The sequence below is a fragment of the Sphingobium sp. HDIP04 genome (genome assembly GCF_000445085.1).
Classification (GTDB): domain Bacteria; phylum Pseudomonadota; class Alphaproteobacteria; order Sphingomonadales; family Sphingomonadaceae; genus Sphingobium; species Sphingobium indicum.
Window position 1 is genome coordinate 1 of sequence record NZ_ATDO01000082.1, and the last position, 56,374, is coordinate 56,374.

Genomic DNA, 56,374 nt, shown 5'->3' on the forward strand with positions numbered 1-56,374 from the left:
GCTCCTCCGGCGGCGGGCGCGGCAGCGCGGGCGGGCCGAATTTCGACAATGACCTGGACGATGAAGTGCCGTTCTGAGCGCCTGTCCCGGACGGAAGAAAAGCGCCCCAGCCGAAAGGATGGGGCGCTTTTTCCTTTTGGTCGTCGGGGGGGAACGGACCTTCCCCTATTCGTCACCCCGGGCTTGACCCGGGGTCCCGCTTTCTTTCTGAGTGCCCGCTTGGAGAAGGTAGCGGGATCCCGGATCAAGCCTGTCCTGAGCTTGTCGAAGGGTCCCGGGTGACGGAAAACTGATGAGGGGTATCCGATCGGAACGCGCATCCTCGCGCCGGCGGCCCGATTTCCGGCTCGGTGGATGTTCCCTTCCACGCGAAATCGCTCTAGAGGCCTGCGGCAAGCCTGAGCGGCACCCGAACAGCAGCAGGAAGCACCTCCCATGTCAGACGTCACCATCAAGCGCGCCCTTCTTTCCGTGTCGGACAAGTCCGGCCTTATCGAGCTGGGCCAGGCGCTGGGCAGGCATGGGGTCGAACTGGTGTCGACCGGCGGCACGGCCAAGGCGCTGCGCGAGGCGGGGCTGGAGGTGAAGGACATTTCCGACCTCACCGGCTTTCCCGAAATGATGGACGGCCGCGTCAAGACTTTGCACCCCAAGGTGCATGGCGGCCTGCTCGCCGTGCGCGGCAATGCAGAGCATGTCGCCGCCATGCAGGCGCATGACATCGGCGCGATCGACCTGGTCGTCGTCAACCTCTACCCCTTCGCCGCCACGGTTGCGAAAGGGGCGGATCGCGAGGAGATCATAGAGAATATCGACATTGGCGGCCCGTCCATGGTCCGCTCCGCCGCGAAGAACCATGAAAGCGTGGCGATCGTCACCGACCCCGCCGACTATGCCCGGCTGGTCGCGGAGATGGAGGAGAAGGGCGGCGCGACCAGCTACGACTTCCGCCGCATGCTCGCGGCCAAGGCCTATGCCGCCACCGCCGCCTATGATTCGATGATCGCGAGCTGGTTCGCCTTCGCCGACCAGGGCGCGCAGTTCCCCGAAAGCCTCTCGGTCTCCAGCAGGCTGGGTTCGACCCTTCGCTATGGCGAAAACCCCCACCAGTCGGCCGCGCTCTACCTGCCGGTCGGCCCGTCCGCCAACGGCATCGCCCAGGCGCGGCAGGTCCAGGGCAAGGAACTCAGCTACAATAATTACAACGACGCCGACGCCGCGCTGGAACTGGTCAGCGAATTCCGCGACGGCCCGCCGACCGTCGTGATCGTCAAGCATGCCAATCCCTGCGGCGTCGCCACCGGCGCCACGCTGATAGAGGCCTATGAAGCCGCGCTCGCCTGCGACAGCGTTTCGGCCTTCGGCGGCATCATCGCGGTCAACCGTCCGCTCGACGGCCCGACCGCCGAAGCGATCAGCGGCATCTTCACCGAAGTCGTCGCCGCCCCGGACGCGGACGAGGATGCGAAGGCGATCTTCGCGAAGAAGAAGAACCTCCGCCTGCTGTTGACCGGCGACCTGCCCGATCCGGCGCGCCCCGGCCTCCAGATCAAGAGCATTGCCGGCGGGCTGCTGGTGCAGGGCCGCGACAATGGGCGGATCACCCGCGATCAGTTGAAGGTGGTGACGAAGCGCGCCCCTACCGAGCAGGAACTGAACGATTGCCTGTTCGCCTGGACCGTCGCCAAGCATGTCAAGTCCAACGCCATCGTCTATGCCAAGGCGGGCAGCACCGCGGGCATCGGCGCGGGGCAGATGAACCGCCTGGAATCCGCCCGCATCGCCGCGTGGAAGGCGAAGGACGCCGCTGAAAAGGCGGGCTGGGCGGAGGCGCGCACACTCGGTTCGGCGGTCGCGTCGGACGCCTTCTTCCCCTTTGCCGACGGCCTGCTGGCGGCGGTCGAGGCGGGCGCGACGGCGGTGATCCAGCCCGGCGGCTCCATCCGCGACGAGGAGGTCATCGCCGCCGCCGACGAAGCCGGCCTGGCGATGGTGTTTACCGGCATGCGCCACTTCCGCCATTAGGCAGCGTGGGTAAATTCGAAAATGTGGTGAAATGGCCAGTTGCGGACATCAGTTTCCGTCACCCCGGACTTGATCCGGGGTCCCGCTTTCTTGTCTGAGCGCCCGCCTCGTCCAAGGCAGCGGGACCCCGGGTCAAGCCCGGGGTGACGAAAGGAGGAATGACGGCTTCCCACCCAAATCACTCAGTCCGGCAAGTCTTGAATTTGTCCACGCTGCCTAGAGCGATTTCCAAGCGATCGGAACCGATCGCTGATTAGGACATCGCGGAAAACAAGGAATCCTGAGCGGCAATCTGATTCGATCGGACCGAAACCGCCGCGTGGAAAAGCGCGCGCGGCCTGCATGGGCTTCAACGCAGCGCGCTTCATGGCGATTGATGCGGATGCGAAGGGGCGGGCGATCCTTTCGCATCCGCAAAAATAACGGTTTTCAGCCACTTTTTGCCAAGTGGCCCTTTTCATATGACTTCATAAAGCCTATCTAGATGCGGACCCTTCTCCCACGTCAGGCGTTGGGCAGACCCGATAAGAGTTCGACAGGAGATACAGGATGACCAGAAAGACGTTGGTGGCGCTGACCGCCGCGATTACCCTTGCCTTGCCCGCAGCGAATGCCTTTGCCGGCATCAACGATATGGACGTGGTGGTCGACGGCCGCACCGGGATGGAAACCCGCAGCATCGCCGTGTCGATGGCTGACCTGAACCTTGCCAGCACCCATGGCGCGCGCATGGCCGATTCCCGCATCACCAAGGCCGCCAAGAAGGTCTGCGGCTGGATGAGCGGATCGATCCTGCCCGCCACGCCCGACTATCGCGCCTGCTTCGGCGAAGCGCTGGACGGCGCCCGCTCGGACCTCGACACGCTGATCCAGGCCCAGCGCCAGGGCTGATCCCGCCCGCTTGAAACGAACGCAAGGCCGGCGGCTCACCATGGCCGCCGGCCTTGCCTTTCCTTGCATTGTTACCGTCCATTAACTACTCCTTAGAAGATTTCCTTCACCTAAATCGGCAAAGGATTTCATCGGGGGGCCCTGGATGCCGCAGAACGACCACAATGTGGATGTTGCCATTATCGGCGCGGGTCCGGCCGGCCTGACCGCCGCCTATCTGCTCACCAGGAAGGGCTATTCGGTCAGCGTCATCGAAAAGGATCCCGTCTATGTCGGCGGCATCAGCCGGACGGTGGAACTAAACGGCTTTCGTTTCGACATTGGCGGCCATCGTTTCTTTTCAAAGTCGCAGGAGGTCGTCGACCTCTGGAACGAGATCCTTCCGCATGACTTCATCCAGCGCCCGCGGATGAGCCGCATCTATTATGAGGGCAAATTCTACAGCTATCCGCTGCGCGCCTTCGAAGCGCTGGGCAATCTGGGGCTGTGGCGCTCGACGCTTTGCATGGCGAGCTTCGCCAAGGCCAGGCTGTTTCCCCGGCGCGACGTCCGTTCCTTCCAGGACTGGACCGTCAACGCCTTCGGCCACAAGCTGTTCTCGATCTTCTTCAAGACCTATACGGAAAAGGTCTGGGGCATGCCCTGCGACGAGATGTCGGCGGACTGGGCGGCGCAGCGCATCAAGGGCCTGTCGCTGTGGGGGGCCGTGACCGACGGTCTCAAGCGGTCGCTGGGCCTCAACAGAAAACCCAATGACGGCATGGCGACCAAGACGCTGCTGGAGAGCTTCCGCTATCCGCGCCTCGGCCCCGGCATGATGTGGGAAGCGGCCCGCGACTTCGTGATCGCGCGGGGCAACCGCGTGCTGATGGCGCACAGCCTGGACCAGTTGTCGCAGGACCAGGCGAGCGGCGGCTGGCGCATGGTGGCGCAGGGTCCGGACGGCGAAGTCGCCATCGCCGCCCGCCATGTCATCAGTTCCGCGCCGATGCGCGAACTGGCGGGGCGCATCCGTCCCCTGCCCGCGACGCTGGGCCAGGCGATGGACCTTAAATATCGCGATTTCCTGACCGTGGCGCTGATGGTGAAGGGCGAGGACATCTTCCCCGACAACTGGATCTACATCCACGATCCCAAGGTGCAGGTCGGCCGCATCCAGAATTTCCGGAGCTGGTCGCCCGAAATGGTGCCGGACCCCGATCTGGCCTGCGTGGGCCTGGAATATTTCTGCTTCGAAGGCGACGGCCTCTGGTCGTCGAGCGACGCCGATCTGATCGAACTGGCGAAGAAGGAAATGGCCGCCCTGGGCCTGTGCGATCCCGACGATGTCGTCGGCGGCGCGGTGGTGCGGCAGGAAAAGGCCTATCCGGTCTATGACGACGGCTATGCCGACAATGTCCTGGCCATGCGCACCGAATTGCAGCGGCTCTATCCCACGCTGCACCTGGTCGGCCGCAACGGCATGCACCGCTACAACAACCAGGACCATGCGATGATGACGGCGATGCTGACCGTCCGCAATATCGAGGCGGGCGAACAACTCTACGACATATGGGCGGTCAACGAGGATGCCGAATATCATGAAGCGGGCGAGGAAGGGCAGGACGCGGCCGGCCGGCGCGCCGCGCTCGCCAGCGAAAGGCTGGTGCCCAATCGCCTGAAGGCGGCCTGACCCCCATGCCTTATTGGGTGCGGAACATGGCCGGGCCGTTCAACGCCGTCTTCGGCCGTTTCACCTTCACGCGCTATCTGCTGGCCAGCATCTGCGCGCTGTCGGCCGATTTCGCGCTGTTCATGCTGCTTCACCGGCTGGGCGCGTCGCCTGCCCTCGCGGCATTGGGCGGCTATTCGGGCGGTCTTGTCCTCCACTGGATGATCAGCACGCAGTTCGTGTTCGAGATGCGCCAGCCCCCCACCCATGGGCAGCGCATCGCCTTCATCCTGAGCGCCCTGATCGGCATGGCGATCACCATGGGGCTGGTGGGCGGGCTGAGCGGCCTGGGGCTTCCGCCCGCCGTGGCCAAGCTGGCGGCCGTGCCGGTCAGCTTCCTGTCGGTCTATGCGATCCGGAAATATGGCATCTTCGCCCGCGCCTGACGGCGGCTCCCCTTCCAGGACGGCATCCCTCGCCCGCTGGCAGATTTGCGTCGCGGCGCTGCTGCTCTGGGTCTTGTGCTGCGCCGTCATGCTCTGGCTGTTCCGCAACGGGCTGACCACGCTCGAATTCCGCGATCCCGATGACGCCATGCGGCTGCAACAGGTCCGCGACTGGCTGCACGGCCAGACCTTCCGGGATGTCAGCCAGCACCGGGTGAACCCCCCGGCGGGCGGGCCGATGCACTGGTCGCGCATCGTCGACATGCCGATCGCCGCCCTGATCCTGATGCTGCAACCGCTGTTGGGGCCTGTGCGCGCCGAACTGGCGGCCTGCGCGCTGGTGCCGCTGTTGTTGCTGGGGGGATTGACGGCCACGGTCTTCCTGGCGGCGCGGCGCGCTGCCGGCGGCCTCTTCGTCCCGATGCTGGCGGTCGTGCTGCTGCTGACCACGCCGACCATCCTGGTCCAGTTCACGCCGTTCCGGATCGACCATCACGGGTGGCAGATATGGATGGCGGCCGTGGCGCTGTGCGGCGCGCTGGATGCCCGCCGCCTGAGGGGGGGCGTCACGGCCGGCCTCGCGCTGGCGGTGTGGCTTCAGATTTCCAGCGAGGCGCTGCCCTATGCGGCCCTGTTCGCCGGCGCCTTCGCGCTGCGGACCTGGTTCGACCGGCGGGAGGCGGCGCGCATCGCCGCCTATGCCGTCACGCTGGGCGGCGGCGCGCTCCTGCTCCTGCTGCTGCTGCGCGGCCCCGGCGCGGTGCTGGCCCGATATTGCGACGGGCTTTCGGCGGCCTATATCTGGCCGCTCCTGGCCTTCGCGCTGGCGATGCCGCTGGCGCTGCGCCTGATCGGCGCGACGACCCTTCGGCGGCGCTTCATCGCGACGGCGGCGGCGGGCGTCGCGGCGGCGGGCGTGTTCCTGCTGAGCGGTGGGGCCTGTCTGTCCGGCGACCCGTTCAAGGCGCTCGGCCCGGTCGCCTATCGCCTATGGTATCTCCAGGTGAAGGAAGGCCGCCCGATCTGGGAGCAGGGCCTGTTGATGGCCGGGATCATCCTGTTGCCGGCGGTCATGGGGCTGGCCAGCACGATTGTCGCAGCCTGGCGCGCCCCGGAACGGGAGGCGCGGGACCGCTGGATCGTCATCGCCCTGCTGCTGGCCGGAGCGCTGGCGGTCGCGATCCTCGTGCTGCGCGCCATGTCGGTGGCGCATGTCCTGGCGCTGCCCGGCACGGCCTGGCTGCTGCTGGCGACGTTTCAGCATATCCAGGGCTGGAGCAGGGCGGTGGCGCGCATATTGGTGACGGCGAGCGTCGCCATATTGCTCACCCCGGCGGGCCTGTGCGGCGCCTGGATATTGATCGCGAGCGGCGCGGCGGAAAAGGAGCAGCCCGAAACCGTCAATTGCCGGACGGCGGCGCTGCTGGCCCCCCTGCGGGCGCTGCCCCGATCGACCCTGTTCGCGCCGCTCGATCTGGGGCCGGACATCCTCGTGCGGACCGGGCACAACGTGATCGGCACGGCCCATCACCGCAACGCGGCGGGCATCAACGCGGTCATAGACGGTTTCACGCAGCCGCCAGACAAGGCTTTGACGACCATCATGCGCCTGAACGGCGGCAAGGGTCCGGATTACCTGCTGACCTGCAACGATATGAACGAGATCAAGCATTATCGCGCCGATTTCCCGCAAGGGCTGGCCGCGGCATTGAAGCGCGACAAGCCGCCGCGCTGGTTGCGGCCGATCCCCAGCAAGGGGCCGCTCCGCATCTACAGGGTGATCGCTCAGCCGGCGACGAAAGCGAGCGCGACGCCGTTCATGCAGTAACGCTTGCCGGTGGGCTTCGGCCCGTCACCGAACACATGGCCCAGATGCCCGCCGCACCGCGCGCAATGCACCTCGGTCCGCGGATAGCCCAGTTCGAAATCGCGCGAGGTGCCGACGGCGCGGGGCAGCGGCGCCCAGAAGCTGGGCCAGCCCGTGCCGCTGTCGAACTTGGTCTTCGAACTGAAAAGCCGTTGCGCGCAACCGGCGCAGGCAAAGACGCCGGGGCGATGTTCCTTGTTGAGCGGACTGGTGAAGGGATGTTCGGTCGATCGCTTGCGCAGCACCTGATAGGCGAGCGGGCTGAGGCGCCGGCGCCATTCGGCATCGCTGAGCGTGAAGGGATAGGCGGCGGCCCTGCCCAGCCCGGCCTGCCAGAGGACGATCATCGTCGCGGCGCAGCCGCCCATGCCCAGGAATCGCCGCCGGTTCATGGGGCCCGCCATAGCAGGGTCAGCCTGTCGCGCTTCTGAACAACTGCTTCCACCAGCCGCCGCCCGATTTCAGCACATGGCGGCGGAACAGCAGCACGCCGATGCGGATGATGAGGCCCACCCAGAGCATCTGCCAGGCGATGGCAAGGAGATGGGGCCAGAGCGTGTCCACCTGCGCGGCGCGGGCGATCATGGCGAAGGGGGAGGAGAAGGGCAGGATCACCGCCGCGACCTCCGGCGGCGATCCCATCTTGTCGACGGCATAGGTGGCGAAGAAGAAGATCAGCATCTGCCCCATGGTCACGGGCATGTTGAGCGTCTGCACTTCCCGCACGGTCGCCGCCTGCGCGCCGATGCCCAGGAACAGGGAACCGAGCAGCGTATAGGCCATGGCGAAATAGACGACGGCCAGCATCAGGAAGAGGGGCCAGCCGATGGCGGGTTCGGGCAGGCTGACGCCCGGCGTCTTCAACGCCAGGAACACGCAGAAGGCGGTCCCGCCCCAGAAAAGGATGCCCACGAAGCTCATCGCCAGCATCGCCATCAGCTTGCCCAGGAAGATCGCGTCGACCGGCACGGCGGCAGCCAGTATCTCTATGATCTTGTTTGTCTTTTCCTCGACCAGATTGGACAGGATCATGCCCGCCAGCAGGATGGTGAGGAAGAAGACGACGATCTGCGCGATCCGGCCGATCACCAGCCTGCCCTGGGTCTGCGCGCCGACGCTGGTGGCGACCTGCTGCGCCTCGACCTGGACCATGCGCAGCGACTTTTCGGCCATGGCGGCGCTGGCGAGCAGGCTGATGTCCCCTTCCAGCCGCCGGATGTCCTGCGGCTGGCCTGTCATCACCGGTCGGGCGGGCGATCCCGACACGATGACCATGACGTCGGCATTCGCCCTGGCCAGTTGGACGCGGGGCGCGGGTGACAGCGGCACGCGGCGCAGCGCCGGCAGCGCTTGCGGCCCCATGCGTTCCGCCAGCCGGGCATGGGCGCGCTCCATCCGCGCCGCATCGGCCGGGGACATGGCGATGCCGACGACCGGGCGCAGGTCGGTGGTCGAAATCTTGTCGCCCAGCCCACCGAAGGCCATGCCGATGACGATGGGGAACAACGGGCCCAGCAGGAAGAAGATGAAGGTGCGGGACAGCACGACGGCGGTGAAATCCCGCCGGGCGATGACGAAGGCGGCGCGCATCAGTTCGCTCATGCCGCTTCCTCCCGCTGCTGGTCGTCCTGCATCTGCCGGGCGGCCGCCTCGCCCGCTATGGCGACGAAGGCGTCGTGCAGGCCGGGGCGCTCGATCGAGAGGCTTTCTATCCCGGCATTGCCGTCCAGCAGGGCGCGAAGCAGCGGCTCTATGCCCTCCTGCGGCAGGGGGAAATGCCAGGTTCCGTCCTCTGCCAGGGTTTCGGCGGGCAAGGCGCGGCGCCAGCCGCCGTCGCTGGCGCGGGTGCGCAGGCGCACCTGCGGGCGCAGCCGGTTGCGGGCGTCGTCCACCGTGCCTTCGAAGCGGACGCGGCCGCCCGCGACGATGGCGACGCGCTCGCACAGCCGTTCGGCATGGGCGATGACATGGGTAGAGAACAGCACCGTGACGCCGCGCCGGGCCTGGTCCCGGATCAGCACCTCCAGCTTGCCCTGGTTGAAGGCGTCCAGTCCGGAAAAGGGCTCGTCCAGCACGATCAGGCGCGGTTCGTGGACGATGGTGCCGAAAAGCTGGACTGTCTGGGCCATGCCCTTCGACAATTGGCGGATCGGCTTTTCGGCGGAGGCGCCCATGCCGTAGTCCGCCAGCATCGCGCGGGCGCGTTCCCGCCCGATCCTGAGCGGCAGGCCGCGCAGCGCGCCCATGAAGGCGACGGCCTCAAACGCCTTCATCGACGGGTAGAGGCCGCGTTCCTCCGGCAGATAGCCGACATTGCGCGCCTGGCGCAGCGGCGCGGGGTCGCCCAGCAGGCTGCGGTGCCCCTCATCGGGATCGATGATGCCCAGCAGCGTGCGCAGCATCGTCGTCTTGCCCGCGCCATTGGGGCCGAGAATGCCGTAGATCGACCCGGCGGGCACCGCGACGTCGATGCCGTCCACCGCCCGGAAATCGCCGAATGTCTTGACAAGACCACGGCCTTCGACGGCATAGGTCGGTTGAGAAGCCCCGATCATCGGCCTCTGATAGTCGCATCGCATGCCAACGCAAAACGAAACATTGGAACAGCGGCTTAAGGCCGAAGCGCGGCGGCTGGGCTTTGCCGCCTGCGCCATCGCGCCCGCCGACGCCGCGCCGCGTTCGGCAGAAAGGCTGCGGCAATGGCTGGATGCGGGCCATCATGGCGAGATGCTGTGGATGGAGGAACGCGCCGGGCAGCGCGGATCGCCGCAAGGGCTCTGGCCGGACGTGCGCAGCGTCGTCATGCTGGGGATGAGCTATGCGCCGGGGCGCGATCCGCTGGCGCTGGCGGACGCGCGCGACCGGGGCCGGATTTCGGTCTATGCGCAGGGGCGCGACTATCATGACGTGGTCAAGAAGGGGTTGAAGGCCCTCGCCCGCTGGCTGGTGGAGCAGCATCCCGGCGCGCTCAAGGTCTTCGTCGATACCGCCCCGGTGATGGAAAAGCCGCTGGCGCAGGCCGCGGGCCTCGGCTGGCAGGGAAAGCACAGCAACCTCGTCAGCCGGACGCATGGAAGCTGGCTGTTCCTGGGCGCGATCTACAGCGAGATCGCGCTGGTCCCCGACGCGCCGGAGGATGACCATTGCGGCAGTTGCACCGCCTGCCAGACGGCCTGCCCGACCGACGCCTTTCCCGCCCCCTATGTGGTCGATGCGCGGCGGTGCATCTCCTACCTCACCATAGAGCATAAGGGGCCGATTCCGGAGGAGTTGCGCGCCGGGATCGGCAATCGCGTCTATGGCTGCGACGATTGCCTGGCGGTGTGCCCGTGGAACAAGTTTGCGGATGCGGCGGCGGCGAACAGGGCCTTTGTCGGGCGGGCGGAACTGGCGGCGCCGGAACTGGGCGACCTGCTGGCGCTGGACGATGCGGGCTTTCGCGAGATTTTCGCAGGCTCCCCCATCAAGCGGATCGGGCGGAACCGGATGGTGCGCAATGCCGCCATCGCCGCGGGGAACAGCGGCGACAGGCGGTTGGTGGGCCGGTTGCAGGCGCTGGCTGCGGCCGACGATCCAGTGGTGGCGGAGGCGGCTCGCTGGGCGCTGGAGCGGTTGGGCTAGCACTTGCCACCCAATACACCGTGCTCCTGCCTTCGCAGGAGCACGGCATGCTTCATCCCACCATCATCACTTCGCCTGCAACGCCGCCGAGCAGCTCGCCGCGTCGACATCCGTGCCCGTGGGCGTGCGCGCATCGACATGGGTGACGAGCGGCTCCTTCCCCTGCGGCGGCAGGTAGAGATAGGCGTCCAGCACGCAGCGGCCATTGGCGAATTGCAGCTTGCGCATGGCGCTTTCGCGAATGTCGAGCCGGGGCTGGCCGAACAGGCGCATGAGCTGCTTCGCGTCCGACCCGATCAGGGGCCCTGGGCGGGTGAAGGCGCTGGCCGGAGGACCGGCGGGCGGCCGGGCGATCTGGGTCGCGGGCGGCGGCACGACGCCTCCGCAAGCGGCCAGGGTCAAGAGCGAAGCCACGACGAGCGCCGGATGGGGACGGGTCATGGCATGTTCCTTCGGGCACCGTGCAGCATGTGGACCGCCATAGCCGCGCTCCAGATCGGCGCAAGCAGGTTGAGGCCTGGCACCAGGAAGATCAGCGCCGAAGCGAGGCCCATGAGCCACCGGCCGCCGCGCGGGATCGGCGGCAGGTCGGGATGGCGCGGCTCGACCATGTCGGCCATGTCGCGGCCGAGCAGGGCGGCGTTCAGGATCAGGAACAGGCCCAGCGTGCCGATCCCCGTCACCAGCAGCAGCAGATAGGCCGGCAGGGCGAGCAGGTTCCAGCCCAAGGTCCGCAGGACGGAGCGCAGCGCGAAACCCAGGCTGCGCCCCCAGCCGACCGGCCGGGCGCGGGCGGCCGCCGCGGGATAGCTGTCCCGCTCGACGGCGACGATGATGTCGTCGGCAAAGAGGCTCATGATCGCCATGGCGGTGGCGCGGAACAGCAGCCAGCCGACGGCGATCACGGCGATGGCGGTCGCGGTCGCCTCCGCCAGCCCGCCCCAGCCCGCGCCCGTCGCCCAGCCGAAATGCAGTCGGGCGGCGTGGATGCCGGTCCACAAGGCGGCGGCGAGGAGCGCGAAGGCGAGCAGGGTCAGCAGCAGCGTCTTGACCAGCAGCCGCAGCGCGGCGCCATGGAAGATGGAGGGAAAGGCGCGAAGGGCGGCGGCAAGGACCATGGCTCAGCTATTCCCGCCTTGGCGCGCAGCGTCAATCAGCGCCGTTGCGCGCCGCGCCCCGCATCGGTAGAGACGGCGGGATTTTCCCCCTTATTCACGAAGGATTTTGCGTGACCGCTGCTGCCCCCACGCTTGATGTTGTCGCCATCGGCAACGCCATTGTCGACGTGCTCGCCCGGAGCGACGACGCTTTCCTGGCCGAACATGCGCTGACCAAGGGCGGCATGCAGTTGATCGACGCGGAAACCGCCGAAAGCCTCTATGCCGACATGGGCGCGGGCAAGGAGATCAGCGGCGGATCGGCGGCGAACACGCTGGCGGGGCTGGCCGCGCTGGGCAAGAAATGCGGTTTCATCGGGCAGGTCAATGACGACCAGCTCGGCGCCGTCTTCGCCCATGACGTGCGCGCGCTCGGCATCCGCTACGATACGCCGGCGATGCGGGGCGACGTGCCGACGGCGCGCTGCCTGATCCTGGTGACGCCCGACGCGCAGCGGACGATGAACACCTTTTTGGGCGCGTCGCAATTCCTGCCGGAGGCCGCGCTGGACCTGGACCTTATCCGTTCCGCCTCGATCCTCTATCTGGAAGGCTATCTCTGGGATCCGGAGCAGCCGCGCGCGGCGATGCGCGCCGCGATCGACGCGGCGCGGGGCGCGGGGCGGAAGGTCGCCTTCACCCTGTCGGACAATTTCGTGATCGACCGCCATCGCGCCGACTTCATCGACCTGATCGACCAGGGGCTGATCGACATCCTCTTCTCCAATGAAGGCGAAATCCAGTCGCTGGCCGGGGTGCATGATTTCGACGCCGCCGTGGCCGCCATCGCCCCGAAGGTGCCGGTGCTGGTCTCCACCCGCAGCGAGAAAGGGGCGATCGCCGTGGTAGAGGGCCTGCGGTACGAAGCGCATGCGGCCCAGGTTGCCGAAGTGATCGACACGACCGGCGCGGGCGACCTGTTCGCGGCGGGATTCCTGGCCGGTCATCTGGAGGGGCTGGAGGTCGACAAGTGCCTGAAACTGGGCGCGGCGGCGGCGGCCGAAGTGATCTCCCACTGGGGCGCGCGGCCGGAGGAGGACTTGAAGGCGATCCGGGCGAAGACGCTGGGATAAGATGAGAGGCGGGCGAAGGTCCGGCCTTTTCCTCTGCGTCAGGCCGCCTTCTGCTTCCGGAACAGCGCGCGGTCGTCCGGGCCGAAGCCCCAGCGCCAGATGACGAAGCCATAGACGCCAAGGATGGTGAACACGCCGAAGACCAGTTCCACCCATTCGAAATCGGACGGCAGCGCGACGAACGCCGCGCCGACGATGCAGGCGACGCCGGAAGCGCTGAGCAGCGGCCAGCGCCAGGCGTTGACCCTGGCGCCGAGCAGGGTGGAAAGCAGGCGCGCCTTGACCAGCGCGCTGACGCCGAGCGCGATGCTGAGCGCCAGCGCGGGCGCGGCGGCCACCGCCATGTCGCGCAGGCCCAAACGCCGCGCCGCGAAGATCAGCAGGAAGCTGAGCGCGGCCTGAAGCCCGATCATCAGCAGCGAGATCATCAGATTGCGGTGCCGGGCGATATAGACCAGCGCCGATTCGCTGACCACGGCGGTCGCCGCCACGACTTCGGCCAGCAACAGGAAGGCGAGCGCGCCCGTTCCGCCGACGAAATGGGGGCCGACCAGGCCCATCACCGCCTCGCCCGGAATGCCGAGCGCGAGCGCGATGCCCGCCTGCGCCGCGATGATCCAGAAGCCGACCTGGCTCACCTGCCGCGCTATGGCGGTGAGATTGCCCTCCGAAAGATTGCGGGTGATGACCGGGCCCAGGATCGGGTCGAAGCTGGTCTTCAATTTCTGGGGCAGGGAGGCGACCTGTTGCGCCACATAATAGATGCCGACCACGGCCGGGCTGACGAACAGGCCGAGGATCGCCATGTCCAGCCGGCGCGACCCCCATTCCACGCCGTCCGCCGCCGCCAGCGGCAGGTTGCGGCGCGCCAGCCGCCACAGCCGGCCGAAATCCGGGCGCCAGCCATAGGGAATGCCGTAATGGCGGGTCATCGGAATGATCGAGGCGACCAGCGCGGCGATCATCGAGACCACATAGGAGAGGATCAGCCCGTCGCGGGTCGAATAATAAGCGAAGCCGAAGGCGCCGATGCTGATCGCCCAGGGTTCGATGATGGACCGCGCCCGCACCGTGGCGCCGATGTCGAAGCGATAGGCGCAGGCGGCCAGCGCCACGTCGGACCCCGCGACCGCGATCACGATCAGGGCGAGCAGGCGGTCGAGGCCGTTGATGCCGCTGTTGGGGAACATGGCCTGGGGGAAAGCGACCAGGAGCGCGCTGCCGATCAGGGAGGCGATCAGCGTCACCACCATGGCGTCGGTCACGACATGGCTGTGCGGCCGCTCCGTCTGGGCGAGCGCGCCCGCCAAGCCGCGCTTCAGGCCCAGCGTCGCAAGCTGCGCGACGAACTCCACCACCAGCACCGCATAGGCGAAGCGGCCCAGCGCGTCGGCGCCATACCAGCGGCCGGCGATGAACAGGAACGGCAGGCGCGCCGCGAGGCGGAGCAGGAAACCGAACACATTGGTCCGTCCACCCTTGGCGAGCGCCGCAATATCGTCCTGCTGCGCGGGAGAGGCCCCTTCAGCCGCCAAAGAATTACGATCCCCCTGTGACATCAATGCTGTCGCGTCATTTTGTGAAGCCGGACTGTAGCAACAAATGGGGACGGGGCGATGAAATTTATTCGGCGCGCAGCGGACGGGCGAGCAGCGCGTCCATCACCTGGGCCAGCGGCGCGGCGTCCTCCAGAAGGGCGCAGACCGCCTCGACCACGGGCATTTCCACCCTGGCGGCGCGGGCGGCCTCGCGCAGCACGGGCGCGGTGAAGGCGCCTTCCGCCACGGTCCGGCGGTTGGCGAGCAGGTCGCGAGCCTCCCGCCCCTCGCCCAGCCCCTTGCCGAGGGAGAAGTTGCGGCTGTCGGTCGAGGAACAGGTGAGGACGAGGTCGCCCAGCCCGGAAAGGCCCGCCAGCGTTTCGGCGCGGGCGCCCCTGGCCAGCCCGAAGCGGGTCATTTCGGCAAAGCCCCGGCTGATCAGCGAAGCGCGGGCATTGAGGCCCAGGCCTGCGCCCTCCGCGACGCCGCAGGCGATGGCGAGGACATTCTTGACCGCGCCGCCGATCTCCGCGCCGACGACATCGTCGGACAGATAGGGGCGGAAGGCAGGCCGCGCGATCCGGGCGGCGATCTTCGCGGCGAGGTCCGCGTCGGCGCAGGCGAGCGTGATCGCGGTGGGCAGGCCCCTCGCCACCTCATGCGCGAAGGTGGGGCCGGAGAGGACGGCGATGGGCGAGCCTGGCTGCGCCTCTGCCGCCACTTCGGACATCAGCAGGCCGGTGCCCGCCTCGATCCCCTTGGAACAGAGGATGAGCGGCGTGCCCGCGGGCGCCTGCGCCGCGACGGCGCGCAGATGCTGGGCGGGGCTGACGATCAGCAGCAGGTCGCGGTCGGCCATGGCGGCCATGTCGCCGGTCGCCTCGATCGAGGCGCTGAGCGGGATGTTGGGCAGATAGAGCGGGTTCTGCCGGTCGCCGTTGACCGCCGCCGCCACTTCGGGCTCCAGCGCCCACAGCCGGACATGCTGGCCGTCCGCCGCCAGCGTCTGGGCAAGCGCGGTGCCCCAGGCGCCCGCTCCGATGACGCCTGCTTTCAGGGAAGGGGCTTTCATGCTTTCACTCCTGCTCCGCGCGCCTTTTCCGCGCTGGGGTCGAGCGGCCAGCGCGGGCGCGCCGGGACGGTGAGGTCGTCGATCAGGCCGGCCGCATGGCGTTCCGCCCCTGCCCAGGCGATCATCGCCGCATTGTCCGTGCACAGCCAGAGCGGCGGCGCGACGAAGGGCAGGTCGTGCTTCGCGGCGAGCGCCTCCAGCGCGGCGCGGATCGACTGGTTGGCGGCGACGCCTCCTGCGACGACGAGGGCGGTGATGTCCTGAACACCCGCCAGTTGCCGCTCGGTGCGGTCGATCAGGCAGTCGATGACGGCCTGCTGGAAGCTGGCGGCGATGTCCTGGGTCGAATATCGGCCGGACTGGGCGGCGCGCATGACCGCGCTTTTCAGGCCCGCGAAGGAGAAATGGGGTTCCGCCGTGCCGACCAGCGGGCGCGGCAGCGGGACGGCCTTCGGATCGCCCTCGGCCGCCGCCTTCTCGACCGCCGGTCCGCCGGGATAGCCCAGGCCGAGCAGCTTCGCCGTCTTGTCGAAGGCCTCGCCGCTGGCGTCGTCGATGGTGGTGGCCAGGCGCGCATAGTCGCCCGGCCCCCGCACATGCAGCAACTGGCAATGCCCCCCCGACACCAGCAGCAGCAGATAGGGGAATTGCAGCGTCGGATCGGCCAGGCGCGGCGAGAGGGCATGGCCTTCGAGGTGGTTGACCGCGATCAGCGGCTTGTTCGCGGCATGGGCAAGCGCCTTGCCGGTGACGAGGCCCACCATCACTCCGCCGATCAGGCCGGGACCGGCGGTGGCGGCGATCACGTCCACATCATCGAGCGTGAGGTCGGCGTCCTTGAGCGCCGCCTCTATCAGGGGCGCAAGCGCCTCGACATGGGCGCGGGCGGCGATTTCCGGGACGACGCCGCCATAGGGGCGATGCGCCTCCTCCTGCGTGGCGAGGCGGTGGGCGAGGATCCTGCCCTCCGCCGTCACCAGCGCCGCCGCGGTTTCGTCGCAGCTTGATTCCAGGCCGAGGATGATCGTCATTGCCGCTTCCATCTAATGCCCGCGACCATTAGAGCAAGCGGGATCATGCAAAAGCCTTCCCGACCGCTCCGCCTTGGTACCCGTGGCTCCCCGCTCGCGCTGGCGCAGGCGCACATGACGGTGGCTGCGCTGCGGGCGCGCCATGGCTGGGATGAAGGCGCGGTCGAGATCGTCGTGGTGCAGACCAGCGGCGACCGGATTCAGGACAGGGCGCTCGCGGACATCGGCGGCAAGGCGCTCTGGACCAAGGAGCTGGACCGTGCGCTGGCCAGCGGCGAGATCGATTTCGCCGTGCATTCGATGAAGGATGTGGAGACGATCCGCCCCGCCGAAATTCGCATCGCCGCCATGCTGCCCCGCGCCGATGTGCGCGACCGGCTGGTCGGCGCGGACGGTTTCGCGGCGCTGCCCGAAAGGCCGGTGGTGGGCACCAGCTCGCCGCGCCGGGCGGCGCAGGTCAGGCGGCTTCGGCCCGACGCGCAGGTCGTCCTGTTCCGCGGCAATGTCGCGACGCGGCTCGCCAGGCTGGACAGGGGAGAGGCGCATGCGACCCTGCTGGCGGCGGCCGGGCTGGACCGGCTGGGCCAGGGCGATGTCGGCGTCGCCATCCCCGTGGACGTCATGCTTCCCGCGCCGTCCCAGGGGGCCGTGGGCATCGAGACGCTGAGCGGCGATGAAGCGATGCTGGACCTGCTGGCGGCGATCAGCGACGCCGACACCTTCGATTGCGTGATGGCGGAGCGGGCGGTGCTGGCGGGGCTGGGCGGAACCTGCCATTCGCCCATCGCGGCGTTCGCCCGGCTGGAGGATGGGCAGGTCCGCCTGCGGGCCGAGATCATCAGCCCCGACGGGCAGGAGACGGTCGGCGAAACGGCGCGGATCGAACGGGGCGATGCCGCCGCCGCCGAAGCGATGGGGCGTGGCCTGCTGGACCGAGCCAGCCCGGCGTTGCGGCTTCTGTTCGAAGCGTGAGGCCCGTCGTCATCCTGCGGCCCGAACCGGGGGCGGGCAAGACGGCGGCGCGGGCGGCGGAACGGGGGCTGGAAGCGCGGGTCTTTCCGCTGTTCGCGCCTCGGGCGCTGGAGTGGCACGCGCCCGCCCCGGAAAGGTTCGACGCCCTGTTGCTGACCAGCGCCAATGCCGCCCGGCTGGCGGGCGAAGGGCTGGCCCGCTATCGAAAGCTGCCCGCCTATGCGGTCGGACGGGCGACGGCGAAGGCGCTGGAGGAAGCCGGATTCGCGGATGTCGTCGTCGGAGATGGCGACGGCACCGCCGTTGCGCGGCGGATCGCGGCGGACGGGCATGGCCATGTGCTGCACCTGGCGGGGCGGACGGTGGCGCCGATCGACGCGGGCGCGCTGCGGATCGATCGGATCGCCGTCTATGAAATGCTGCGGACCGGCGAGGAGGGATGGGCGGAGCGGCTGGAGGCCGGCAGCGTCCTTCTGGTCCACTCCCCGCGCGCCGGCGAATTGCTGGCGCGCCATGTGGGCCCGGAACGGCGGAGTTCGTTCCACCTGATCGCGATCAGCCCCGCCGCTCTGGCCGCCTGCGGCGCCGGATGGGCCAGCGCCCAGGCGCCCGACAAGCCCGATGATGAGAGGATGCTGGCCCTTGCCGTCCGATTATGCGAATGATTCGCCTCATATGGAAGAAAAGCCCTTGATGAGCGATATGGACGCCCCGGCGAGCGGCGCGACGGCGCCCCTCCCGGCGCGGCGCGGACCCTGGCTGCTGGCCCTGCTGGTCTTGCTCGCCTTTGCGGTCGGGGTCGTGCTGACCGTCCTCGCCTTGCCGCGCATCCAGCGGTGGAATGCGCCGCAACGGCCATCGGTGCTGAGCGATCCGCTGCTGAACGCCGTCGCGCCGGGCGTGCCGATGCGTCCGCTTTCCGCCGATGCCGGGCAGATGCTGGACGCGCGGGTCGTGCAACTGGAGGAACGGCTGAACCGCATCACGGTGGAGGCGCAAGCGGCGTCGGGCAATGCGGCGCGGGCGGAAGGCCTGCTGGTCGCCTTCGCGGCGCGGCGGGCGCTCGATAGCGGGGCGCCGCTCGGCTATATAGAGGGCCAGTTGCGCCTGCGTTTCGGCCAGGCGCAGCCGCGCGCGGTGGCGACGATCATCAACGCCGCGCGGGAGCCGGTGACGCTGCCCGACCTGCGCGCCGGGCTGACGGCGCTCGCCGACCAGGTCACCGTTCCCCCCGCCAATGCAAGCTGGTGGGAAGCGCTGGAGCATGAGGCGCGGGAGATCATCACCATCCACCGGGCGTCCACCCCCTCTCCCCGGCCGCAGGCGGCGCTGGACCGGGCGCTGCGCTATCTGGACGGATCGCGGGTCGGCGCGGCGCTTGCGGAGGTGGAGCAGATGCCGGGGCGCGCCGCCGCCGACCGCTGGATGCAATATGCGCGGCGCTACATGGAGGCGCGGCGGGCGCTGGACCTGATCGAGACGGCTGCGATATTGGAGCCGCGCCAGTTGCGGGCGGCCGATGGCGCTGCGGTCGCGCAGACCTCTCCGCTGGCGCCCTGATCCTGCCCCCCGGCCATTGTCACAAACGGCGAACCGTTCATGCCCGCGGATAAATCTCCATGGACTTGGGAGCCTGCGTCATGAGAATGTCATTTTTCCCGTGGGAAGAAGGAAAGACATTTTCGTGCCCCCCTATGCCGACGCCATCGCCAGTTTCTGGAAGGCCCGTTTGGCCAGCGGCCCCCGCGCAGCCGAGCGGCCGTCGCTCCAGCACCTGTTGGGCAATGCGTCCTTGCCCTTCGATCTGGCGCGGACGCGGGCGCGGGCGCCTCAACTGGCGCAGGCGATCCGCGGCGATGGGCGGCGGATACTGCTGATTCCCGGCCTGCTGGCAAGCGAGCATCGGATGGAGCCTCTGCGCGCCGTGCTCAATGCGGCGGGATATGAGGCGCATGGCTGGGGCATGGGCCGGAATTTCGGACCCAGGCCCGACAGCCTGGAGCAGATCGACCGCCGGGTAGACGCCATAAGGCGGGAGACCGGAGCGCCCGTGACCCTGGTGGGATGGAGCCTGGGCGGGCTGTTCGCGCGCGAATATGCCAAATTCGCCACGCGCAAGGTCGGCGGCGTGGTGACGATGGGCACGCCCTTTTCCGGCGATCCGCGCGCCAACCATGCCTGGCGGCTCTACCAGCTCGTTTCCGGATTTCCCGTCGACCGGCCGCCTTTCACCTGCCGGCGCGAGGAAAAGCCGCCGGTGCCGACGGTCGCGCTCTGGTCGCGACGGGACGGCGTGATCCTGCCCCGCTGCGCCAAGGGACGCGCCGGGGAGCGCGACCGGGCTATCGAGGTCGACTGCACGCATATGGGCTTCGCCGCAGCACCGGAGGGTATTTTGGCGGTGGGCGAGGCGCTGGAGGCCATGCGGGGCTGAGGTGCTGGGTCTGTGGACCTATCCTATTCCTCCCCATCGGAGATGGGGAGGCGGCAGCGCTAAGCGCTGACGGAGAGGAACGGGGCACGACCGCCAAAATTCCCCTCCACCGCTTTCAGCGGCGGTCCCCACGCTTCGCGTAGGGAGGATTCGCCTATGAGGATTTCAGCCGGCTCAGCGCTTCGTCCCTGCCGATCAATGGCAGCATCTGACCCATGTCGGGGCCGTGATCCATGCCTGTCAGAGCGCGGCGCAGGGGCAGGAACAGCGCCTTGCCCTTGCGGCCTGTCTCCGCTTTCAACGCTTCGGTGAGGGTGCGCCAGACGGCGCCGTCAAAGGCCGTTTCCGTCAGAATGTCGTGCGCCAGAGCCAGGAAGTCGCGGTCTTCCTCCGCCGGAACTGGCGCATCGATCGGGCCGGTGACGATCCGCCACCAGTCGGCCGCGTCACTCACGGTTTCCAGATTGGGGCGGATGGCGTCCCACGCCGCCTCGTCCATGCCATCGGGCAGGCGATCCGCGACGGCGGCATAGGGCAGCAGGTGGACGATCTTCTGGTTGAGGGTCGCCAGTTCCGCCTCGTCGAAGCGGGCCGGGGCGCGGCCGAAATGGGCGAAGTCGAAGCTGTCGATCAGCGGCTGCATGTCCGCGAACGGCTCGACCGGCATCGAACTGCCGAGGCGCGCAAGCAAGGAGGCGATGGCGGCAGGCTCCAGCCCGATCTCGCGAAAATGGGCGACGCCCAGCGAGCCGAGACGCTTGGAAAGCTTGCCTTCGCTGCCCGTCAGCAGCGCCTCATGGGCGAAGGCGGGCAGGCTCGCCCCCAGCGCCGCGAACATCTGGATCTGGGTGGCGGTGTTGGACACATGGTCTTCGCCGCGCAGCACATGGGTCACGCCCATGGCGATATCGTCGATCACCGAGGGGAGCATGTAGAGCCAACTTCCGTCGGCGCGGCGGATCACCGGGTCGGACAGCAGCTTCGGATCGAAGCGCTGCTCGCCGCGGATGAGGTCGGTCCAGGCGATGGGCCGGTCATGATCGAGCTTGAAACGCCAATGGGGCCGGCGGCCTTCGGCTTCATAGGCGGCGATCCGGTCAGGGGTCAGGGACAAGGCGGCGCGGTCGTAGACCGGGGGCAGGCCCCGGCCCAGCAATATCTTGCGGCGCAGGTCCAGTTCCTGCGCCGTTTCATAGGCGGGGTAGACATGGCCTGAGGCCTTGAGCGCCTCGAATCTTTCCTCATACAGGGCGAAGCGGTCGGATTGCCTCTCCTCCCCGTCCCAGTGCAGGCCCAGCCAGCGGAGGTCGGCCTTGATGGCTTGCGCATATTCCGGGCGCGAGCGTTCGAGGTCGGTGTCGTCCAGGCGCAGCAGGAACCGGCCGCCGCTTTTGCGCGCCCACAGCCAGTTGTGAAGCGCGGCGCGGATATTGCCGACATGCAGGTTGCCGGTGGGCGAGGGGGCGAAGCGGGTGATGACGGTCATATCATATGCAACCCGTTCGTGCTGAGTAGGGGGCTGAGCTTGTCGAAGACCCGTATCGAAGCATCCTCCGATACGCCATTTCGACTTCGCTCAATGGCTACTCAGGACGAACGGCCTTTTTCATGGCTAGAGCGTGCGAAAGGCGTTGGTGATCGGATAGCGCCGGTCGCGGCCGAAATTGCGCATGCCGAGCTTCACGCCGGGGGGCGACTGGCGACGCTTATATTCGGCGACGTAGAGCAGGCGCTCGATGCGGGCGACGGTATCCTTGTCGAAGCCGCGGGCGACCAGTTGCTCGACCGACAATTCCTCCTCCACCAGGCCGTAGAGGATCGGGTCCAGCACCTCATAGGGGGGCAGGCTGTCCTCGTCCTTCTGATTGTCGCGCAGTTCGGCGCTGGGCGGCTTGGTGATGACGCGGTCGGGCATGACCGGCCCCCTGGGACCGAAGGCCTCGCCCAGCGACGGCATATTTTCGTTCCGCCAGCGGCAGAGGTCGAACACCGTGGTCTTGTAGGCGTCCTTCAGCACCGAATAGCCGCCCGCCATGTCGCCATAGATTGTGGCGTAGCCGACCGACATCTCGCTCTTGTTGCCGGTGGTCAGCAGCATATGGCCATATTTGTTGGACAGGGCCATCAGCGTCACGCCCCGGATGCGGGACTGGATATTCTCTTCGGTCAGGTCGCGCTGGCGGCCGGTGAAGACGTCCGCCAGCATGGCGTCGAAGGCTTCCACCGCCGGTTCGATCGGGATGCTGTCGTAACGGACGCCCAGCAGCCGGGCGCATTCGACCGCGTCGTCCAGGCTTTCCCGGCTGGTGAAGCGGGACGGCATCATCACGCACCACACCCGGTCGGCGCCCAGCGCATCTACGGCGACGGCGGCGGACAGGGCGGAATCGATGCCGCCCGACAGGCCCAGCACCACGCCGGGAAAGCGGTTCTTGTTCACATAGTCGCGCAGGCCCAGGACCATGGCGTTGTAGATGTCGGCCGGGCGCTCATCCAGGACATGGCGCTCGCCGGGCAGGCAGACCCACTGGCCCTCCCATTTCTCCCAGTGGGTGAGGACCAGCGCCTCTTCCCAGTCGGGAAGCTGCCGGGCGATGCTGAGGTCGCCGTTCATCACGAAGGATGCGCCGTCGAACACCAGCTCGTCCTGCCCGCCGACGCGGTTCAGATAGACGAGCGGCAGGCCGGTTTCGCGGACGCGGGTTCCGGCGACGGCGTTGATGCGGCGGTCGTCCTTGTCCACCTCGAACGGGGAGCCGTTGGGGCTGATCAGGATTTCCGCGCCCTCCGCCCGCAGATGGGCGGTGACGAAGGGGAACCAGATATCCTCGCAGATCGGCACGCCGATCTTCACGCCCCGGAAATCGATGGGCGCGGGCAGCGGGCCGGGCGCGAACAGCCGCTTTTCATCGAAGGTGCCGTAATTGGGCAGCTCGCGCTTCTGGCGGATGGCGGTGACCGCGCCGTCCTCCAGCAGGGCGACGACGTTGAACAGCACGCCCTGCGACGCGACGACGGTGCCGACCAGCATGGCCGGGCCGCCGTCCGCCGTCGCCTGGGCCAGCCGGTCCAGTTCATGGTTGGCGCGGTCGACCAGGGCGGGCTTCAGCACCAGATCCTCTGGCGGATAGCCGATCAGTTGCAGTTCGGGATAGACGATGAGGTCCGCGTCCATTGCCCGCGCGCGCCATTCCAGCATTGCGTCGGCATTGGCGGCAAGGTCGCCTACCGACTGCGTCATCTGGGCGAGGGCTATCACGAGTTTGTCGGTCATGGTCCGCGCCCCTAGAGCATTTTGCGGCAGCGCGCAAAAGCGCCTTTTCAGGAAGGGCCTCCGCCGCTAAAGGGGCCGCGTTCCGACAGCGTCATCAATATGTCACGCCATTTACTTTTAGGGGTTTGGCCATGAAGCTCATGACCGGCAATTCCAACAAGCCGCTCGCGGCCGCCATCGCCGACTATATCGAGATTCCCCTGACCGACGCGAGCGTCCGCCGCTTCGCCGACGAAGAGGTTTTCGTGGAAATTCACGAAAATGTCCGCGGCGAGGACGTGTTCGTGATCCAGTCGACCAGCTATCCGACGAACGACAATCTGATGGAATTGCTGATCATGATCGATGCGCTGAAACGCGCCTCGGCCAAGCGAATCACGGCGGTCGTCCCCTATTTCGGCTATGCCCGGCAGGACCGGAAGCCCGGCCCCCGCACGCCGATCTCGGCCAAGCTGGTCGCCAACCTGATCACCACGGCGGGCGCCAACCGCGTGCTGTCGGTGGACCTCCACGCCGGGCAGATTCAGGGCTTCTTCGACATTCCGACCGACAATCTGTTCGGCGCGCCGGTGATGTCGGCCGACATCCAGGCCCGCTTCGGCGACCGCAACCTGATGGTCGTATCGCCCGACGTAGGCGGCGTGGTGCGCGCCCGCGCCCTTGCCAAGCGGCTGGACAACGCCCCGCTCGCCATCGTCGACAAGCGGCGGGAGCGCGCCGGCGAATCGGAAGTCATGAACATCATCGGCGACGTGAAGGGCCGCTTCTGCGTGCTGATCGACGACATTGTCGATTCGGCGGGCACGCTCTGCAACGCCGCGGGCGCGCTCAAGGCGGCCGGGGCCGAGGAAGTGGTCGCCTATGTCAGCCATGGCGTGCTGTCGGGCGGCGCGGTGGCGCGGGTCGAGGCGTCGGAACTCAAGGAACTGGTCATCACCGATTCGATCCAGGGCACCGACGCGGTGTGCGGCGCGAGCAGCATCCGTCACCTGCCGATCGCACCCCTGCTGGGCGAGGCGATCAAGCGCATCGCGGACGAAAGCTCGGTCTCCAGCCTGTTCGACTGAGATCGCCTTGAGGGACATGAAAAACGCTGCCGGCGTGATCGTCGGCAGCGTTTTCATGCCCGTTCGACAAAGTTGCGCGGCGCGACTTTGCTCAATTGCGCGGAAACAGCAGCAGCGGCAGGCTGCATAGCAGCGCCATGGCCAGGAAGATGCGCTGGCTGAGCGATATGCCCAGCGGCTTGTCGCGCCACAGCCAGGGGCAGGTCAGCAGGGCCAGCATGAACAGGATGTTCGCCAATGCGGGCGAGCCGTCGGACGGCATATCCTGCCACAGCGCCAGCCCCCCGAACAGGGCCATGAAACTCGCAATCCAGCCGATCAGCGCCACCAGCAACTCCTTCAAGACATGCCGAAGGAGTAGGACGACCCGAAGCGGCGGAACTTTAGGCGAAATGAGCCCAGGGATCGTAAGTGCCAAAGCTCCAGACATTGCCTTCCGGGTCCAGCGCCTCATAGCCGCGTCCGGGATAGCCGTCATTGTCATGCGGCTCGCTGACCACCACGGCGCCTTCGTTCCGGGCATGGAGGCAATGGGCGTCGGCATCGGGCACGACCACATAGATACAGGCGGTGACGCCGCCCAGTTCGCGGGGCGTGGTCCAGCTGTAGAGCGACTCCCCCTCGCCGTCGCGGGCGCTGCCCAGCATGACCATGCCTTCCCCCAGCACGAGTTGGGCATGGTGGATGATATGCGGATCCTCCGCGTCCTCGTAACTGGCCTGCACTTCGAATCCGAAGGCTTGGCAGAGAAACCGGATGGCGGCGGGCGCGTCGGCATAGCGCAGCGCTGGGATGACGGGAGAACCGGGCATCATGTCCCTCCTTCAGGGAATCGGCGAAGTCCAGCCTATCCCTTGCATGCGATCGCCGCGACATCTGTTTGTGCATTTTCCGGTCGTCGACCGTTCCGCCCGGCCACAAAATGCTCTAGGCCGACGGCATGACGACCCGCGACGACCTGGCCCTTGCCAACCGCCTTGCCGACGCCGCCCGCGCGGCGATCCGTCCCTTTTTCCGCGCGCGCTACGACATGGAATTCAAATCCGACCAGTCCCCCGTGACGGAGGCGGACCGGGCGGCGGAAGCGGCGATCCGCGCGATCCTGGAAAAGGAACGGCCGCAGGACGGCATCATCGGGGAGGAATATGGCGCGGCCCGCGAGGATGCGGAGCGGGTATGGATCCTCGATCCCATCGACGGCACGCGCAGCTTCATCGCCGGGCGGCCGATCTTCGGCACGCTGATCGCGCTGACGCAGGCGGGTTGGCCCACCATCGGGATCATCGACCAGCCCATAGCGGACGAACGCTGGGCGGGGATGATGGGGCAACCGACGACCTTCAACGGCAGGCCGGTGACGACCCGCGCCTGTCGCGCCCTGGACCAGGCGATCCTGGCCTCCACCGCGCCGCAGCTTTTCCCCGGCTGCACCGCCGAGCATTTCTCGCGCCTTGCGGGGCAGTGCCGCGACACCGTCTGGGGCGGCGACTGCTATAATTACGGGCTGGTCGCGTCCGGCCATGTCGACATCGTGGTCGAAGCAGGGCTGAAGCTGCACGATCTGGCGGCGCTGGTGCCGGTGGTCGAGGGCGCGGGCGGGCGGATGTGCGACTGGGCCGGCGAACCGCTCACCCATGACAGCGACGGCCGGGTGATCGCGCTTGGCGACGCGGCGCGGCTGGACGATGTGCTGGAGGCGCTGGCCGAGGGGCATGAGGATCATTAGCCCACTAATTATTTCATGGCTAGCGGACGTCGGCGGCCGCCCCGGAATATAGCGCGCTCCTGCCACGGGCGCTTTAACGGGGCGCCGTGCAGGCGTTTCCGGGAAATCCGCGAAAAATCATGGCCGTTACGGCAGGGCGCGGTTATAGCCTGGGAGGCAGGAAAGCGCGCCAAAAAGACGCGCCGCTAGCGAGGAGATGCCGTTTTGAGCGCGATGGAGCGTTTTCCCAATCTGGTGACCATGTTCTTCGACCGCGCCAGGGCGATGGGCGACGCCCCCTTCCTGTGGCGCAAGGCGGCGGGGGAATGGCAATCGCTGAGCTGGACCGAAGTCGCGCTGGAGGTCGCCTCGCTGGCCAGCGCATTGCAGGCGCAGGGATTGAAGCCGGGCGATCCGGTGATGCTGGTCAGCGAGAACCGGCCGGAATTCTGCATCGCGGACCTTGCCATCATGGCGGCGGGCTGCGTCACGGTGCCGACCTACACCACCAACACCACCCGCGACCACCAGCATATCCTGACCGACAGCGGCGCCCGCGCCGTCATCGTTTCCACCGCGAAGCTGGCGCAGAACCTGATGCCCGCCGTGCTGCGGTCGCAGGCCAGCTTCGTCATCGGCATGGAGCCGTTGCGCGGCATGCAGGGCGATGTCGCCTGCCATCTATGGAGCGACCTGATCGCCCATTATCCCACCGACATCGAGGCCTGCGCCGCCAGCCAGACGGCGAAGCGCGACGATCTGGCCTGCATCATCTACACCAGCGGCACCGGCGGCGCGCCGCGCGGGGTGATGCAGCATCACGGCGCCATCCTTTGCAATATCGAGGGGGCCGACAAGTTGCTGGAGGAGGATTTCGGGCGGGGGCAGGAGGTGTTCCTGTCCTTCCTGCCCCTGTCCCACGCCTATGAGCATAGCGGGGGCCAGTTCCTGCCGATCATGGTGGCGGGTCAGATCTATTATTCCGAAGGGCTGGAAAAGCTGGCCAGCAATATCGAGGAAGCGCGGCCGACGATCATGGTCGTCGTCCCCCGCCTGTTCGAGGTGCTGCGCGCCCGCATCATCAAGTCGATCGAGAAGCAGGGCAAATTCCCCGCCTATCTGCTGGGCCAGGCGCTGCGCATCGCGGCGAAGGAGCAGCGCGGGCGGAAATCGCTGCTCGACCTGCCGATGAAGGCGCTGCTGGCGCGCACCCTGAAGCCCAAGATCGCGGCCCGGTTCGGCGGGCGGATGAAGGCGCTGGTGTCGGGCGGCGCGCCGCTCAATCCCGATGTCGGCCTGTTCTTCGACGCCATGGGGCTGACGCTGCTCCAGGGCTATGGCCAGACCGAGGCGGGGCCGGTGATCAGTTGCAACCGCCCCCGCGCCGGGATCGCGATGGACACGGTGGGGCCGCCGCTGGACGGGGTGGAGGTGCGGATCGCGGACGACGGCGAAATCCTCGTCCGCGGGGAACTGGTGATGCACGGCTATTGGCGCAATGCGGCGGAAACGGAAAGGGCGCTGCAAAATGGCTGGCTGCACACCGGCGACATCGGGGAGATCGACGAAAAGGGCCGCATCCGCATCACCGACCGCAAGAAGGATCTGATCGTCAACGACAAGGGCGACAATGTCTCGCCCCAGAAGGTGGAAGGCATGCTGACGCTCCAGCCGGAGATCGGGCAGGCGATGGTCCATGGCGACCGGCGGCCGCATCTGGTGGGGCTGCTGGTGCCCGACGCCGAATGGACGCGCGAATGGGCGGCGGAGCAGGGACGCAAGGTGGAGGGCATCGAGAAGGATGCCGCCTATCAGGCTGCGCTGCGCGCCGCGGTCGACCGGGTGAATGACGATCTGTCGGTGATAGAGCGGGTGCGGCGCTTCATCCTGGCCGACGAACCCTTCACCATAGAGAATAGCGAGATGACGCCGTCGATGAAAATCCGCCGCCACGTCATCCGCGCCCGCTATCAGGATCGGCTGGACGCGCTGTACAAGGGGTGAATCCCGGCCGACCGGGTTCGTGGCAGGAACGCGGCATGACCCGCCGGCAAACCTATTTCGACGGCGCGCGATAGGACGTGAAGTCGCCCAGCGCGCAATTTCCCGTCACCATGCCGGTCATCAGGTCGGCGCTGGTTATTTGGTCCCCGCGGCAATATTGCGATCCCCACGTCCTGATGATCAGCGTGTCGCCCCGCGACAGCCCGGAACAACTGCCGATCAGGTCGTTGCGATAGACCAGCCGCCGGCTGACCCGGTACAGCAGGACGCTGTTGCTGATGGCCGTCAGGTTGGACTGGGATTCCCGATTGACGCAGCTGGTCTTTTCGCCGGGCACCTTGCCGGCCAGGGCGCGCTCCAGTTCGCTTGTCTGCTTTTCGGTCAGCCTGGGCGGCTCATGAGCGCCCGAACATCCCGCCAGCAGCAGCGGGGCCAGACACAGGCCGGAACCCAATATCCACGGACGCATGGCACCTCTCCTCATTGGTCCCGATTCCAGGACGCCGGACCGGCGCGAAAACCGTCACGCCGCATCCTTCGCCGCCCGCCGCTCGGCCAGTTGTGCAACGTCGCTGGCGCGCATGAAGACATTGGTCGCGCGCTCCTGTCCGACGCTGGTCGGCACTGTCGCCTCCCCCCGCGAGCGCGCCGCGTCGACCTCCGCCATGCGGGCGCGCAGGGCGGCGTTGTCCGGCTCCACCGTCAGCGCGAAGCGGCCGTTCGACTGCGTATATTCATGCGCGCAATAGACGACCGTATCGTCGGGCAGGGCGGCGAACCGCCGCATATTGGCGAACATCTGCGCCGCCGTCCCCTCGAACAGCCGGCCGCAGCCCATGGCGAACAGCGTGTCCCCGACGAAGATCAGGCGGTCGTCGGCCAGATGATAGGCGACATGGCCGGCGGTATGGGCAGGCACCTCCAGCACGGCGGCCTGGTGGGCGCCGATGCGGACGCTGTCCCCCTCCCGCACCATGCGGTCCAGCGTGCCGATCTTCTCCGCCTCCGCGGCGGGGCCGGTGATGGTGCAGCCGGTCGCCGCCTTGATCGCCGCATTGCCGCCGACATGGTCGCCATGCCAGTGGGTGTTCCAGATCTGGCTTATCGTCCAATCCCTCTGCCGCGCCGCTTCCAGCACCGGCTCCGCCACGGCGGGATCGACGGCGACCGTCTCCCCGCTGGCGTCGTCATGCAGCAGCCAGACATAATTGTCGCTGAGCACGGGGATGCGGACGACCTCCAGCATGGCGCTACCAGGCTCCGACATTGGGCATCGACGCCCAGGGTTCGGCCGGTTCCAGATGCCCGTCCTGCAACAGTTCGATCGAGATGTTGTCCGGCGTCCGCACGAAGGCCATGTGCCCGTCGCGCGGCGGCCGGTTGATGGTCACGCCCGCGTCCATCAGCCGCTGGCAGGTTTCGTAGATATTTTCGACCCGATATGCGAGATGCCCGAAATTTCGACCGCCGCCATAGACCTCCGCGGGGCTGCCGTCCTCAGCCGGCCAGTTGTAGGTCAGCTCGACCTGCGCATCCTCGTCCCCCGGCGCCGCCAGGAAGACCAGGGTGAACCGCCCCTGCGCGTTGTCAAAGCGCCTCTGCTCCTCCAGGCCGAGCAGGCGGAAGAATGCGACTGTGCGGTCGATGTCGGTCACGCGGATCATCGTGTGCAGATATTTTGGCAAGAGATCACTCCATTCGTCGCCATAAAGCAACGGTTCATCTCCGCAGCCTTAAGGCAGCATCAAGATAGGATGCGTCAGGCCCGGACGGAAGAGGGAGGCGGACATGGCCTTAACTTATCATGACAAGCTGCTCCTGGGATGCGCGGCGGTGCTGGCTCTGGGCATGGTCGGCGGCGGCTATCTGCTGGGCGACGGGCTCAAGCGGGCCAGGGCGGCGGACCGATCCGTCACCGTGCGCGGACTGGCGGAAAAGGACGTGACCGCAGACCTCGCCACCTGGTCGATCAGCTATTCCGCCACCGGGTTCGACCTGCCCGCCGTCCGGGCGGAGATCGACAACAACACGCGGGAACTGCGCGCCTATTTCGCCAGCCTGGGCTTCAAGCCGGATGCGCTGACCGCGACCGGCGCGGGGGTCAACCAATATATCAACAATGGCGTCAACACGATCACCATCACCCAGCGCATGTTGCTGCGCACGACCGACATCGCCCGCGCCCAGCGGGCCGTGGCCCAGCAATTCGATCTGGTCCGGCGCGGCGTCACCCTGCAGGAGGGATCGGGCATGCGCTACAGCTTCACCCGGCTCAACGACGTGAAGCCCCCGATGGTCGCCGCCGCGACCAGGGACGCCCGCGCCGCCGCCGAACAGTTCGCCCGCGACAGCGGCGCCAGCGTCGGCGGCATCAAGAGCGCGACCCAGGGCTATTTCTCGATAGAAGCGCGCGACGGCGAGGCCGACGGGTCGAGCGACACGCCCTACAAGAAGGTGCGCGTCGTCACGACGGTCGACTTCTATCTCAACTGACGATCAATCCTTGTCGTCGCCGATGATCGCGCCGGCGGCGCCGCCGATCACCGCGCCCTCCACCGTGCCGAGGCCGGTCGCGGAGCCGACCACGGCGCCGCCCGCGCCGCCGATCAGTCCGCCGCGCGTCGCGCCGTGCGAACAGGCGGTCAACGCCAGCGCGCTTGCCGCCAGCAGGGCGAGCGCCGCGAATTTTCCATGACGATCCTGCATCCTCAGGCTCCTTTTTCCTTGCGTCCCGCCTGGCGGGCCAACGGAGAAGGAGAGGCCGAGGTTCCCTTCGCAAGCCGTCAGTCGGCGGGCTTCGGCGGCAAGCGGGACAGATTGTCGGCCGCCGCCCTGCCCGCGGGCGCATCCGCCGCCAGCTTCACCGCGCGTTGCCAGGCGGATCGGGCGACGTCCTCATGATCGGTGAGGATGGCGATATTGCCCTCCTCCAGCGCGACGGAGGCATCATCGGGCGAAAGCTGCACCGCCCGCGCTATATGCGCCTGCGCCAGCTTCATTTCCCCGGACCGGCGCGCCAGCGTGGCCGAAAGCAGCCAGGCCAGGGGATCTTGCGGCACCTGTTCCAGCGCGATGTCGAGCGATGCGCGTGCGCCCCCGCCGTCGTTCAGCGCCACCAGCGCCCGGGCGCGGTCCAGATGGACCTCGCCCTTCTCCATGCCGTCGGGCAGGCCCCGCGCCAGCGCCGCGTCGAAATCATCCCGCGCCTTCGCGGGATCGCCGCCGGCCAGCGCGGCATTGCCGGCCTGCGCCCACAGCCGGGCGCTCTGCGCCATTTCGCCGTTGCGCTCGGCTTCGTCCGCCCCCTGTTCGAAGGCGACGATGGCGGGCGCCCAGCGTTCGGCGCGGGCATAGGCGAAGCCCATGCAGTTGCGCGCATAGAAGCTGCCGCCCTCGATCCGCCATTGCTGCGCGAAGGCGACGCCCTTGTCCGGCGCCTCCGCCGCCTGGTCCAGGCAGGCCTGGAATTTCGCCGCATATCTGTCCGGCACCGGAATGCGGCCGTCGCTGGCCTGCGCAACGGGCGCAACGGCGGCGGCGGAGGCCTCCGCCCTTTCCTTCCTCTTGCGGTTCATCACCGCCTCGACCTCCGGATCATAGGCCTGGGGGGCGAGCAGCAGCAGCGGGAGGAGGAAGGGCATCACAGGCTGTCCAACAGGCTGGCGAGGGTCCGGATCAGCAGCGCGATGTCCGGATCGCGGGAAAGGCGATGGTCGCCATCCTTAATCAGCAGCGTCTGCACATCGGATGAACGCAGCCGCTCCGCGATCCGCAACGCCGTCCGCCACGGCACGTCGGGGTCGGCCTGACCCTGCAACAGCCGCACCGGGCAATCGATCGCGATCTCCCCCTCCAGCAGCCGCAGCGACTGGCCCGATTCCCAGAAGGCCAGGGTGGTGACATAGGGATTATCGCCATAGGGGGTCGGCTCGACGATCCGCCCCTCCGTCGCCAGCAGCGCCTTGTCCGCGTCGGTAAAGCCCCATTCGGTGAAGTCCGGCGCCGCCGCGATGCCGACCAGCCCCGCCACCCGTTCGGGCCTGGCCAGCGCGATCAGCAGCGCCAGCCAGCCGCCCATGGAAGATCCGACCAGCACCACCGGCCCCTGGACCAGCGAATCGATCAGCAACAGCGCGTCGTCGCGCCAGCTTGCCAGCGTGCCATCCTCGAACCGCCCCTCGCTTGCGCCATTGCCGGCATAATCGAGCCGCAGCATCGCCCGCCCCTGGCTTTGCGCCCAGCCGTCCAGCGCGACCGCCTTGCCCCCCTCCATGTCGGACATGTAGCCGGGCAGGAAGACGATCGTAGGCCCTGCGCCGGGCCGATGCCGACAGGCCAGCCGCAACCCGTCCGGGCGAGGGTGAAAGGCGGGCGGCGCGATGTCGGGACGATCCATGCTATTCTCCAGTTCAGCGGCAGTGGCCTTGAAAAAGGGCCGTAAAAAGCTCTTGGCCGGGAAACCAGAAAAATAAAAAATAATGCGCCCGCCGCAATTGACAGCCCTACGGCCAGCGGCTAGTTGCGCGCTCCTACCCCGTGCCCAGATGGCGGAATTGGTAGACGCACCAGCTTCAGGTGCTGGCGATCGCAAGGTCGTGGAGGTTCGAGTCCTCTTCTGGGCACCATTTTCTTCCAATCCATTATATTGGTTGGAAACCCCTGAAAATAAGCGGCTTTCGCCAGTCGGGTGCTACAAGCAGTCGTCCATTCAGTTCGATTCATGCAGCTCCCTGGAGACCGATCGGCATTCAAAAACCGGCGAGGGCCAGGGCCGAACCCAGGCCGCACGCCAGCAAAAGCGCGCGCTTGAGCAGCTTGGCAATCTGTCCGGGCGCCGCAAAGAACCATGCGGCGACCAGTATGGCGGCAAGACCTCCCCAGAAGATCGCGACCAGCGGCAGGTCGTTGCCCAGCGTCTTGCGCAGGACAAATGCCAGGGCGAGGATCAGCGGCGAGCCCCAGACCACGGCATCCCACGTGGCGCGGATGCGCGGCCCCCCGATACCACGCCGCTCGCGCTTGCCCAGCCAGATATAGGTGCCCGTCGCGCAGATGGCCGTGAGCGCCATGCCAAGGATGAAATAGGCCATCTTGACCGGCAGGCCGCCGAAATTGCCGAAATGCAGATTATAGTTGGAGGCGGCCATCTGCCGGCCTGCGGGACCGTCGGAGATGCCGGCTCTGCCGATGAAGCGACCGGCCGCGTCGAAATTATAATATTCGCCGAACACCAGCCTGCGTTCGAAGGTGCCGACGATCTGAACATGCTGCCCGGCGGTCAGAGGGTCGTGCAGCGTCACATAGGTGAGGCGTTGGCCGGGATAATGTGCGGCCATATAGTCGAGCGCCGCGGCGATATTGGGCGCTGGCGCCGCCTTGGTATCGGGCTTGCCCTCGGGGCCGAAGATGGACGCATAGACTGCCTCCATATCGCCCTTGTAGCCCGTTGCGCCAATGCCATAGGCGGTGAGGCCTGCCGTGCCGATGAGCGCGCCGGTGAGCGAGATGGCGAGGATGAAGGGCAGCGTCCAGACGCTCATCCGGTTGTGCCAGTCGGCAAGGCCAAGGCCCCCCTTGTCGCGGGCTCGCAGGCGGAAAGCGTCGCGGAAGATGCGCGGATGGGCGATCACGCCGGAGAGCGAGAGCGTCAGCATCATGACGCCCAGAATGCCGACCAGGATGAAGCCGAACAGGCCCGGAATGTTGAGCATATAGTGAAGCTGGGCGAGGAAGTCGGACCAGGCGATCTCCTCCTTGCCCGCGATCTTGCCGGTCCTGTCGATATGCACGGCCTGCGTGTCGGTGGTGATGACCGTGCGCGGCAGCCCTTCCACGGGAAGGTGGACATAGAGATGGGTGGCAAGCGGCTTGCCTTTCTCGCGAGCGAGCACCGCCTCGATGCCGCGTTGCACCGCCTGCGGATCGATCGACGCCATTTCCGGCGCCCTGGGCTGCTCAATGCGCTGAAACTCCTGGTAGAAGACAGCGAGCGTGCCGGAGAGGCTGACGATATAGAGCAGCGCGCCGGCGAGCAGGCCGATGGCGGCATGCGCCGAAAGAGCGCGCTTCACTGTCGAGCTTTCAGGGGCGATGGTCGTCATGCGGACAATCCAAATATCAGAGCCAGCGCCCCCGGCACGGCCAAGATGCCGAGCGTCGCCCATTGGCGGATGCGGCGCTCCTCTATCAGGAGCGCATAGGCGAGGATCGACCAGGCAAGCGGCGTCACGAAGAAGCCCGTCACGACGGAATTGGCCTCGGCCGCGCCGGTCAGCGCCATGAGGCCATAGGCGGCGATGCCAAGTCCTGTCGAGACGATCATCGCCAAGATGACGACGATCAGGAAGGTCATCAGCCGCCGCCGGAGATGGAGCGGCTCGCCGCGTTCGGGCAGCATGCCGACACGCCTGTTCGAGGCCTTGGCATTGGCGGCGGCCGGCGACGTGATGGCGGCATGGCTGAGGATCAGCAGCGCCGCGCTCATGCCGACAAGCGACGCGACCGAGACGCCCCACGCGCCCGCGCCCCACCAGCCGGCCAGGACGCCGAGCAGGAACAAGCCCCAGCCCGCGGCATTCCACAGGCTGGAGCGCCGGTGCAGGGACCATGCATGGCGCAGCGCGGCACTCCCGCATGCCGCGCTGACGCCTGCGAGGATCAGAAGCGTGTCAGCCATCAGAAGCGATAGGTCGCGCCGACCGTGAAGTTCCGCGGGGCGCCATAGCGATATTGGCTATAGAAGCCGACCTGGCTGAAATAGGTCTTGTCGAGCAGGTTCTCGACATTTGCCTGGATCTCGACCTGGTCGGTGATGTTGTAGCGCGCCATCACGCTCACCAGCGTATAGGCGCCCTGCGTGAACCGGAAGGGCGCAAGCGTGACCGGGTTGGCGCCGGTCGAATAAGCCACGCCGCGATAGTTGACGCCGCCGCCAAGCGTCAGGTCGCGGCCGAGCACCGGGAAGCTGTAGGTGGTGAAGACCTTGAGCAATTTGCGCGGCTGGTCCGTGTTCGCCGGAGCGCCATTGCTGTAGTCCGCCCAGAACCGGCTATAGCTTGCGTTGACGTTCCAGCCGGGCAGCAGCTGGCCGGTCGCTTCAAGTTCGACGCCCTTGCTGGTGATGCCCTCGGCCGCGACATAGGTCTGCTGCGGCAGGCCGCCGCCGGGCGGCGTGACCATGATATCGGGCTGGCCGACATTGTCTTGCTTGATCTGGAACAGCGCGATGGAAGTCTGGAACTTGTCGCCGAAGAAGCTGCTTTTCAGGCCGATCTCGAAGGCATTGCCGTTCAGCGGGTCGAGTTGCCGCAGGTTGCGGTCGAGCAGGTTCTGCGGCTGGAAGATCCTGGTATAGCTTGCATAGAGGCGGTGGTTCGGCGTCACGTCCAGCAAGGCGCCGACATAGGGAATGAACACATCGTCATTGCCATAGTCGCTGGGACCGCTCCAGGCGAAGCCGGTCTGATGCCAGCTTGCCAGACGGCCGCCGCCGACGACCTTGAACGGATCGGCGATATTCAGGCGGACCGCGGCATAATAGCCGGTCTGTTTGATGCGCTCCTGCTCGTTGCGGACGGGCGTGGTGCCCCAGACCGGCTCTGGGAAGGGCACGCCGACCTCGCCCACGAGCGGAACATTGTTCGCCCAGTCGTTCAATCCTGCGCCCCAGGCCGGGTTGTTCCGAGTGTAGGGCGCCACAAAATTGTCGGTATGGCGATTGAGGATGCTGTGCAGCGCCCCCAGCACGACTTCATGATCGCGGCCGAACAGCGAGACCTCGCCCTTGAGCTGCCCGTCGAAGCTCTCCTGGACGCTTTCGCCGGTCGACTTGTAGGGATTGGAGGAATCGATCGTCCCCGTCGCCTTGTTCACATTGCCGTAGAGATACAGAAGCTGCGTGTCGCCGCTATTCTTCAGGCGATTGTAATTGACGGTCAGGCTCCAGCGCTCCCCAAACGCCTGGCGCACGGTCGCAAAGATATTCTGGTTGGTCGTGTTCCAATAGGTCCAGTCCGCCGCCGTGGTCTGCGAGCGGGGCAGAAATGTCGTCGTGCCGTCGCTGTAGAAGGTCGGCAGAGCGCCCCAGGTCGCGCCGCTCGGCTTAGTGTCCTGATGGGAGATGCCCGCGCGGACAAGCGTGGAATCGGTCACATCGGCTTCGACGACGCCGTAGAGCACCCACTTCTTCCTGTCCTGGATGTCGATATAGCTCTTCCCCCGCTCGTAGCGGCCGACGACGCGGGCGCGGACGCGGCCGTCCGGGGTGAGCGCGCCGCCCAGGTCGGCCGATAGGCGCCAGCTGTCCCAACTGCCGACGCCCGCATTGAGATAGCCCTTGAAGTCCGCGAAATCGGCATGCTTGCGGACGAGGTTGACCGACGCGGACGGATCGCCCGCGCCCGAGAGGAGGCCGGTCGCGCCGCGCACGATCTCGACCCGCTCGTAGATCGACACGTCGGCGCTGGTCTCGCCATTGGCGCCGGCCAGCGTCCAGGCCGCCGGCACGCCGTCGATCTGCGTATTGCGGATTTCGAAGCCGCGCGCATAGAAGCTGTTGCGCACGTCATCGACTTCGTTGACCGCCACGCCGACGCCGTTCTGGATCACGTCCTTCACGGTGATCAGGTTCTGGTCGAGGATGCGCTGGGCGGTCATGACGCTGACCGACTGCGGCGTCTCTCGCAGGGCGAGACCAAGGCCGGTCGCCGTATCGATGCTATGATCGAGCGTGTAGGTGCCCGTGACGACGATGGCGCCCTGGTCATCGCTGCCCGGCGCAGCCTCCTGGGCCTGCGCGGCTGCGCAAAAGCTCATGGCGACGCTGCCCAGCAGCAACGACTTGATCGACTTCAACGGAATACCCTTTCGTCTGCTTGTCTCTTTCGGAGGGCTGCCGCGTGATGATCCTGTCAGCACATGCGCAGGCGACCGAGTTCGAACGATCGGCTCTCTAAAATAAACGCGAATAACTCGCAATAGCATTTTTACGGTTGGATGCGGCGTCTGTTGAACCCGCAGCCTGCCGCCGCGCTTCTCCGCTGGACGATGAACCCATCCAGTTCATCTGCGTTACTGATGAGCAACAATCCTCCCGGAGTTACGGGACCACTTGCCAGCGAGGAGCCTGTTTGATGAAGCGCTACGCCTATGGCTGGATTACAGCCCTGTTCTTCCTGGTCTCGATCGCCGCTCACTGGATTTTCGGTTGGTACGCGTTCGTCGACGAGGCTCGAGAGCACGGCCAGCTAGTCGAGGTAGGCAGCTATCTGGTCGAGATGGGCCGCGACACATTCGAGAACTGGCAGTCGGAATTCCTCCAACTGATCTGGCAGGTCGTTGGCCTGGCCTATTTCCTGTATGTTGGATCGCCGGCCTCAAAGGAAAATGACGATCGTCTGGAGGCGAAGGTCGATGAGCTGATGAAGCTCGTCGGCGGCGAAAAGGCCGGGGCCATGATCGCCGCCATCGACGAACGCTATCTCCGGACCCATGGCCATGCCCAACCGCATGCACATGATGTCGGGCACGAGTGAATTGCGCATTCGCCTTGACGAGAAATGACGGAACGAGATTTCAGGCCCTCAAGCGACCAAAATTCCGGGCGGGCATGGACCTCAAGCGCTACGGACAGGGCAGATTTTCGAGTGGGCATGTCTCTCGCGAAGCGCGAGGATTTAGATCCGGACGATCAGTGTTCCGGCATTGCGCCCGTTGAAAATGTCGACGAACGCGTCGGGTATGCGCTCGAACCCGTCGCGCACGTCATAACGATTGCGCAGCCGCCCTTCAGCTTCCCATTGTCGTATCGATGCAATCGCGGACGCATAGTCGTCGGCATAGTCCCCGACGACAAAGCCCTGCATCCGGATTCGCCCATAGACCAGCTTCATCATATCCCTGGGTCCGGCGGCCGGTTCATTTGAATCATAGGCGGCCAATTGTCCGCAAAGCACGATGCGGCCATGGGGCGCCATCCGGTCGACCGCAGCCTGCAGCACGTCGCCGCCCACATTGTCGAAGAAGATGTTTATGCCGTCGGGACTGGCATGCTTCAAGGCCGATGGGAGGTCTGCCGAGCGGTGGTCGATGGCGACCTCCGCCCCGACATCCTCCTTCAGCCAACGGCATTTTTCCGGGCCGCCCGCCACCGCAATGACCCGGCAGCCAGCGATGCGGGCCATCTGGCACGCCATCGCGCCGACCGATCCGGCCGCGCCGGATACGAGCACGGTCATGCCGGGCTTTGGCTCCCCCACCGCGAAGAGGCCGAAATAGGCGGTCAGGCTGTTGGGCGAATAAAGCGTCATCGCGTCGACCGGATCCATCCAAGCCTCTATTGGCGTGACGGGGACGGCAGCCTCGTCCGGACGCAGGACGGCAAAGTCCTGCCAGGGCGCGACCGCCGTCAACCATTGCCCCACCGCAAAGCGCGGGTGGCGCGACGCCAGCACTTCGACCGCCGCCATGCCCCGGATCGGATCGCCGATGCCGATCGCGCCGCGATAGCTGCGTTCGGGCGGGTTCAGCCAGTTGCGGATCGTCGGCGCGCAGGAGATGATCCGCGTGCGGACGAGAATGTCGCCTTCCTGCAGGGCGGGCATGTCGAATGCCTGCTCCCGATAGGCGAAGTCACTGGCCCGCACCGTGCCTTCGGGCCTTTGCGCAAGCACCCAGGAGCGATTGAGGGTCACGACCCGTCGCCGAACCGCCGCCCCGCCTCCGCCAGCCGCACGAGCAGCGGCGCGGGGCGGAAGGTTTCGCCATGCACCGCCTCAAGCCGGCGCATCTCCACGACGATCCGGTCCAGCCCCACCTGATCGGCCCAGAAAAGCGGTCCACCGCGATAGACCGGCCAGTTATAGCCCAGCACGGCCGCTATATCGATGTCGGAGGCGCGCAGCGCGATGCCTTCCTCCAGGATCTTCGCGCCCTCATTGACGACAGGATAGAGCAGCCGCGCAAGCAGCGCCTCGTCGCCCGACGTGGGGGCATGCGCGACGCCCCGGGCTGCCGCCACCTCCTTTATCAGGCTGCCTGTCACGTCCGAAGGACGCGAGCGCCGCTTCTCGTCATAATCATAATAGCCCGCGCCGCGCTTCTGGCCCAGCCGACCGGCGGCGACCAGATCGCCCATCACGGTCCGTTCCGTCGCGTTCCGGCCGATGACGTCCAGCCCGACCAGATCCATCATCTGGAAATGGCCCATGGCAAAGCCATAATCGACGAGCACGCGGTCGATCTCCGCAATCGGCGTGCCTTCCAGCATCATCGCTTCGGCCTGGGCGCCGCGCGGAGCCAGCAGACGGTTGGCGATGAAGCCGTCGCACACCCCGCTCAGCACCGCCACCTTGCCGATCCGCTTGGCGAGCCGCATCGCCGTCGCGACCACGGGCTTGGACGTTGCCGCGCCTCGCACCACCTCCAGCAGGCGCATGACATTGGCGGGCGAGAAGAAGTGGAGACCCACGACCCATTCGGGCCGGCTGGTCGCCGCAGCGATGTGATTGAGGTCGAGGAAGGAGGTGTTGGACGCCAGGATGGCTCCCGGCTTGGCGATCCGGTCGAGCCTGGCGAAGATATCCGTCTTGACGTCCATGCTCTCATAGACGGCTTCGATGATGAGATCGGCCTCGGCAAGCGCGGCGAGGTCGAGACTGGGCGAGATCAGCGCCATGCGCTGTTCCACCTGCTCCGCCGTCATCCGCCCCTTGGCGGCCGTCGCCTCATAGTTGCGGCGGATGGTGGCGATGCCGCGATCCAGCGCTTCCTGGCTGGTTTCGACCAGCGTGACGGGGATGCCCGCGTTCAGGAAGTTCATCGTGATGCCGCCGCCCATCGTGCCCGCGCCGATGACGCCGACCGACCGGATGTCGATCGCGGATATGTCGGGACCGATGTCGGGAACGCGGGCCGCCTCCCGCTCTGCAAAGAAGACATGGCGCTGGGCGGCGGACTCCGGGCTGGCGACCAGCCGCTCGAACAGGGCGGTTTCCTTCGCCAGCCCCTCCTCGAAGGGGAGGGTCACTGCCGCCTCGACGGCCTCGATAATGGCGGCGGGTGCGACGAAGCCCTTGAACCGGCGCGCATGTGCGGCGGCGAAGGCGGTGAACAGGTCCGGGCGATCCCGATCGGCCTGGAGCGCGTCAGCCCGGTCACGTGTCCGCGGTTTCGCGCCGCCATCGGCCACGACGCGGCGCGCGAAGGCCAGCGCCTCTTCCGCCAAGGCCGCGTCGTCGACCACGGCATCGACCAGGCCGAGCGAAAGGGCTTCGGCCGCCTTGATCTGCCGCCCCGACGTGATGATTTCGAGCGCCGCCTCCGCGCCGACGATCCGGGGCACGCGCTGGGTGCCGCCCGCGCCGGGGAGCAGGCCCAGATGCACCTCCGGCAGGCCGACCTTCGCGCTCCGCGCCGCCACCCGATAGTGGCAGGCGAGCGCCAGTTCGAAACCGCCGCCAAGCGCCGTGCCGTGAATGGCGGCGATGACGGGCTTGGGCGCATCGTCCAGCATCGCGCAGAGGTCGGGCAAGGATGGCGGCCGCCAGGGCTGGCCGAATTCGGTGATGTCCGCGCCGGCGATGAAGGTCCGGCCGGCGCAGAGCAACAGGATGGCGCCAACCTCTTCGTCGCCGAACGCCTGTTCGAGTCCGGCCTGCAATCCCTGCCGCAGGGGCGCGGAGAGCGCGTTCACCGGCGGATTGTCGAGCGTGATCAGGGCGACGCCGTCGACGACGACGCTGGTTGCGGTCTTCTTCATGTCATGCGTCCTGTCTGGTGGGCGGCTCCGCGCGCCTGCGGGCGACCTCCTCCACGGCGATGGCGGCCATCGCCTTCTTGTCGAGCTTGCCGGTGGCGGTGACGGCCATCGCCTCGACCAGCACCAGATGTTCGGGCCATTTCTTGCGGGACAAACCCTGCTGCGAGAGATGGTCGAGCAGCGCGGGCAGGTCGATGCTCCCGTCATCCGTGCGCAGCCGGCAGACGGCGCAGGCCTGTTCGCCCAGTTTGCGTTCGGGCACCGCGACCACCGCAACTTCCGCGACGGCGGGATGGCGCAGCAGCGCTGCCTCCACCTCCGCCGGGTCGATGTTGAATCCGCCGCGAATGATCTGGTCCTTGATGCGGCCGACCACGCGGACGAAGCCGTCCTGATCGCGGACGATCTCGTCGCCGGTCAGGTAGAAGCCGTCGGGCGTCATGCGCTCCTGCCCCGCGCCCATGCCCTGCGCATAGCCCAGGAACAGCGAGGGGCCGCGCACGCCCGCCTGACCCCGGCTGCCGCGCGGCAGGGGGCGCAAATCGGCGTCGAACGCCTCCTCCTGCGTGCCGGGAAAGGGGATGCCGTCGAAAAGCTGACGGCGCTCCAACGAATGGGACGGATGGGTGGAGGCATGGCCCATGCATTCGGACATGCCGAACATGCGCAGCGCCTTGAGGCCAAGCAGCCGGTCGGCGTCCTCGATCAGTTCCGGCGTCATCGCGCTGCCGCCCACCGCCATGGCGCGAAGCGGCAGGCGACCGGTCCATTCGCCAAGCCGGGCGGCCTCCACCATCGTGAAAAGATGCGTCGGCACCGCAATCGCCCAGCCGCAGCCATAGCGTTCGGCCCGCCGCAGCGCTTCGGCGGGCACCCAGGGATCGACCAGCACCAGCGGATGCCCCAATGACAGCGCGAAATGCGCCGTGAAGGTGAAGCCGGGCGCACTGTCGAGCGGGACGATGCCCAGGATCGCGTCGTCCGGTTGCAGGCCCGCTATGGCTGCGCAGGCGCGGGTCGCATAGTTCAGCGCTTCGGGGCCATGCATCACCCCCTTGGGCACGCCGGTGCTGCCGGAGGTGAAGCCGATGAGCGCGGTGTCGCGATCGCGGGGGTCGCTCGATCGTCCGCCGACAGCAGCGAAAATATCGGGCAGGGCGCTGCCGGCTCCGCTCACCTTGACGACATGGCCGAGCGAGGATTCGAGCAAGGCAAGGTCGCCCGCTCCGAGCTTTGGCGATACGGGGCAGAAGATCGCCTGCAGCGACGATATGGCGAGCGCCGTGGCGATTGTCGCGGGGCTTTTGTGCGCGGTGACGAGGACGCGGTCGCCCGGCTCTACGCCTGCCCCTTTCAGCAAGGCCGCGATTTCAATCGCCTGCTCCCGCAATTCCCCCCGGCTCCACAGGCGGTCGTCGCAATCCGCCAGGGCAAGCGCGTCCGGTTGGGCGTCGGCACGGCGGGCGAATTGCGGCCAGAGCCGCTCGGCATCCCATTCGAACGACGGATGGCTTTGCTCCTCAGGCAAGGGATTGGCCTCCATCGACCAGGAAGGTCTGGCCCGTGATGAAGCTGCCCGCGTCCGACGCCAGCAGGGCGAGCGTGCCCGCCACCTCCTCCGGGCGGCCGAAGCGGCGCATCAATATGCCCGCCCGCGTCCTTTCCTGAATGGCGGGATCGAGCGTTTCGGTCATCCCGGTCTCGATGGAGCCCGGCGCGATGGCGTTGACGCGGATGTTGTGGCCGGCCCATTGGGCGGCGAGATCGCTCGTCAGGTGGACGATCGCCGCCTTGCTGGTGGTATAGGGGACGACCTGCCCCGCGTCCGGCTGGTAGGACAGGAATGCGCCGACCGACGCGATGTTGACGATCGCGCCGCCACCTTGGGCGATCATATGGCGCGCGGCGTGGCGGCAGGCGAGGAAGGTGCCGGTCACATTGACGTCCATCACCTTCTGCCAGCCCTTGAGCGGGATGTCCTGCGGCAGTCCCCACCAGGACGCGCCTGCATTGTTGATGAGGATGTCGAGTCCGCCCAGCCGGTCGATCGTTCCCGCGACCGCCGCCTCCACTGATGCCTCATCGGCGATGTTGCAGGAAAGGCCGACGGCCGGAACTCGGAACCGCTCGGCTATGCCGGCCGCCAGATCGGCGCAGTCGGCCTCCGTGCGGGAGGCGAGGGCGACGGCGCAGCCAAGGTCCGCCAGCGTCGCGGCCATGGCTTCGGCCAGCGCGCCGCGTCCGCCGGTGATGAGCGCGCGCTTGCCGTCCAGACGGAATTGCGCGGCGGTGAAACCGGGGTTCCAGTCAGCCATGATCGTCTCCGGCAAGCAGATCGACCTCATCGGTGATGAGGATGATGCGCCGACCGCCCATGCCCTTCGTCTGGGCGGTCGCCGCCTTCCATTCGGGCGAGGCGAAGGCGGCGTCGAGCGCCGCCTGGTCGGCGAAGGTCAGCACGGCGTGACCGTCCCAGCCCGGCGCTTCGGGATTGTCATAATCCTTCGTCACCGCGCCGTGCCGATAGGCTATCAGCCCCGGCAGCACCCTGGCGGCGTCGGCATGCGGCCCGCGCCACCAGCTGGTGAACTGCTCCTGCGTCCAGTCCTGCGGCCGGCTGGCCAGGACGACCATGCTGACCGCCATGGTTTACTTGCCCGTCCAGACCGGCTGGCGCTTTTCGAGGAACGCCGCGACGCCTTCCTTCGCATCGGCGGAGTGATGCACGACGTTGCAGGTCATCGTCTCCAGCGTGATGAGCGAATTGGTGTCGGCGTCCATGCCGCGATTGACCGCCATCTTGGTCATCCACATGCAGAAGGGGCTCTTGTCGATCAGCGGCGCGCAGAAATCCTGGATCAACTGCTCCAACTGGTCGCTGGGCGCCGAGGCATTGCACAGACCCCATTCGACGCATTCCTTGCCGGACAAGAGCTTGCCGGTCAGCATCAGTTCCTTCGACTTGCGCATGCCGATATAGCGCGGCAGGCGATAGATCGGGCCGGCGCCGCCGAACAAGGCGCGGCGGATGTGGAAGTCGCCGATCTTGGCGTCGTCGGCGGCGATGCCGAAGTCGCAGGAGATGAAAAGCTCGAACCCGCCGGCAACCGCATAGCCCTCGACGCAGGCGATGGTCGGCTTCTTCATGTTGTAGATCTTGTCATAGGTGCGCGCCGAGTCGATCGCGAGCTGAAGCGAGGTGCTGGTTTCGTGCAGCACCGGACCCACAAGCTGCCCAAGATCCGCGCCGGCGCAGAAGGTGTGGCCGCGACCGCGGAACACGACGGCCAGCACCGAATCGTCCTCGGCCGCCTTGTCCACCGCTGCTTCAAGATCACGCAGAAGCTGGGGGCTGACGCAATTCTTCACATGGGGACGGTTGAGCCAGATCGTGCAGATGCCGTTATCGGCCACTTCATATTGGATGACGTCCTTTTCCGGTTCCATGTAACTCTCTCCTTGGCAAAGATGTGAAAAGATCGGTCGTTTTCAGCGGGCGATGCCGCCTTCTTCGGGCGGGGCAAGCATGCCGCCCACCGCCATCCAGGCGGCGATCCCCGCCGACGGAATGGCGCAGAGCACCGCTTCGGCAATTTCCTCGTCGCTCGCGCCTGCATTGCGCGCGCCGCGCACATGGGTCGCGGCCATGGGACTGTATCCGGCCGCCAATATGGCGAGCAGGAGCAGTTCGCCATATTTGGCGGACAGCGGGTTGGCGTCGATGCTGCCCCGCCGCATGAGATAATAGGCGTCCGCCGCTTCTGGCGCCAGGCGCATTAACGCGCCGAGCGGCGCCGGGATGTTCCCTGCCCAATAGGCCCGGAAATTGGCTTCCGCCTCTCCCTCCGCCGCCTTGGGCAGGGGTTGCGGGTCCGGCGCCTGGGCGTCGCCGAAACTCTCCTTGATGATCTGCGCGAAATCGAGCGCCGCAGCCTCGCCGCGGAGGCTGGACAGCACGATGAGGCCAGCGGTCGCCTCCTTCGATGTCAGGCCCAGCGTTACGCCGCGTTCCAGTTCCCGGCGCGCCAGGGACAAATGGCGGCGATCGACGGCAGCCACCGCTGCGAACAGCGCTTTCAGACGAGCGGGCACCGCGCCGTCCGACTCGATCACCGATCGGAAAATGTCATATCCTGCAAGCGTGTACGGCGCATAGCACCGCAACAGGGCGACTTCCATGAGTGGGCTGTTCGTCATCGCTTGCTCTCCTGCGATCCAGATGATCGACCGACTGGTCGGGCGTCAACCAAAAATTTCTCTCCTGACCAGTTTGACAGCCGACCAGTCGGTCGACTACTTATCACTCGACCGATCGGTCGGGTGAGTATTATAACATGAGCAGGCCGGCTCGAATCCGGCGGCATATCTGGAGCGGATGCGTGGATTTCGAACAGTCGGCCAAATCCAGGGAATGGATGGAGCGCGTAAGGGCGTTCATGGAGGAGCATATCGTTCCTGCCGTTCCGGTCTATCACCAACAGTCCGCCGCGATCGACCGCTGGACCGAGATCCCGCCCGTGTTCGACGAACTCAAGGACAAGGCGCGGCAGGCGGGGCTGTGGAACATCTTCATGCCGCCATCTGAGCATGACGACGAATTTTTCACCAGCGTCGGCCTGACCAACGTCGAATATGCGCCGATCGCCGAGCTGATGGGGCGGATTTCCTTCGCCAGCGAGGTGTTCAACTGCATGGCGCCGGACACCGGCAATTTCGAGGTGCTGCATCGCTATGGCACGGCCGAGCAGAAGCAACGCTTCATGGTGCCGCTGCGCGACGGGAAGACCCGGTCCGCCTTCCTGATGACCGAACCGGCCGTCGCTTCTTCCGATGCGCGGAACATCCAGACCGACATTCGCCGCGACGGAAGCGACTATGTCATCAACGGCCGGAAATGGTGGTCGTCGGGTGCGGGCCACCCACGCTGCGACTTCTTCATCCTGATGGGCAAGACCGACCCGGATGCCGCGCCCTACCGGCAGCAATCGATGATCCTGGTGCCGCGCGACACGCCCGGCGTGACGCTTGTGCGGCATCTGCCCGTCTTCGGTTACGACCACGCCCCGCACGGGCATTTCGAGGTCGCGCTGGAGAATGTCCGCGTGCCGGCGGAGAATATGCTGCTCGGCGAAGGCTGTGGCTTCGAGATCGCGCAGGGGCGCCTTGGCCCTGGGCGCATCCACCACACGATGCGCAACATCGCGACGATGGAAGTCGCGCTGGAGAAGATGTGCCGGCGCCTCCTTTCGCGACGGGCCTTCGGCAAGGCGATCGCCGAACATTCGGTCTGGGAGGAACGGATCGCCCGCGCCCGTTGCGAGATCGAGATGGCGCGCCTGCTGTGCCTGAAGGCGGCACATATGATGGACACGGTCGGCAACAAGGCTGCCCGCGCCGAAATCGCGATGATCAAGATCGCCGCTCCCAAAATGGCGCAGCAGATCGTCGACGATGCGATCCAGGCGCATGGCGGCGGCGGCGTCAGCGACGATTTCGGCCTGGCCGAACTTTGGGCGAACACCCGCATCGTGCGCCTGACGGATGGACCCGACGAGGTCCATGAACGCCAGCTCGCCCGGATGGAACTGGCCAAATATGCGGAAGGCGCAGCGTCGTGAGTACCGCGCAGCCCGCCGCGACGATCGGATCGACGGTCGATGTCGCCGTCAACAGTGCGTTCGACGAGACCCGTCTTGCCGCTTATCTGGCGGGCCGGATCGCCGATTTTTCCGGACCCATGCGCGTTCAGCGGTTCGAGGGCGGACAGTCCAACCCGACCTTCCTTCTGTCGACGCAGGACCAAAGCTACGTCCTGCGGCGCAAGCCCGCGGGCATATTGCTGAAGTCCGCCCATGCGGTGGATCGCGAATATCGCATCACCATGGCCCTGCACGAAGCCGGCCTGCCGGTGGCCGCGCCGCTGCTGCTCTGCGAGGACGAAGATGTGATCGGCAGCATCTTCTATGTGATGCGCTACGTTCCGGGCCGCAGCTTCTGGGATCCGCGCATGCCGGGCCTCGACCGCGCGGAGCGCGCCGCCATCTACGATTCCGCCAATGAAACGCTTGCCCGCCTGCATCTGGTCGACTTCGCGGCGCTCGGGCTTGCCGACTATGGCAAGCCGGGCAATTATTTCGCGCGGCAGATTTCGCGCTGGTCGCGGCAATATGATGCCTCGCGCACCCGCGACATCCCGGAGATGGACCGGCTGATAGACTGGCTGCCCGGCGCGATTCCAGCCACAGAAGAACACACCACGATCATCCATGGCGATTATTCCTTCCATAACCTGCTGGTCCACCCGACCGAGCCGCGCGTTTCCGCCGTCATAGACTGGGAACTGTCGACTCTGGGCGATCCGCTCGGCGACCTCACCTATCATATGATGGAGTGGTTCAGGCCGGAGGGCGTGGACGTGCGCGGAACCTTGCGCGGCGCTGATCTTGCCGCGCTCGGCATTCCCACCGCTGAAGACTATGCCCGGCGCTACTGCGAGCGGACCGGCCTTCGCGGCGATCCGACGCACCCCTTCTACCGCGCCTTCAACCTGTTCCGGGTGGCCGCCATTTTGCAGGGCATAGCCGGCCGGGCGCGCGACGGCGTGCAGACAGCAAGCAATGCCGGCGACATCGTCACGCGGATCGAACCGCTCGCCAAGGCCGCCTGGCTGGCGGCGCAGGAGGCTGGCGCGCGCTGATCTGCTCACAGGATGGAAGAGATTTCTGGGCGAAAGACAAAATGGCCCTAATCAGAGGGAGAGAGATGATGACAAGGTTCAAGATTGGCCGAGTAGCGCTCCTTTCGGGATGCGCGTTTGCCGGGATCATCGTGCCGGCCCATGCGCAAACGGCGGCGACGGCAACGGCCGAAGCGCAGTCGGCGGAGGATGCCGGCGCGCCTTCCGCGCAAGACATCATCGTCACCGGAACGCGCGTCGTGCGCGACGGCTATAACCAGCCGACGCCCGTCACCGTCGCGCCCACCACGGAGCTGGAGAAGGCGACCCCCACCAACCTTGCCGACGCGATCAACAAGTTGCCGCAATTCGCCAACTCCGTCAGCCCGCAATCCAACAGCCAGTTGCAGGGCAACAGCGGCGAGCATGGCAATCTGCTCAACCTGCGCGGCGTCGGCCCGACGCGGGCGCTGATCCTGCTCGACGGCATCCGCGTGCCGCCCACGACATTCCGCGGCGCGGTGGACGTCAACACGATCCCGCAACTGCTGATCCAGCGGGTCGACGTCGTGACCGGCGGCGCATCCGCCGTCTACGGCTCCGACGCCGTCAGCGGCGCGGTGAACTTCGTCCTCGACAAGAAGTTCACCGGGGTGAAGGGCGTCGCGCAGCGCGGCGTGTCCACCCGCGGCGACCTTGGCAACTACCGCATCGGCATTGCGGGGGGCATGAGCTTTGCAGGCGATCGCGGTCATGTCCTCGCCTCGGTCGAGCGCTTTCACAGCGATGGCATCAAGCGCAGCGCGCGCATCTACGGTGACGACGCCTATGCGGCCGTGGGTTCGGTCCCCGGATCGACCGCCGCTCCGGGCCGCGAGGCAAATCCGTTCATCTTCCTGCCGAACCTGCGCTTCACGACGAACGACTATAATAACGGCATCATCACGGCGAGCACGGTGCCCGCGCTCGTCAACACTATCTTCCTGCCCGGCGGCGCGGTGCGTCCGATACAGCGCGGCACGCCGACCGGCACGCCGGGCACCAATGTGGGCGGCGACGGCCTCTACATTCCCGGCTTCAACCAGTTGATCGCGCCGCTGACGACGACCCAGGGCTTTGGCCGGCTGGCCTACGACCTGACCGATGGGCTGACGGCGCATGTCCAGGGCAGCTACTCGCGCAGCGTCACCAGCTACGACACGCAGGCCCAGTCCGTGCTGGGTTTCCGCTTCTTCAGCGGCAACGCCTTCCTGGACCCGGCGGTCCAGGCGCAAATGGGGCCGAATGACAACTTCACCGTCTTCCGCTTCATCGCCGAGCAGGGACCGATCCCGACGCGGGAGGCGACCAACGCCTATCTCATCAATGGCGGCCTTGAGTGGAACCTGGGCGGATGGAACATCACCGCCGACTATACCCATGGCAAGTCCGTCACCAAATTCGCCCAGACGCAGGTGGAAATTCCGAAGCTGGCAGCGGCGCTGGACGCGGTTCGCGGACCTAACGGTTCGATCGTCTGCCGCGTCACGCTGACCAACCCCGGCCTCTATCCGGGGTGCACGCCGCTCAATGTCTTCGGCGCGGGAACGCCCTCCGCCGCCGATCTGCAAACCGTGCTCGGCGTATCCCGCTACCGCGCCATGAACTCGACCGACGACTTCGTCCTGTAGGCGCGCGGGGACGTTTTCGAGCTTCCGGCAGGCCCGGTCACGGTCGCCATCGGCGGGCAATATCGCAAGCAGAAGCTGGACCTGACGTCCAATTCCGATCCCGCCGTGCCCATCGACTTCACCGGGCTGCGGGGCATTCCGGCCAATCGCATGACCCGCTTCAACAACACCAATGTCGGCTCGGCCTTCGGCAAGCTGAATGTGAAGGAGGTGTTTGCAGAAGCGCAGGTTCCGATATTCAAGGGCCAGCCCCTTGCCGAGGAATTGAGCCTCAACGGCGCTTTCCGCCTCACCGACTACAGCACCAGCGGAAGCGTCAAGACCTGGAAGGTCGGCGCGGTCTACAAGCCGATTGAGGACGTGATGTTCCGCGTCACGCGCTCTCGCGATATTCGCGCGCCCTCGCTGTTCGAACTGTTCGCGGGCGTTCAGACCGCGCCGGTGAACTTCAACGACCCTCACACGGGCCAGCCGGGTTCGATCCGTCAATTCAGCGGCGGCAATCCCAACCTCGATCCCGAAACCGGCGACACGTTCGCCGCGGGCGTGGTCCTCAGCCCCAGTTTCCTGCCCGGCTTCGACGTTTCGGTCGATTATTACGACCTCAAGATAAAGGGCGCCATCGCCACGCAGGGGCTGAACGATGTCGTCAACGAGTGCGAAACGTCGAACGGCACGTCGCCGACATGCGCTCTTATCGAAAGGCCGCTGCCGTTCAGCGATCGCTCACCCGCCAACTATCCGATTTCGGTGAGCCTCATCACGCAGAACATCAGCTTCCTGCGCACCAGCGGCCTCGACATCACCATGTCGTACCGAACCAAGCTGGGCGATGGCGAACTCGCGCTGCGCGCCTTCGCCAACTATCTCGACCGCTACAAGTCTCAGACCAATTCCATCGCGCCGGTGATCGATTATGCCGGCCATGGCGTCAACAGCCAGACGGGCTATGCCTATCCCAAGTTCAGGGGCACGCTCAGCGCCAATTACACCAATGGCGGCCTGACGCTGTTCGTGCAGGAATCGATGATCGGCAAGGTGACCATCGGCAACCTCAAGAACGATCCGACGTCCTTTTATGCTGTCCCGGCGATCAAGCCGGTCTTCTATACCGACGCCACGGCATCCTATAAGTTCGACGTCCGCGGAGAACCGGAGCTGTTCGTGACAGCCACCAACCTGTTCGACCGCAAGCCGCCGCTGGTGGCCGCGGCCGCCGCGCCGGGCCTTCTCTATCCGACGCTGTTCACGCTCTACAACGTCGCCGGGCGCACGCTCACGGCGGGGGTTCGTTTCAAATTCTGAGGGATTGCCAAGCGGACCACCGGCGAGGGAAGTTCGATAATTCGGGGAGGCCCGCCCAAAGCGGGCCTCCCTTCAATCAAAGAGCCTTTAAAGAGGTAGTCGCATGAACAGCCCTCCCATCGGACTTACCGCCCCGCCGACGACCTCCGCCGCCGGGTTGCGCCGGACGATGCTGGTCATGCTGGGGCTGGTGTCGATGTTCAACTATATCGATCGCACGGTCCTGTCGGTGCTTCAGGAACCGATCAAGCGCGAGCTGGGGCTGAGCGACGGCCAGCTCGGACTGCTCACCGGCCTTGCCTTCGCGCTGTTCTACGCGACGCTGTCCGTTCCCATCGCGCGGCTGGCGGACCGCTTCAATCGCCGCAACATCATCGCCGCCTCGCTCGCCACCTGGAGCGGCATGACCGCGCTTTCGGGCCTGGCGACCGGCTTCGGCTCGCTGGTCGCGTTCCGCATCGGCGTCGCGCTGGGGGAAGCCGGTTCCGTGCCCGCTTCCCATTCCATCATCGCCGATTACTACCCGCCCGAAAAGCGGGTCACGGCGCTCGCCCTGTGGGGACTGGCGCTCCCGGCCGGGATCATGCTCGGCTATGCGTCGGGCGGCTGGATCGCCGCCGCGCTGGGGTGGCGTCTCGCCTTCGGGGTGATCGGCGTCGCAGGGCTGGCCCTGGCGCCGCTCGTCCTGCTGCTCGTGCGGGAACCTGCGCGGACGGGGTCCGGCCTTTCAGCGAGAACGGAAAAAGCGCCGCCCCTCGGCGAAGCCATGCGCTTCCTGTGGCGGCTGCGGACCTATCGCTACATGCTGATCGGCACGACCCTCCATGCCTTCGCCCAATATGCGATGATGAGCTGGTCCGCGCCCTTCTACATGCGCGTCCACCAGATGCCGCTTGCCGACGTCGCCTCCTGGCTGGCGCTGATGAACGGGCTGGGCGGCGGTATCGGCATCTATCTGGGCGGCCGCCTGTCGGACGCGGCGGGATCGCGCAATCCGGCGGGCCGCGTCTGGGTGAGCGCCGCCGCGATGCTCCTGATGGTCCCCGCCGCGCTGGTCCAGTTCCTGATCCCTTCGCTGACCGCATCGCTGGCGTTCGGCTTCCTGGCGACCATGCTGATGTTCTTCTATTACGGCCCGATCATAGGCGTCCCGCAGTCTGTCGTCCCGACGCGCATCCGGGCATTGACCTCGGCCGTGACCCTGCTGGTTTTCAACCTGTTCGGGCTGGGCCTGGGGCCGGCGGTGACGGGGTTCCTCAGCGATCATCTGGCAGCGGCGGACGGCATGCAGGACACATCGCTGCGTTACGCGCTGTCGGCCGTGGTGCTGTTCTCGCTCGCGGGCGCCGGCAGCATCGCCTGGGCATCCCGCTTCTACGCGGGAGATCTCAAGGAGCATTGAACCTTCCATGCCGCCAGTCCGTTCTCTGATGCTGTTGTTCGCCTCTCTGCTGAGCGTCGTTGCCCAGCCGCTCCAGGCAGGGCCGCTCCAGAACGCGACGAACACGCGGCAGATATTTGCCGGCGCAAGCACCGACCCTTACACGCTGGCCGTCCGCGCCACTGTCTGGGGCTACCCCCTGGTTCGGGCGGCGCAGTTGCGGCAGAAGGCAACCCAGCCGGAGCATCCTTTCGCACCTCGCCCGACGACGCTCGCCACCGCGCCGATCAACCGGATTGGGCAGGCGCGCGACCTTGCCGGACCCGACACGCGGATCGGCGTCGCGCCGAACAACGACACGCTCTACAGCCTCGCCTTCCTGGACATGCAGGCAGGGCCGTTTCAGCTCGACACGCCGGACTTCGGGACACGCTACTATGTCTTTCAGTTCGGCGACGCCGACAGCGAGACGCGGCAATCCTATGGTCAGAGCAGCCATGGCGGGCGGCTTCCGCCGATCTTCATCGTCGGGCCGGACTATCGCGGAGAAATCCCGAAGGGCGTAAAAGTCGTCCGCAGCGCGCAGCGCTACCTCATGGTGGCGGGACGCATCCTCGTCGACGGATCGCAGGACCTGCCGAACGTACATCGCCTTCAGGATGCGATAAGGCTGCGCCAATGGTCTGAGAGGGGACGCCTGACCGAAGCGCCGATAACATCGCAGCGCGCCCTGGCAGGCGACAGGAAGGACGTGCCCGATGGCCTGAAGCTCCTGGCCAGCCTGGGCACGGTGCTTGAAGACTGGCGCGTATCGAAAGAGGATGCCGGCCTGGTCGCATCCCTGCGCCGGATCGGCCTCACCGTCGAAAACGGCTTCCGCTACGCGCATCTGCCGCCGGACGAGCGTGCAGCCATCGAGCGTGGCGTCGCCGATGGCCTTGCCATCATTCGGGAGAAGACGCGTCATCTCGGCACGCTTTCGGGCGGCTGGTCGACCAGCTATGCCGGCTCCCGCTTCGGCCGGGATTTCCTGTTGCGCGCAGCCGTGGCGATGGACCAGATCTATGTGCTGGACAAGGGCGAAGCGCTTTATCCGGTCGCCCATCTCGATGCGCAGGGGCGACAGCTCGACGGTCGGAACAACTACGCCCTGTGCTTTCGCAAGCAGGATCTGCCGCCGGTGGACGGCTTCTGGTCCATCACGCTTTATTATGAGAAAGGTTTTCTGGCCGCCAATCCGATCGATCGCTACTCGATCGGCGACCGGACGCCGGGCCTTGCCTATGGGCCGGACGGATCGCTTCGCCTTCTCATCCAGAATGACGATCCCGGCGCGGACAAGCGGGCGAACTGGCTGCCCGCTCCGCGCGAACCATTTATGCTGATGATGCGCCTTTACCGGCCCAAGGCAAAGGCGGCGGAGGGGGGATGGCATCCGCCAGCCATCCAGCCGATTGCCATAAACGTCCCGCCTGCCTCAGGAGGCTGTGGGGCGCCCTAGGCTGTATCGACATTCAGAAGATGGCGAGCCGAAAATGGCGATTTTCCGTGACCCGGCGCGCAGCCTACTCAAAGTAGGTGAGCACCGGAAGCACGGAAATTGAAGCGAGGCACGTGACTCGCTTCAACCATTTGCAGGCCGTCAGGGCTGAATGTCGATACAGCCTAGCATCAGGCCACGGTCCGGCCATTGTCGATGACGATCTCCGCGCCGTTCAACCGGGCCGACTCATCCGACACCAGGAACAGGACCAGGTCGGCGACATGCTCCGGCTGTCCTTCGTGCTTGCGGGCGGCTTCGCGCAATTCGGGCGCGGCGAAGCGATAGGCTTCGCGAACCATCTGCGTATCGTGCGATCCGGGGAGAACCACATTGGCGCGAACGGGATAGCCCTGCTGCTGGCAATGCACGATCAGGCTGCGCGTCATGGAGAGCACGGCGCCCTTCGCCGCGCTATAGGCGAACACGGCCGGATTGCCCCGGATCGCGGCCACCGACGCGATGTTGACGATCGATCCCGCGCCGCTGGCCGCCAGCGCCGGCAGGCAGGTCTTGCATCCCAGGAACGTCCCTTCCGCCGAAACGGCCATCACGCGGCGGAATGCCTCCAGCGACGACTGCTCGACCGTTTCAAAGGCGGCAATGCCCGCATTGTTGACCAGCGCATCGAGCCGGCCATAGGCCTGCATGATTTTCGTCAACGCGGCCTGCCATTGCGCTTCGCAGGTCACGTCCAGGCGGAGCGCCATCGCTGTCGGAAGCATGTCGGCGACCTGCTGCGCTTCCTCCTCGTCGACGTCGGCGACGATCACCCGCGCGCCCTCGCGCGCCAGCGCCTCGGCATCGGCCTTGCCCAGCCCGTGCGCCGCGCCGGTGATGAGGACGACCTTTCCTTCAACCCTGCCTTTCATCGCCATGGCCGATCCCGTCACGCCGCCAGGGCGACGCGAGCCGCTATTCCCCCGCCATGGAGGCGCGACAGCAGCAGCACGCGGCGCAGCCCTCGCCCGACCGCGAGTTCATCGGTCACGCCCATGCCGCCATGCAACTGCACTGCCTCCTCCGCGAGTTTCAAGGCAGCGTCGGCAATATAGGCCCTCGCCGCCGTCACGGCCCGGACCCGCGCTTCCTCCTCGGCCAGGGCCGCCTTCAAAAGCAAGGATCGGGACTGCTCCAACCAGGTGTACATCCGGGCGCAGCGATGCTGGACGACCTGAAAGCTCGCGATCGGCTTGCCGAACTGGTGGCGCTGCCTGACATAATCGACGGTCAGGTCGAGCAAGCTCGCCATCGCGCCCACTAACTCGGCGACGATCGACAGGCGGGCCAGGGCTTGGGCCTCCGCCCACATGCCCGCCGGAACGGTGAGCGGCTGGGCCTGCACCGCATCGAATCGCACATGGGCCGCCATGCTGCCGTCGACCAGGCGAACCGGCGTCCTGCGGACTCCGCTGTCCTGCCCGTCGACGAGCATAAGCGCGCCTGCCTCGGTCTCCACGACAAAGGCGGCGGCATTCATGCCGTCCCGGACAATGGCCGCCGATCCGCGGAGCCTTCCGTCCACAAGCGCGCCACCCGGCGCGAATGCGAGCAGGGCGTCCCCCTGCATCAGCCTGTCGCCCCATTCTTCGGCGGCGGCACTGCCAGCGATGGCCCGGCCGCACAGCAGGATGGCCTCGGCCAGCGGGGTGATCGCAAGGGCGCGCCCCATCTCTTCGGAGACGATCATCACCTCCGCCGCGCCGCCGCCCAGGCCGCCTGCCTGCTCCGGCGTCAGCAGGGCGAAAAGGCCGAGTTCCCCCAATGCGCGCCAGTCGTCGGGAGACATCGGCCCTTTCGCCATGGTCGTCGCGTCATATCGGTCCGCCAGAAAACGGCGGACCATGTCGCGGACCATCGCCTGCTCATCGCTGAGCGCGAGGTTCATGGCTCAGAGCACCTCGATGATCGAGGCGTTGGCGATGCCGCCGCCTTCGCACATGGTCTGGAGACCGTAGCGCTGGCCCCGCGCCTTCAGCGCATGGATCAGCGTCGCCATCAGCTTCGTGCCAGTGGCGCCGAGCGGATGGCCGAGCGCGATGGCGCCTCCGTTGACGTTCAGCCTCTCCGGGTCGGCGTCGAGCGCCTTCATCCATGCCATGGGGATCGACGCGAAGGCCTCGTTCACTTCGAAAAGATCGATGTCCTTCATCGTCATGCCGGCGCGGTCGAGAACCCGCCGCGTCGCCGGGATCGGCTCCTCCAGCATGATGACCGGGTCGCCCGCCGTCACCGCCAGGTTGACGATGCGGGCGATGGGTTTCAGGCCATGCGCCCTGACGGCGGCTTCGGACGCGACGAGCACGCCGCTCGCGCCGTCGCAGATCTGGCTCGCGGTCGCCGCGGACAGCGTGCCGCCCTCGCTCAGCAGCTTGACCGAACCGATCGACTCCATCGACGCATCGGCGCGGACGCCTTCGTCGCGGTCGTGGATCGCCTGCTCTCCTTCCGCCGTGACGACGGGCACCGGAACGATCTCGGCGTCGAACGCGCCTGCATTCATGGCCGCCGCCGCTTTCCGGTGGCTGGCGAGCGCGAACCTGTCATGGTCGTCGCGGGTGAAGCCATATTTGTCGGCGATCATCTGCGCGCCGTGGAACTGGCTGAACATCTCCACGCCATAGCGCTTCTGGATCGCCTCGGAGAAGGGGTTGGCGCCGATGCCGCCCGCCTTGGCCAGCGTGATGGGGGAGCCCATCGGCACGCGCGTCATGCTTTCGACGCCCCCTGCGATCACGATGTCCTGAAGGCCCGACATGACCGCCTGCGCCGCGAAATGCACGGCCTGCTGGGACGAGCCGCACTGCCGGTCGATCGTCACCGCCGGCACGCTGTCGGGCAGGCTGGAGGCGAGCACGATGTTGCGGCCGAAGGCGAAGGTCTGCTCGCCCACCTGGCTGACGCAACCGATGATCACATCGTCGATCGCGGCCGGATCGACACCGGCGTCGGCGACCAGAGCGTCCAGCACCAGAGCGCCAAGATCGGCGGGGTGCCAGCCGGCAAGGCGGCCGTTGCGGCGGCCCCCGGCGGTGCGGCGAGCGGAAACGATATAGGCTTCAGGCATGATGCATCCTTCTTGTGTCTAAAGGCCGAGCGCGGCCTTCGCGATGAGTGTGAGCTGGATTTCGCTGGTGCCGCCGAAGATCGACCAGGCGCGGGCGTTGAGGTAGCGGGCGGCCGCGACCTGCGCTTCAGGCGAACCGATGGGTGTGGG

At 66.8% G+C, this 56,374-nt stretch carries 54 protein-coding genes, 1 tRNA gene and 1 pseudogene (1 of these 56 cut by a window edge); 24 read left to right on the top strand and 32 right to left on the bottom strand.

Features of this window, described 5'->3' with window-relative positions; genetic code table 11:
- The 6 genes and pseudogenes from L286_RS49695 to L286_RS34615 all read left to right on the top strand — a co-directional run.
- Positions 1-77 (top strand): annotated as a pseudogene (locus L286_RS49695) (single-stranded DNA-binding protein); the annotation flags it as partial.
- A gap of 358 nt (positions 78-435) precedes the next feature.
- On the top strand, positions 436-2,025 hold the full coding sequence (gene purH / locus L286_RS34595; protein WP_020818712.1) for a bifunctional phosphoribosylaminoimidazolecarboxamide formyltransferase/IMP cyclohydrolase: 1,590 nt from the start codon (positions 436-438) through the stop codon (positions 2,023-2,025).
- Between the two features lie 549 nt (positions 2,026-2,574).
- Positions 2,575-2,916 carry a UrcA family protein gene (locus L286_RS34600; RefSeq protein WP_020818711.1) on the top strand — a complete coding sequence of 114 codons (342 nt, stop codon included), beginning with the start codon at positions 2,575-2,577 and terminating at the stop codon, positions 2,914-2,916.
- Between the two features lie 145 nt (positions 2,917-3,061).
- The gene (locus L286_RS34605; protein WP_007686979.1) at positions 3,062-4,588 is read left to right on the top strand and encodes an NAD(P)/FAD-dependent oxidoreductase; all 1,527 of its coding nucleotides are present in this window, start codon (positions 3,062-3,064) and stop codon (positions 4,586-4,588) included.
- A 5-nt stretch (positions 4,589-4,593) separates the two neighbouring features.
- Positions 4,594-5,013: a GtrA family protein gene (locus tag L286_RS34610; RefSeq protein ID WP_020818710.1), complete on the top strand. Its 420-nt coding sequence runs from the start codon at positions 4,594-4,596 to the stop codon at positions 5,011-5,013.
- Complete coding sequence (locus L286_RS34615) at positions 4,991-6,841, top strand: hypothetical protein (RefSeq protein WP_020818709.1); 1,851 nt, start codon at positions 4,991-4,993, stop codon at positions 6,839-6,841. Before L286_RS34610 ends, L286_RS34615 begins: the two co-directional genes overlap by 23 nt.
- On the opposite strand, the gene msrB is transcribed toward L286_RS34615, so the two are convergent.
- Genes msrB through L286_RS34630 form a run of 3 tightly spaced genes read right to left on the bottom strand, consistent with a single transcriptional unit; the run spans position 6,799 to position 9,435 of the window.
- Entirely contained in the window at positions 6,799-7,272 is a 474-nt protein-coding gene (msrB, locus tag L286_RS34620) for a peptide-methionine (R)-S-oxide reductase MsrB (protein ID WP_037444867.1), read from the bottom strand. The two genes, L286_RS34615 and msrB, sit on opposite strands and share 43 nt — an antisense overlap.
- 19 nt (positions 7,273-7,291) lie before the next feature.
- On the bottom strand, positions 7,292-8,482 hold the full coding sequence (locus tag L286_RS34625) for an ABC transporter permease (protein ID WP_007686971.1): 1,191 nt from the start codon (positions 8,480-8,482) through the stop codon (positions 7,292-7,294).
- Positions 8,479-9,435: an ABC transporter ATP-binding protein gene (locus L286_RS34630; RefSeq protein WP_007686970.1), complete on the bottom strand. Its 957-nt coding sequence runs from the start codon at positions 9,433-9,435 to the stop codon at positions 8,479-8,481. Before L286_RS34630 ends, L286_RS34625 begins: the two co-directional genes overlap by 4 nt.
- Before the next feature lie 43 nt (positions 9,436-9,478).
- Here L286_RS34630 and queG point away from each other — a divergent pair, with 43 nt between their 5' ends.
- On the top strand, positions 9,479-10,501 hold the full coding sequence (queG, locus tag L286_RS34635; RefSeq protein WP_020818707.1) for a tRNA epoxyqueuosine(34) reductase QueG: 1,023 nt from the start codon (positions 9,479-9,481) through the stop codon (positions 10,499-10,501).
- 66 nt (positions 10,502-10,567) lie between these two features.
- Here queG and L286_RS34640 read toward each other — a convergent pair whose 3' ends face one another.
- A complete protein-coding gene (locus L286_RS34640) occupies positions 10,568-10,942 on the bottom strand; it encodes a hypothetical protein (RefSeq protein ID WP_020818706.1) in 375 nt (124 codons plus the stop codon).
- On the bottom strand, positions 10,939-11,619 hold the full coding sequence (locus L286_RS34645; RefSeq protein ID WP_020818705.1) for an EI24 domain-containing protein: 681 nt from the start codon (positions 11,617-11,619) through the stop codon (positions 10,939-10,941). The genes L286_RS34640 and L286_RS34645 overlap by 4 nt, the downstream gene beginning before the upstream one ends.
- A gap of 110 nt (positions 11,620-11,729) precedes the next feature.
- Here L286_RS34645 and L286_RS34650 point away from each other — a divergent pair, with 110 nt between their 5' ends.
- Complete coding sequence (locus L286_RS34650) at positions 11,730-12,731, top strand: adenosine kinase (protein ID WP_020818704.1); 1,002 nt, start codon at positions 11,730-11,732, stop codon at positions 12,729-12,731.
- A 38-nt stretch (positions 12,732-12,769) separates the two neighbouring features.
- On the opposite strand, the gene L286_RS34655 is transcribed toward L286_RS34650, so the two are convergent.
- From L286_RS34655 to tsaD, 3 genes are all read right to left on the bottom strand, one after another.
- Positions 12,770-14,290 (bottom strand): lipopolysaccharide biosynthesis protein, encoded by a 1,521-nt coding sequence (locus L286_RS34655; RefSeq protein ID WP_380775511.1) that lies wholly within the window; start codon positions 14,288-14,290, stop codon positions 12,770-12,772.
- A gap of 64 nt (positions 14,291-14,354) precedes the next feature.
- A complete protein-coding gene (locus L286_RS34660; protein ID WP_025160456.1) occupies positions 14,355-15,326 on the bottom strand; it encodes an NAD(P)H-dependent glycerol-3-phosphate dehydrogenase in 972 nt (323 codons plus the stop codon).
- Positions 15,327-15,337: 11 nt separating this feature from the next.
- Complete coding sequence (gene tsaD / locus L286_RS34665; protein ID WP_025160457.1) at positions 15,338-16,372, bottom strand: tRNA (adenosine(37)-N6)-threonylcarbamoyltransferase complex transferase subunit TsaD; 1,035 nt, start codon at positions 16,370-16,372, stop codon at positions 15,338-15,340.
- 45 nt (positions 16,373-16,417) lie between these two features.
- On the opposite strand from tsaD, the gene hemC reads away from it, so the two are divergent.
- The 4 genes from hemC to L286_RS34685 all read left to right on the top strand — a co-directional run bounded on the left by hemC (position 16,418) and on the right by L286_RS34685 (position 19,778).
- Entirely contained in the window at positions 16,418-17,344 is a 927-nt protein-coding gene (gene hemC / locus L286_RS34670) for a hydroxymethylbilane synthase (protein ID WP_021223358.1), read from the top strand.
- Entirely contained in the window at positions 17,341-18,009 is a 669-nt protein-coding gene (locus tag L286_RS34675) for a uroporphyrinogen-III synthase (protein ID WP_007686951.1), read from the top strand. Before hemC ends, L286_RS34675 begins: the two co-directional genes overlap by 4 nt.
- 10 nt (positions 18,010-18,019) lie before the next feature.
- Positions 18,020-18,904 (top strand): hypothetical protein, encoded by an 885-nt coding sequence (locus tag L286_RS34680; protein WP_007686949.1) that lies wholly within the window; start codon positions 18,020-18,022, stop codon positions 18,902-18,904.
- Positions 18,905-19,028: 124 nt separating this feature from the next.
- The gene (locus tag L286_RS34685; protein WP_007686947.1) at positions 19,029-19,778 is read left to right on the top strand and encodes an esterase/lipase family protein; all 750 of its coding nucleotides are present in this window, start codon (positions 19,029-19,031) and stop codon (positions 19,776-19,778) included.
- A gap of 154 nt (positions 19,779-19,932) precedes the next feature.
- On the opposite strand, the gene gltX is transcribed toward L286_RS34685, so the two are convergent.
- Together gltX and L286_RS34695 are read right to left on the bottom strand one after the other, a co-directional pair.
- Entirely contained in the window at positions 19,933-21,264 is a 1,332-nt protein-coding gene (gltX, locus tag L286_RS34690) for a glutamate--tRNA ligase (protein WP_020818700.1), read from the bottom strand.
- A 126-nt stretch (positions 21,265-21,390) separates the two neighbouring features.
- Complete coding sequence (locus L286_RS34695; protein ID WP_020818699.1) at positions 21,391-23,052, bottom strand: NAD+ synthase; 1,662 nt, start codon at positions 23,050-23,052, stop codon at positions 21,391-21,393.
- 131 nt (positions 23,053-23,183) lie between these two features.
- On the opposite strand from L286_RS34695, the gene L286_RS34700 reads away from it, so the two are divergent.
- Complete coding sequence (locus tag L286_RS34700) at positions 23,184-24,119, top strand: ribose-phosphate pyrophosphokinase (protein WP_013038943.1); 936 nt, start codon at positions 23,184-23,186, stop codon at positions 24,117-24,119.
- Positions 24,120-24,210: 91 nt separating this feature from the next.
- Here L286_RS34700 and L286_RS34705 read toward each other — a convergent pair whose 3' ends face one another.
- The gene (locus tag L286_RS34705; RefSeq protein ID WP_007686938.1) at positions 24,211-24,447 is read right to left on the bottom strand and encodes a hypothetical protein; all 237 of its coding nucleotides are present in this window, start codon (positions 24,445-24,447) and stop codon (positions 24,211-24,213) included.
- Positions 24,448-24,502: 55 nt separating this feature from the next.
- Positions 24,503-24,931, bottom strand: coding sequence for a VOC family protein (locus tag L286_RS34710; protein WP_025160458.1), 429 nt, complete (start codon positions 24,929-24,931; stop codon positions 24,503-24,505).
- 128 nt (positions 24,932-25,059) lie between these two features.
- Here L286_RS34710 and hisN point away from each other — a divergent pair, with 128 nt between their 5' ends.
- Both hisN and L286_RS34720 read left to right on the top strand, forming a co-directional pair.
- Positions 25,060-25,845, top strand: coding sequence for a histidinol-phosphatase (gene hisN, locus L286_RS34715; RefSeq protein ID WP_013038946.1), 786 nt, complete (start codon positions 25,060-25,062; stop codon positions 25,843-25,845).
- Positions 25,846-26,058: 213 nt separating this feature from the next.
- Positions 26,059-27,828 carry an AMP-dependent synthetase/ligase gene (locus tag L286_RS34720; protein ID WP_020818696.1) on the top strand — a complete coding sequence of 590 codons (1,770 nt, stop codon included), beginning with the start codon at positions 26,059-26,061 and terminating at the stop codon, positions 27,826-27,828.
- Between the two features lie 52 nt (positions 27,829-27,880).
- Here the strand turns inward: L286_RS34720 and L286_RS34725 are convergent, their stop codons facing one another.
- From L286_RS34725 to L286_RS34735, 3 genes are read right to left on the bottom strand one after another with little or no spacing between them, the layout of a single operon-like run.
- Complete coding sequence (locus L286_RS34725) at positions 27,881-28,297, bottom strand: hypothetical protein (protein WP_007686932.1); 417 nt, start codon at positions 28,295-28,297, stop codon at positions 27,881-27,883.
- 54 nt (positions 28,298-28,351) lie between these two features.
- Positions 28,352-29,074, bottom strand: coding sequence for a hydroxyacylglutathione hydrolase (gene gloB / locus L286_RS34730; RefSeq protein WP_007686930.1), 723 nt, complete (start codon positions 29,072-29,074; stop codon positions 28,352-28,354).
- A gap of 4 nt (positions 29,075-29,078) precedes the next feature.
- On the bottom strand, positions 29,079-29,513 hold the full coding sequence (locus L286_RS34735; protein WP_025160459.1) for a VOC family protein: 435 nt from the start codon (positions 29,511-29,513) through the stop codon (positions 29,079-29,081).
- A gap of 103 nt (positions 29,514-29,616) precedes the next feature.
- Between L286_RS34735 and L286_RS34740 the strand changes: the two genes are divergently transcribed.
- Positions 29,617-30,321 (top strand): SIMPL domain-containing protein, encoded by a 705-nt coding sequence (locus L286_RS34740; protein ID WP_007686926.1) that lies wholly within the window; start codon positions 29,617-29,619, stop codon positions 30,319-30,321.
- 3 nt (positions 30,322-30,324) lie between these two features.
- Here L286_RS34740 and L286_RS34745 read toward each other — a convergent pair whose 3' ends face one another.
- From L286_RS34745 to L286_RS34755, 3 genes are all read right to left on the bottom strand, one after another.
- Positions 30,325-30,534, bottom strand: a complete 210-nt coding sequence (locus L286_RS34745; protein ID WP_007686923.1) for a glycine zipper domain-containing protein — start codon at positions 30,532-30,534, stop codon at positions 30,325-30,327.
- A 77-nt stretch (positions 30,535-30,611) separates the two neighbouring features.
- On the bottom strand, positions 30,612-31,469 hold the full coding sequence (locus tag L286_RS34750; RefSeq protein ID WP_020818695.1) for a hypothetical protein: 858 nt from the start codon (positions 31,467-31,469) through the stop codon (positions 30,612-30,614).
- Complete coding sequence (locus L286_RS34755; protein WP_007686919.1) at positions 31,469-32,224, bottom strand: alpha/beta fold hydrolase; 756 nt, start codon at positions 32,222-32,224, stop codon at positions 31,469-31,471. Before L286_RS34755 ends, L286_RS34750 begins: the two co-directional genes overlap by 1 nt.
- Positions 32,225-32,366: 142 nt before the next feature.
- Here L286_RS34755 and L286_RS34760 point away from each other — a divergent pair.
- Positions 32,367-32,453: transfer RNA gene (locus L286_RS34760), tRNA-Leu, on the top strand.
- Positions 32,454-32,576: 123 nt separating this feature from the next.
- Here the strand turns inward: L286_RS34760 and L286_RS34765 are convergent.
- Genes L286_RS34765 through L286_RS34775 form a run of 3 tightly spaced genes read right to left on the bottom strand, consistent with a single transcriptional unit; the run spans position 32,577 to position 36,681 of the window.
- Positions 32,577-33,929 (bottom strand): PepSY-associated TM helix domain-containing protein, encoded by a 1,353-nt coding sequence (locus L286_RS34765; RefSeq protein WP_021223362.1) that lies wholly within the window; start codon positions 33,927-33,929, stop codon positions 32,577-32,579.
- A complete protein-coding gene (locus tag L286_RS34770; protein ID WP_020818693.1) occupies positions 33,926-34,504 on the bottom strand; it encodes a hypothetical protein in 579 nt (192 codons plus the stop codon). Before L286_RS34770 ends, L286_RS34765 begins: the two co-directional genes overlap by 4 nt.
- Positions 34,504-36,681 carry a TonB-dependent siderophore receptor gene (locus L286_RS34775; RefSeq protein ID WP_020818692.1) on the bottom strand — a complete coding sequence of 726 codons (2,178 nt, stop codon included), beginning with the start codon at positions 36,679-36,681 and terminating at the stop codon, positions 34,504-34,506. Before L286_RS34775 ends, L286_RS34770 begins: the two co-directional genes overlap by 1 nt.
- A gap of 278 nt (positions 36,682-36,959) precedes the next feature.
- On the opposite strand from L286_RS34775, the gene L286_RS34780 reads away from it, so the two are divergent.
- Positions 36,960-37,361: a DUF6766 family protein gene (locus tag L286_RS34780; protein WP_020818691.1), complete on the top strand. Its 402-nt coding sequence runs from the start codon at positions 36,960-36,962 to the stop codon at positions 37,359-37,361.
- Positions 37,362-37,502: 141 nt separating this feature from the next.
- Here L286_RS34780 and L286_RS34785 read toward each other — a convergent pair whose 3' ends face one another.
- From L286_RS34785 to L286_RS34815, 7 genes are read right to left on the bottom strand one after another with little or no spacing between them, the layout of a single operon-like run.
- Complete coding sequence (locus L286_RS34785; RefSeq protein WP_020818690.1) at positions 37,503-38,519, bottom strand: NADP-dependent oxidoreductase; 1,017 nt, start codon at positions 38,517-38,519, stop codon at positions 37,503-37,505.
- On the bottom strand, positions 38,516-40,585 hold the full coding sequence (locus L286_RS34790; RefSeq protein ID WP_020818689.1) for a 3-hydroxyacyl-CoA dehydrogenase NAD-binding domain-containing protein: 2,070 nt from the start codon (positions 40,583-40,585) through the stop codon (positions 38,516-38,518). The genes L286_RS34785 and L286_RS34790 overlap by 4 nt, the downstream gene beginning before the upstream one ends.
- Before the next feature lies 1 nt (position 40,586).
- Positions 40,587-42,128, bottom strand: a complete 1,542-nt coding sequence (locus L286_RS34795; protein WP_020818688.1) for a class I adenylate-forming enzyme family protein — start codon at positions 42,126-42,128, stop codon at positions 40,587-40,589.
- Positions 42,106-42,900: an SDR family NAD(P)-dependent oxidoreductase gene (locus tag L286_RS34800; protein WP_020818687.1), complete on the bottom strand. Its 795-nt coding sequence runs from the start codon at positions 42,898-42,900 to the stop codon at positions 42,106-42,108. Before L286_RS34800 ends, L286_RS34795 begins: the two co-directional genes overlap by 23 nt.
- Positions 42,893-43,231 (bottom strand): EthD family reductase, encoded by a 339-nt coding sequence (locus L286_RS34805; RefSeq protein WP_020818686.1) that lies wholly within the window; start codon positions 43,229-43,231, stop codon positions 42,893-42,895. The genes L286_RS34800 and L286_RS34805 overlap by 8 nt, the downstream gene beginning before the upstream one ends.
- A 3-nt stretch (positions 43,232-43,234) precedes the next feature.
- Complete coding sequence (locus L286_RS34810; RefSeq protein ID WP_007682879.1) at positions 43,235-44,032, bottom strand: enoyl-CoA hydratase/isomerase family protein; 798 nt, start codon at positions 44,030-44,032, stop codon at positions 43,235-43,237.
- A gap of 42 nt (positions 44,033-44,074) precedes the next feature.
- Positions 44,075-44,782, bottom strand: coding sequence for a carboxymuconolactone decarboxylase family protein (locus tag L286_RS34815; RefSeq protein ID WP_025161136.1), 708 nt, complete (start codon positions 44,780-44,782; stop codon positions 44,075-44,077).
- Positions 44,783-44,964: 182 nt separating this feature from the next.
- Here L286_RS34815 and L286_RS34820 point away from each other — a divergent pair, with 182 nt between their 5' ends.
- From L286_RS34820 to L286_RS34840, 6 genes are all read left to right on the top strand, one after another.
- A complete protein-coding gene (locus L286_RS34820; protein WP_021223364.1) occupies positions 44,965-46,203 on the top strand; it encodes an acyl-CoA dehydrogenase family protein in 1,239 nt (412 codons plus the stop codon).
- Entirely contained in the window at positions 46,200-47,282 is a 1,083-nt protein-coding gene (locus tag L286_RS34825; protein ID WP_020818683.1) for a phosphotransferase family protein, read from the top strand. The genes L286_RS34820 and L286_RS34825 overlap by 4 nt, the downstream gene beginning before the upstream one ends.
- Positions 47,283-47,347: 65 nt before the next feature.
- Positions 47,348-48,931 carry a TonB-dependent receptor plug domain-containing protein gene (locus L286_RS49310; RefSeq protein ID WP_021223365.1) on the top strand — a complete coding sequence of 528 codons (1,584 nt, stop codon included), beginning with the start codon at positions 47,348-47,350 and terminating at the stop codon, positions 48,929-48,931.
- Positions 48,932-48,979: 48 nt separating this feature from the next.
- A complete protein-coding gene (locus L286_RS49315) occupies positions 48,980-50,236 on the top strand; it encodes a TonB-dependent receptor domain-containing protein (protein WP_338010814.1) in 1,257 nt (418 codons plus the stop codon).
- Positions 50,237-50,339: 103 nt separating this feature from the next.
- On the top strand, positions 50,340-51,638 hold the full coding sequence (locus tag L286_RS34835) for a spinster family MFS transporter (protein WP_020818682.1): 1,299 nt from the start codon (positions 50,340-50,342) through the stop codon (positions 51,636-51,638).
- 7 nt (positions 51,639-51,645) lie between these two features.
- Positions 51,646-53,118: a DUF1254 domain-containing protein gene (locus L286_RS34840; protein WP_051146796.1), complete on the top strand. Its 1,473-nt coding sequence runs from the start codon at positions 51,646-51,648 to the stop codon at positions 53,116-53,118.
- A gap of 170 nt (positions 53,119-53,288) precedes the next feature.
- On the opposite strand, the gene L286_RS34845 is transcribed toward L286_RS34840, so the two are convergent.
- The 4 genes in view from L286_RS34845 to L286_RS34855 are tightly spaced (at most 18 nt apart) and all read right to left on the bottom strand, a layout consistent with a single transcriptional unit that may run on beyond the window.
- Entirely contained in the window at positions 53,289-54,035 is a 747-nt protein-coding gene (locus L286_RS34845; protein ID WP_025161135.1) for an SDR family oxidoreductase, read from the bottom strand.
- Between the two features lie 11 nt (positions 54,036-54,046).
- Complete coding sequence (locus tag L286_RS34850) at positions 54,047-55,045, bottom strand: acyl-CoA dehydrogenase family protein (RefSeq protein ID WP_020818679.1); 999 nt, start codon at positions 55,043-55,045, stop codon at positions 54,047-54,049.
- Positions 55,046-55,048: 3 nt separating this feature from the next.
- The gene (locus L286_RS0124540; protein WP_013039011.1) at positions 55,049-56,224 is read right to left on the bottom strand and encodes an acetyl-CoA C-acetyltransferase; all 1,176 of its coding nucleotides are present in this window, start codon (positions 56,222-56,224) and stop codon (positions 55,049-55,051) included.
- An 18-nt stretch (positions 56,225-56,242) separates the two neighbouring features.
- A protein-coding gene (locus L286_RS34855) for an acyl-CoA dehydrogenase family protein (protein ID WP_020818677.1) crosses the window boundary here: on the bottom strand, positions 56,243-56,374 show its end. It continues 1,047 nt past the right edge of the window; 132 of the gene's 1,179 nt are visible here — the last part of the coding sequence; its start codon lies beyond the right edge, outside the window — the gene reads right to left on this strand; the stop codon is at positions 56,243-56,245.

Coding starts and splice junctions, on each gene's coding strand:
- L286_RS34845 (WP_025161135.1), bottom strand. CDS start 54,035: ATGGCGATGAAAGGCAGGGTTGAAGGAAAGGTCGTCCTCATCACCGGC.
- L286_RS34605 (WP_007686979.1), top strand. CDS start 3,062: ATGCCGCAGAACGACCACAATGTGGATGTTGCCATTATCGGCGCGGGT.
- L286_RS34695 (WP_020818699.1), bottom strand. CDS start 23,052: ATGACCGACAAACTCGTGATAGCCCTCGCCCAGATGACGCAGTCGGTA.
- L286_RS34800 (WP_020818687.1), bottom strand. CDS start 42,900: ATGGCTGACTGGAACCCCGGTTTCACCGCCGCGCAATTCCGTCTGGAC.
- L286_RS34755 (WP_007686919.1), bottom strand. CDS start 32,224: ATGGATCGTCCCGACATCGCGCCGCCCGCCTTTCACCCTCGCCCGGAC.
- gltX (WP_020818700.1), bottom strand. CDS start 21,264: ATGACCGTCATCACCCGCTTCGCCCCCTCGCCCACCGGCAACCTGCAT.
- L286_RS34640 (WP_020818706.1), bottom strand. CDS start 10,942: ATGACCCGTCCCCATCCGGCGCTCGTCGTGGCTTCGCTCTTGACCCTG.
- L286_RS34615 (WP_020818709.1), top strand. CDS start 4,991: ATGGCATCTTCGCCCGCGCCTGACGGCGGCTCCCCTTCCAGGACGGCA.
- purH (WP_020818712.1), top strand. CDS start 436: ATGTCAGACGTCACCATCAAGCGCGCCCTTCTTTCCGTGTCGGACAAG.
- L286_RS34625 (WP_007686971.1), bottom strand. CDS start 8,482: ATGAGCGAACTGATGCGCGCCGCCTTCGTCATCGCCCGGCGGGATTTC.
- L286_RS34645 (WP_020818705.1), bottom strand. CDS start 11,619: ATGGTCCTTGCCGCCGCCCTTCGCGCCTTTCCCTCCATCTTCCATGGC.
- L286_RS34850 (WP_020818679.1), bottom strand. CDS start 55,045: ATGAACCTCGCGCTCAGCGATGAGCAGGCGATGGTCCGCGACATGGTC.
- L286_RS34810 (WP_007682879.1), bottom strand. CDS start 44,032: ATGGAACCGGAAAAGGACGTCATCCAATATGAAGTGGCCGATAACGGC.
- hemC (WP_021223358.1), top strand. CDS start 16,418: ATGCAAAAGCCTTCCCGACCGCTCCGCCTTGGTACCCGTGGCTCCCCG.
- L286_RS34610 (WP_020818710.1), top strand. CDS start 4,594: ATGCCTTATTGGGTGCGGAACATGGCCGGGCCGTTCAACGCCGTCTTC.
- L286_RS34815 (WP_025161136.1), bottom strand. CDS start 44,782: ATGACGAACAGCCCACTCATGGAAGTCGCCCTGTTGCGGTGCTATGCG.
- L286_RS34745 (WP_007686923.1), bottom strand. CDS start 30,534: ATGCAGGATCGTCATGGAAAATTCGCGGCGCTCGCCCTGCTGGCGGCA.
- msrB (WP_037444867.1), bottom strand. CDS start 7,272: ATGAACCGGCGGCGATTCCTGGGCATGGGCGGCTGCGCCGCGACGATG.
- L286_RS34655 (WP_380775511.1), bottom strand. CDS start 14,290: ATGTCACAGGGGGATCGTAATTCTTTGGCGGCTGAAGGGGCCTCTCCC.
- L286_RS34770 (WP_020818693.1), bottom strand. CDS start 34,504: ATGGCTGACACGCTTCTGATCCTCGCAGGCGTCAGCGCGGCATGCGGG.
- L286_RS34840 (WP_051146796.1), top strand. CDS start 51,646: ATGCCGCCAGTCCGTTCTCTGATGCTGTTGTTCGCCTCTCTGCTGAGC.
- L286_RS49310 (WP_021223365.1), top strand. CDS start 47,348: ATGATGACAAGGTTCAAGATTGGCCGAGTAGCGCTCCTTTCGGGATGC.
- L286_RS34600 (WP_020818711.1), top strand. CDS start 2,575: ATGACCAGAAAGACGTTGGTGGCGCTGACCGCCGCGATTACCCTTGCC.
- L286_RS34725 (WP_007686932.1), bottom strand. CDS start 28,297: ATGCGTCCGTGGATATTGGGTTCCGGCCTGTGTCTGGCCCCGCTGCTG.
- hisN (WP_013038946.1), top strand. CDS start 25,060: ATGACGACCCGCGACGACCTGGCCCTTGCCAACCGCCTTGCCGACGCC.
- L286_RS34750 (WP_020818695.1), bottom strand. CDS start 31,469: ATGCCCTTCCTCCTCCCGCTGCTGCTGCTCGCCCCCCAGGCCTATGAT.
- L286_RS34835 (WP_020818682.1), top strand. CDS start 50,340: ATGAACAGCCCTCCCATCGGACTTACCGCCCCGCCGACGACCTCCGCC.
- L286_RS34710 (WP_025160458.1), bottom strand. CDS start 24,931: ATGCCCGGTTCTCCCGTCATCCCAGCGCTGCGCTATGCCGACGCGCCC.
- gloB (WP_007686930.1), bottom strand. CDS start 29,074: ATGCTGGAGGTCGTCCGCATCCCCGTGCTCAGCGACAATTATGTCTGG.
- L286_RS34765 (WP_021223362.1), bottom strand. CDS start 33,929: ATGACGACCATCGCCCCTGAAAGCTCGACAGTGAAGCGCGCTCTTTCG.
- L286_RS34805 (WP_020818686.1), bottom strand. CDS start 43,231: ATGGCGGTCAGCATGGTCGTCCTGGCCAGCCGGCCGCAGGACTGGACG.
- L286_RS34740 (WP_007686926.1), top strand. CDS start 29,617: ATGGCCTTAACTTATCATGACAAGCTGCTCCTGGGATGCGCGGCGGTG.
- L286_RS34720 (WP_020818696.1), top strand. CDS start 26,059: ATGGAGCGTTTTCCCAATCTGGTGACCATGTTCTTCGACCGCGCCAGG.
- L286_RS34680 (WP_007686949.1), top strand. CDS start 18,020: ATGGAAGAAAAGCCCTTGATGAGCGATATGGACGCCCCGGCGAGCGGC.
- L286_RS0124540 (WP_013039011.1), bottom strand. CDS start 56,224: ATGCCTGAAGCCTATATCGTTTCCGCTCGCCGCACCGCCGGGGGCCGC.
- tsaD (WP_025160457.1), bottom strand. CDS start 16,372: ATGACGATCATCCTCGGCCTGGAATCAAGCTGCGACGAAACCGCGGCG.
- L286_RS34790 (WP_020818689.1), bottom strand. CDS start 40,585: ATGAAGAAGACCGCAACCAGCGTCGTCGTCGACGGCGTCGCCCTGATC.
- L286_RS34700 (WP_013038943.1), top strand. CDS start 23,184: ATGAAGCTCATGACCGGCAATTCCAACAAGCCGCTCGCGGCCGCCATC.
- L286_RS34630 (WP_007686970.1), bottom strand. CDS start 9,435: ATGATCGGGGCTTCTCAACCGACCTATGCCGTCGAAGGCCGTGGTCTT.
- L286_RS34795 (WP_020818688.1), bottom strand. CDS start 42,128: ATGGAGGCCAATCCCTTGCCTGAGGAGCAAAGCCATCCGTCGTTCGAA.
- L286_RS34780 (WP_020818691.1), top strand. CDS start 36,960: ATGAAGCGCTACGCCTATGGCTGGATTACAGCCCTGTTCTTCCTGGTC.